We start from the raw sequence: 56,799 nt of genomic DNA, 5'->3' as shown, positions 1-56,799 counted from the left end.
ATAAAAATTTCACTTAATGCAGCGCGCCAAGAATTTGAAAATAACCTTTTTTAATTTTTATCTTCTTTCTCTTTAACGGCAGAAAGTACAGTTTGTTTTACCCAAGCTTTTCTTCGTTTATGCTGTAGACCCCATTGGTATAAACTTTGGGCTCCTAAAATAAGTGAAATGACAATGCCGCTAATCGCAATTAATAGAGCGAAAAATTCAAGAGGTGACGATATTTTGTTTGAATCGGTGTTTCTTAAAAGGTCAATCATAGTAAACCCTAACATTTGGCCCACTACAGAGTAGAGCGTTAAAATTAATAATAAGAGGCTATCTTTTTTAGAGGCGACATTTTCTTGATATTTAAACAAACTATCAAGATTTTGTTTCGCGTTCGAGTATAGAACCTCAATATTAAAAAGTTTTCTTAAACGAAAGAAAATATCTTCACTTTGTGATTGGGATACTAATTCTAAAGAAAAATAATTAGCAGTGAAGGAATTGATCGAATAAATTAATTTCTCTATTTCATTAGTATCTTGTTCAATGTTTAGCTCAGCATAGGCGTTAGCCATTTTTAATAAAACAATTTTATGGAATAGGTTTAATAATAAAGCGTAATAAAATTCTCCGTACATTTGACTAGCAAGTTTAGCGATTTTACGTTCTCCTTCATTTGTTACACATGTAAAAATATGTTCTTCCATTATGAAATAACGATTTGGAGCCCATCTCTGGTAAGCGTGTTTTTTTAAATAGTCATGAATGTAAGGAAGGTTATTTGCGCTCACATATGGCTTACCATCACTTGTTAATCCGGAAAGACTAGAAGTACGATAAACATCCACTTCATTAAGCTCCATACCTTCTTTTAGTGACAATAAAGTTTGGACGTACATTCTTTGGTCTTCGAAGAAAGGGAAGGTTTGAAAGTATGAACTTCTTAATCTCTTCTTTTCAAAGAAATCAGTTACACCATGAAATAAATAACCAAAAATGAATTTTTCAACTTGGGAATACTTTTTTCCGTTACATTCAATACAAATAGTCTCATTTGTATCATTTTTAGTTTCAAGTACACGGAAGCGAGCAGCGAATTCGATTGCTTCAGATAAAGTCATGTTTGGAGCAGTGTTTACTTCTGTTCGAATTGTTAAGAAGCCAAGTTCATAAGGACAAAGTGTGACATCAATAGAGTGTATCTTGAATGGAATTGAAATAAGGTTTGTTGTTAAATGTCCAGTTAAGTTAAGGTCCTTTGAATAACGTTGCAAGCCCTTTTGATGCTCTGAGTGAGGAAAGAGAATTTTATTTGTAAATGAAAGATAGTATGCTTCCATATTTTGATGTGAAACTTTAAACTCCCCATAATATGTATTTTCATCATCGAGATGATCGAGCCGAAAAGGACGAAAATCGTTTTTTTGTAAGAAAGGGAACATCTCTTGTTCATATCCAGCTTTAAACGAAAACGGGAATATAAATTGAAATATAGCTGTTGCTACACCTTTTTCCTCAATTGATTGTATTGCCTCCATCTACATTGTGTCCTTTCCATATATGCTATAGAAACAACATGCCCAAATTTATTTGAAAATAACCACTCTTTTATACTCAATTGAGAGTGAAAATTCAGCTTATTTAGCAGAGGACATGTATAATGTTATGTATACTAAAAGTTATAAAATTTTATTTTGAAAAGGGGGATGCTGTATGCGGATTTTAGTATTAGGCGCTGGTGGAGTCGGAGGATTTTTTGGTGGCAGATTAGTCGAAAAGGGAGAAGATGTTACATTTCTTGTTCGTAGTAAACGGAAAAAACAATTAGAGGAAAGAGGACTTGTAATCCGAAGTGTTAACGGGGATTTTTCCTTTCAACCGAAATTAATAACGAAAGAAGAGAGAACTTCTCCATTTGATGTCATTTTATTTTCAACAAAAGCGTATCACTTAAACGAGGCAATTCAAGATTTGAAGCCGTTTGTTGGCGAAAATACTGTAATCATTCCATTGTTAAATGGTATCGCTCATTTATCGCTATTACAAAAAGAATTCGGCGAAGAAAAAGTAATTGGCGGTTTATGCTTTATCGAGACGACGTTAAACGATCAAGGAGAAATTGTACAAACTAGCGCTGCCAACAGACTTGTGTTTGGAGAAATTAAGTCTCAAAATTCAGAGAGAGTAAAGCATATTTCTAAAGCATTTGCAGGTACGAAATCTAGTTTTGTTTTAAGTGAAAATATTACGCAAGATATGTGGCATAAATATTTATTTATTACTGTAATGTCCGGTGTGACAACGTTAATGCGTGCACCAATTGGACCAATCCGTGAAAGTGAAGGCGGCCGTGATTTTATCCGTAATGTATTTGAGGAATCTGTACAAATCATGAGAGTATTAGGAGCTCCAATAAAGGTTAATATTGTCCAGGAACATATGAAAACAATTGATAAAATTTCGTATGATATGAAGTCATCGATGCAACGTGATATGGAGAAGGGTTCGTTTATTGAAGGGAAGCACTTGCAAGGATATTTACTGGATGTAGCAGAGCAATTTTCTATAGCGGCACCATTATTAGGCACTATATATCAAAATTTAAAGGTGTATGAAGAGATGACCTTTAACAGATCTGTAATAGAATTAGATGTATGAAAAAATAAAAAAGATAGCAATATATAAGTGTATTGCTATCTTTTTTATTTTTTGTATGACAAATTATTTATTTCTTTTCGTTCTATCTGTCAAATTTATTTCCTGTTCACGTTTACCATATAACTGATTAATTTCATTTGCTACTGCATCTAAATATGAATCGGAAAAAATAGGCTTCTTTTCTTTAGACATATGGGTCTCCTTTGCGGATTTTTTAGTATTCATTATGTATATTTCTCAGTGGATTATGCGCAATCATTTTAATTTTTTTCTTATTAAAAATTTTTGTTTACTTTTTGAAAATAAAGGAGTATTATAATCCACAGTTTCAATTTTCTAAATCGCTGAAACCGCATGGTACGGGGGACCCGTTTTTACGGATTAGTACATAATCCGATGGGGTGAATCCTTGAAAAAGGTAGGGCTACTCATAGGCCCGAATCCGACAGCTAACCTCGTAAGCGTTATATTGAGAAGGAAGGTGGAGCTTGTGCGACAAAAAAAATAATGTCTACAAGTCTATTTCGCTATGGCTTGTAGACATTTTTTGTTTTCTGAGGAAATCGTTTACTGGCTGTAACAAGCAGTAAAGTTCGTACAAAATTATTGGAGAGTGGACAGCATTGGTTTCATCTATTAAAAGATTTTTAATTGGAAGACCGTTAAAATCAACGGAGCTTGGAGAACAGAAGCTTAATAAAACGAAAGCTTTAGCTATTTTATCTTCTGACGCATTGTCATCAGTTGCTTACGGTCCAGAGCAAATTTTAATTGCTTTAGCAGGTGTTGGAGCGATCGCTTATTGGTATTCCATTCCGATCGCTGTTGGGGTATTAGTATTATTGACAGCCCTTATTTTATCTTATCGTCAAATTATTTTTGCTTATCCGCATGGCGGGGGAGCGTATGTTGTATCAAAAGAAAATTTAGGGATGAATCCAGGCTTAATTGCTGGAGGATCTTTATTAGTTGACTATATTTTAACTGTTGCGGTAAGTGTGTCCGCTGGTACAGATGCAATTACGTCTGCATTTCCTAGCTTACATGCACACAACGTAATTATTGCGGTTATATTTGTTATATTAATTACGATCTTAAATTTAAGAGGAGTAACGGAATCAGCTTCCGTTTTAGCATATCCTGTTTATTTATTCGTTTTAGCATTATTTATATTAATTGGTGTAGGCATATATAATATTTTAACTGGTCATGTTTCACCCACTTTACATGCGCCGATTGGTACACCAGTTGCAGGGATTAGTTTATTTTTATTACTAAGAGCATTTGCATCAGGTAGTTCTGCTTTAACAGGTGTTGAAGCAATTTCAAATGCAATTCCGAACTTTAAAGATCCTGCGCCAAACAATGCTGCAAAAACATTGCTTGCAATGGGTGCATTACTTGCTGTGTTATTTTCAGGAATTGTGTTTTTAGCCTATTATTACGGAGTGACTCCGAGTAAAGAAGTAACAGTTGTTTCTCAAATTGCTGAACAAACATTTGGACGTAATTTCATGTACTATTTCATACAAGGTACAACAGCTTTAATATTAATTCTTGCTGCTAATACAGGTTATTCTGCATTTCCTTTATTAGCGGTTAACCTGGCAAAAGATAAATTCATACCGAGAATGTTTACGATTAGAGGAGACCGTCTAGGTTACTCAAACGGTATTATTATACTTGGAGTTGCTTCGATTATTTTAATTGTAGCTTTCCAAGGACAAACAGAACATTTAATTCCACTATATGCAGTAGGTGTATTTATTCCATTTACACTTTCTCAAACAGGAATGGTATTAAAATGGCTTCGCGAAAAGCCTGAAGGATGGGCTTTAAGATTAACGGTTAATTTAATTGGTGCAGTTATTAGTTTTATCGTAATGAGCATGTTCTTTTTAACTAAATTTGCACAAGTTTGGTCGATTCTTATTTTTTTACCAGTTATTATCTTCTTATTCCATCGAATTAAGAAGCATTATGATGCAGTGGGTGATCAATTAAGTTTAAAAACTTGCGAGCCTCTTATTCCAATTGAGGGGAATGTAATTGTCGTTCCTGTAGCAGGTATGACGCATGTAGTAGAAAATTCATTGAACTATGCGAAGTCTCTTTCGGCAGATCAAGTTATCGCTGTATATGTTGCTTTTGACAGAGAAGAAGAAAAGAAATTTGAAGAGAAATGGAAGAAGTGGCAACCTGAAGTAAGGCTTGTTACATTACATTCTCATTATAGAAGTATTATTCAGCCGCTAACGAAGTTCATTGATACAGTGCAATATAAGGCAAGTGAATCGAATTACCGCGTTACGGTCGTTATACCACAGTTCATTCCGAAAAAAGGTTGGCATAACATTCTTCATAATCAATCCAGTTTACTCATACGTGCGTATTTACTTTATAAAAGAAATGTTGTTATTACGACAGTTCCATATCATTTGAAAAAATAAGAAGATTTTTTAAGGATAGTTTCATGAAAATGAAGCTATCCTTTTTGTGTATATGCTATGCATAATTGCATACGGGGTTAAAAATTATATCAATATAATTTTACCGGTTGTTTGCAAGTAGTGTTTTCTGTTGTGATATGTAGATATTTCAATCGATAAAGTGAATCGGATTATATTTTGAAATAAGGACATGAAAGCTTGAAAATAAAGGGAATGAAAATACTTCTTTACGTTATATAAACAGCTGTGTTTAAATGACCTTACAGTACAAAACTTATATGAAAACAAAACGAAATTTCATATTTACGTATGTTGTTTAGTTTGAAATGAATAATATTTTTACGTAATATATTCACTGTGTGAATGTGAGAATTTCGATGAAATAGAAAATTTATACAATATTATTCATACTAAGCACATATGAAAAATTTTATAACAATAAGTAAGTACTGTAGCAATAACAGTTGGGAGAGATGGTTCATACATAGATCACGGTGAGAACGTTCTCTATTTTAACCATCTCAAATTATGGGCAAGAAAATAGAATAATAAAATGCGATAGTAATAGTTGCTAATACATAGGAGGAGTTAAAGTGAAAAAGACTTTAATTACAGGGTTATTGGTTACAGCAGTATCTACGAGTTGCTTCATTCCTGTAAGCGCTTACGCTAAGGAGGGGCAAACAGAAGTGAAAACAGTATATGCGCAAAATGTAATTGCTCCAAATACATTATCCAATTCAATTAGAATGTTAGGATCACAATCACCGCTTATTCAAGCATACGGATTAATTATTTTGCAACAGCCAGACATTAAGGTAAATGCGATGAGTAGCTTAACGAATCATCAAAAGTTTGCAAAGGCGAATGTACGAGAGTGGATTGATGAATATAATCCGAAGCTAATTGACTTAAATCAAGAGATGATGAGATACAGCACTAGATTTAATAGCTATTATAGTAAGCTCTATGAACTAGCAGGAAACGTAAATGAAGATCAGCAAGCAAAAGCAGATTTTATGAGTGCATATGGAAAATTACAATTGCAAGTACAAAGCATCCAAGAGAGTATGGAGCAAGATTTATTAGAGTTAAATCGATTTAAAACGGTATTAGATAAAGATAGTAACAACTTATCAATTAAAGCCGATGAAGCAATAAAAACACTGCAAGGATCAAGTGGAGATATTGTGAAATTAAGAGAAGATATTAAAAGAATTCAAGGGGAAATTCAAGCTGAACTAACTACTATTTTGAATAGACCTCAAGAAATCATTAAAGGTTCTATTAATATCGGTAAACAAGTATTTACAATCACAAATCAAACTGCACAAACGAAAACAATCGATTTTGTTTCTATCGGTACTTTAAGTAATGAAATTGTAAATGCTGCAGATAGTCAAACGAGAGAAGCAGCTCTTCGCATTCAACAAAAGCAAAAAGAGTTATTGCCACTTATTCAAAAGTTATCACAAACTGAAGCAGAGGCGACTCAAATTACATTCGTTGAAGATCAAGTAAATAGCTTTACAGAATTAATTGATCGTCAAATTACAACTTTAGAAACGTTATTAACGGATTGGAAAGTTTTAAATAATAATATGATTCAAATTCAAAAGAATGTTGAAGAAGGCACGTATACAGACAGTAGTTTACTTCAAAAACATTTTAATCAAATTAAAAAAGTAAGTGATGAAATGAATAAGCAAACAAATCAATTTGAAGATTACGTTACAAACGTTGAAGTACATTAAACAGAAAAATAATTAGCGATATAGGGAGAGAAGAAAAATGACAAAAAAACCTTATAAAGTAATGGCTCTATCAGCACTGATGGCAGTATTTGCAGCAGGAAATATTATGCCGGCTCATACGTATGCAGCTGAAAGTACAGTGAAACAAGCTCCAGTTCATGCGGTAGCAAAAGCTTATAATGACTATGAAGAATACTCATTAGGACCAGAAGGCTTGAAAGATGCAATGGAAAGAACAGGTTCAAATGCTTTAGTAATGGATCTGTACGCTTTAACAATTATTAAACAAGGTAATGTTAACTTTGGAAATGTATCGTCTGTTGATGCGGCTTTAAAAGGGAAAGTAATTCAGCACCAAGATACAGCTAGAGGAAATGCGAAGCAATGGTTAGATGTATTAAAACCACAGCTTATTTCAACGAATCAAAATATCATTAACTACAATACGAAATTCCAAAACTATTATGATACTTTAGTTGCTGCAGTTGATGCAAAGGATAAAGCGACTCTTACGAAAGGCTTAACTAGATTATCAAGTAGTATTAATGAAAATAAAGCGCAAGTGGATCAGTTAGTAGAAGACTTGAAGAAATTCCGAAATAAAATGACTTCGGATACGCAAAACTTCAAGGGTGATGCAAATCAAATTACATCTATATTAGCTAGTCAAGATGCAGGAATTCCGCTTCTGCAAAATCAAATTACAACGTACAATGAAGCGATTAGTAAATATAATGCAATTATTATCGGTTCATCTGTTGCGACAGCTCTAGGACCAATTGCAATTATCGGTGGTGCAGTAGTTATTGCTACGGGTGCAGGAACACCGCTAGGAGTAGCATTAATTGCAGGTGGTGCAGCAGCTGTAGGCGGTGGTACAGCTGGAATCGTATTAGCGAAGAAAGAGCTTGATAATGCACAAGCAGAAATTCAAAAGATAACAGGACAAGTTACAACTGCGCAATTAGAAGTAGCAGGATTAACGAACATTAAAACACAAACAGAGTATTTAACAAATACAATTGATACTGCAATTACAGCGTTACAAAATATTTCAAACCAATGGTACACAATGGGATCAAAATACAATTCTTTACTTCAAAATGTAGATTCTATTAGTCCAAACGACCTAGTTTTCATTAAAGAAGATTTAAACATTGCGAAAGATAGCTGGAAAAACATTAAAGACTATGCAGAAAAGATTTATGCTGAAGATATTAAAGTAGTAGATACGAAAAAAGCATAATTGAATACGAATCGTTAGAGCGTTAAGTGTTGATGAATGATTTGAAGCTCCTGTTCAGTTGTGAGCAGGAGCTTTTGATATCCTTATAAGGAGAATAGGTGAAAAATATGCAGAAAAGTTTTTATAAAAAATGTCTTTTAGCGGTAATGATTGCTGGGGTGGCAACGAGTAACGCATTCCCTTTACATCCTTTTGCAGCAGAACAAAATGTAAAGGTGCTACAAGAAAATGTGAAAAACTATTCTCTTGGACCAGCAGGATTCCAAGATGTAATGGCACAAACGACATCAAGCATATTTGCAATGGATTCATATGCAAAATTAATTCAAAATCAACAAGAGACGGATTTAAGTAAAATAAGTTCGATTAATAGTGAATTTAAAGGAAATATGATTCAGCATCAAAGAGATGCAAAAGTTAATGCAGCATATTGGTTAAATAATATGAAGCCTCAAATTATGAAAACAGATCAAAATATTATAAATTACAATAATACTTTTCAATCGTATTATAATGACATGTTAATAGCGATTGATCAAAAGGATAGCGGAAAATTAAAAGCGGATTTAGAAAAGTTGTATGCAGATATTGTAAAGAATCAAAATGAGGTAGATGGATTATTAGGAAATTTGAAAGCTTTTCGCGATAGAATGGCGAAAGATACAAATAGTTTCAAAGAGGATACAAATCAGTTAACAGCGATATTGGCAAGTACGAATGCTGGTATTCCAGCTCTAGAGCAACAAATAAATACATATAACGATTCGATTAAAAAGAGTAATGATATGGTCATTGCTGGTGGCGTACTTTGCGTAGCGCTAATAACATGTCTTGCTGGCGGGCCGATGATTGCGGTTGCGAAAAAAGATATCGCAAATGCAGAAAGAGAAATCGCTAATTTAAAAGATAGAATTTCAGGAGCGCAAGCAGAAGTCTTAATTTTGACTGATGTAAAAAATAAAACAACAAACATGACAGAAACAATTGATGCAGCAATTACAGCACTACAAAACATATCAAATCAATGGTATACAGTAGGTGCAAAATATAATAATTTACTACAAAACGTAAAAGGAATTAGTCCGGAAGAGTTTACGTTTATAAAAGAAGATTTACATACAGCGAAAGATAGCTGGAAAGATGTAAAGGATTATACAGAAAAATTACATGAAGGCGTGGCGAAGTAAACAGTGGACTAGTTCTGCTGTTTATTTTTTTATCCTGTTTTTTGTGAGAGTTGAACTTGCAATTATATATAAGTTTGTCATGTGTTTTATCCATGTGTGTATAAAAATCTTTTCGTTATCGCTCCCTTTGATAGAATCTATTTTTATATGGTTTTTTACCGAGTTTTTTAAAAATTAAATTTTATGGCTTGATAATTCATTTAAAATGATTTAATCTTATATCAAATGATATGTTTATCTATCAAAAATGCTTTTGTAAAGATAAAGGAGTGATTGAGAATGTTAAACGCCCCATTGATGGTAAGTCTTTAGGTACAGCAGCATTGAAAAGATTGGGAAGAACTGAGTGAGCTTTCACAATAAAGAACTCTATAACTTTATGTAGTGTTTGATACCCTTCGATTAGATTTTTTGAAAAACAAATCAATATTAATTGAATCAAAGTTTAGAAATTAAATATATGAGTAGTAGAAAAAATCCATTAGTTGTTATCATGTTCTAATAAAAAATGGGAAATGGAAATTCTGAGAAAACCTGTTCAGAAAGTAAGTTAGTGAGGGGAATTCAAAACCAATTTAATAAAAGCGAGGTAAATAATATGACTTTTGAAGAAAAATTACAAGCATATGCAGAACTTACGGTGAAAATCGGTGTCAATATTCAACCAGGGCAATACTTATTAGTCAATACATCAGTGGATGCGTTGGATTTCGCCCGTATAGTTGTGAAAGAGGCTTATAAGGCTGGGGCAGGGCTTGTTCATGTTAATTTTTCGGATGAAGAAATGGAACGTGCTTACTTTGATTATGCCTCAGATGAAGAATTTAATCGCTTCCCAGAGTGGATAGTCAAAATGAATGATGAGCTGATCGAACGTAAAGGAGCACTATTAATGATAGATGCTACAGATCCTGATAAATTTACAGGTATTTCATCTGATCGTCTAGCTACCTATCAAAAGGTAGCAGGAGCTGCTCTGAGAAACAATCGCAACGCCGTAATGAAGGATTCAATAGCTTGGTCGATGGTAGCAGTTCCTTCACCAAAGTGGGCATCGAAGGTGTTCCCAGGTTTAGCAACTGAGGATCAAGTACCAGCATTATGGGAGGCTATTTTTAAAGCTGTTCGTATTGGTGACGGCAGTGCTATTGAAAAATGGCGTGAACATGTAACAAATTTAGAATCTCGTGCGGTCCTATTGAACGATAAAAAATATATGAAGCTTCACTATACAGCGCCAGGTACTGATTTAACAATTGCATTAGCACCACAGCATAAATGGGTTACTGGAGGTGGTAAAACTCCTGATGATACTATCTTTATGGCTAATATGCCGACAGAAGAGGTTTATACGTTACCGATGAAACAAGGTGTAAATGGCTATGTAAGCAATACAAAACCATTAGTTTATCAAGGGAATATTATCGATGGCTTTAAACTGACATTTGAAGAAGGAAAAATTGTCAAAGCTGAAGCACAGGTAGGACATGATTTATTACAAGAGCTTATTAATGTGGATGAAGGCTCTTGCTATTTAGGTGAAGTAGCACTTGTACCACATGAATCACCAATTTCAGCATCGGGAATTTTATATTTTAATACATTGTTTGATGAAAATGCATCGAACCATTTAGCGATTGGTAAAGCTTATCCAACTTGCTTAGAGGGTGGAAGAGATTTAGAAAACGATCAGCTTGAAACGTTAGGGGCAAATATTTCAGTAACACATGAGGACTTTATGATTGGCAGCAGTGAGATGGACATCGACGGTATTCTACCAGATGGAACTGTAGAACCAATTTTCCGTAAAGGTAGCTGGGCATTTTAAGTTTTTAATTTGAATAAAGGAGTAGAGTGGATGAAACGGTTAAGCATAATTGGTGCAACTATATAGGTGTTTCATCTGCTTTTGGTTAGGCTGAAAACTACCTCTTTAATTAGAAGTAAAATGCATGCAAAGGAGATAGGCCAATGAATTTCTGGGAAGTTGTTTTGATAGTAGTGAATTTTAGTCTATTGAGTTGGATACTGTTAATAGGCAGAGAAACAAAAAAGTGGTCTAAATTAGCTACTTTGATTGCCGTTGTAATGGTTACAGTTCAGTTATTGGCAGAAGGTTTTAGGTGGCAGATGATTCCGGCATATGTATCCCCAGTTATCTTAATTTTATGCTATTTATTAACTGGGCAGAAAAAGGGCTTTAGAAGTTCGGGTATATTCATGGTTAAGACTTCGTTACTATGTATCTATTTGTTTGTAGCAGTTGCGCTACCCTTACTTATGCCAGTATTTTCATTTGAAGAACCAACTGGTCCACATAGGATCGGTACGAAGCTATATCATTGGGTTGATCATCAGAGAAATGAACCATATTCGAAAAATCCAAATAATTGGCGCGAACTGATGGTGCAAATTTGGTATCCTGCAGCTGAAAAAAGCAAGGGGGATCCAGAACCTTATATTCGTAACATAAATGAGCTCTCCAAGGGATTGGAAAAAACATTGTCTATTCCTGCATTTGCATTCAGCCACATGGAATTGGTAAAGTCTCATTCGTTTATGGATTTACAACTCTCAGACTCAGAGAATCACTATCCCATATTACTCTTCTCTCATGGTTTTAATGGTTTTCGTAATCAAAACACGTTTCAAGTTGAGGAGTTGGCTAGTCAAGGATATATTGTTCTAAGTATCGATCATACCTTTGATGCTGCAGCTACCGTCTTTCCAGGTGGTCGAACTGCTTACGTACAGCCCATCAATTTAACTGATGAAGGAGATAGTCACATAAAATTATGGGAGGAAGATGTCAGCTTTGTCCTTAATCAGATAGAGAAACTTAACGAAAACGATGAGACCGGTTTCTTTACAGGAAGACTGGATACCTCGCGAATTGGAATGTTTGGCCACTCTTACGGTGGAGCTACCGCAGCACAAATACTTGCAAAAGATTCTCGTGTCAAAGCAGCTATCAATATGGATGGTACATTGTATGGTGAAATCTTGCCTGAAAGTGGCATTGGAAAACCATTTCTGCTCATGAATGCAGAAGAGCCTGATGAAGCAGATCCCTTTGAAGTGAGGGAGCGATACGGACGCGGGTTAGCTGGCGGTGGTATGTCAATGGTCATTCCTCATACGGATCATACAAGCTTTACCGATTTACATTTGTTCTCACCTCTGTTGCAGAGCCCAGGTGAAAATCCAAAGGAAGTTCATCGTATTATTAACGAATTCAGCCTGGCATTTTTTGACCAGTATGTAAAACAGAAGGATGACGGCTCAACCCTTAAAAGGCTGATAACCCAATACCCGGAAGTGAATTTTAAAATAAACCGATAACTTTATGCAGAAAGTAACTCGTACCATTTCCTTTGGCTCTTGTATTTATTACATTAAAGAATTTAATTTCTTCATCGTTATCTAAATAATGAAATGCTAAAAATGAAACATTCAAAGTACTATCAGTTTCAGGAATATAATTCTTTTTGAAAAGCTACATTCAGCAGCTGGACACTTTATTTGAGATTGTTTATTATAATATCAAATGATATATTTATCTATCAAAAATGACGACTTTATACAGAAAAAGGGAGAGATTGACGATGAAGAAAGACTTGTCAGCGTTGAAGGAAGCGAGATTTAATGCAATTCTTGATTCAGCTACTATATTGCTTGTTGAAAATCCTACTGCTTCGATGAATGAAATTGCGGAATATGCGGGAATTGGAATTGCTACACTCCATCGCTACGTCGAAAGCAGGGAGAAATTGATGCTGTTCTTGGGCCATCGGGCTATACAACTGGTAAGTGATACTGTAAACCAGATTCCACTGGATGAGGAAAGAAGCGAAAACTATATCCCAGAACTTATTGAAGCGTTAATCCCTTTAGGTGACAAAATCTATTTTCTAGGTCATGATGCATCTGTATTTAACAACAAAGAATTAGGTGAAGCAGAAGAGAAGCTGAGGGAACCCTTAAGACGCGTTATTGAATTGCTACAACAAAGAGGTTACTTTCAGCAAACAGTTAGCAGTGAATGGATTTTGAATACGCTTTATGCTCTGCTTTTCCATACCTGGGAACAGGTACATGAAGGAAATGTGGCTAAAAAATCTGCTGCAGAGCTTGTTTTAAATACATTTTATTATGGTTTCAAAGCTAAGGATGAATTGAGAGGGAAGTGAACTGATTCAAATCCATGATAATTAATATTAATAATATAGAAAGTGAAAAGGAGCAATAGGATAATGAATAAAATCTCTATTGTAAAGGCTGTTCATCAATCCATGGTCGGCGCCCAGCTAAATGTAATGGCATTGGAATACATGGCGTTTCCACTTGCAGGATCTGAGGAGAAGAACACAGTCGATTGGACATTTTGTAAGCTATGGCGGCAGGAGAACAACCGTTTTAGTCATCAATACGCCTATGAAGCTCAAATGGACGGGAAAACTTTAGGGATGATTACTTGCTATCCCATACCCGTTTTAAATCGTCTTGCCTGGCCCACTTTTAAACAGCTGCTTTCGTTCCGAAAGCTGGGTTTTGTTGTTTATAACATTCTGAATATCAAAATGCTTTATTCCATGTTTACCTTGAAGGAGGGAGAAGATGACGAGTTTCACATCGGAACAATTGCCTTACTGCCCGAAAGTCGAGGACTAGGGATAGGTACCAGATTAATTGAGTTTGCTGAGGAACAAGCTTCGCTGCAAGGCTTTGCCAAATGCTCTCTGACGGTAAAGAAAGAGAACCAACTTGCTATTAAATTGTATCAGAGGATAGGCTACCAGATTACAGGTGAAATCAATAAACCAAAGTTATCGTTGTACAGAATGGTCAAAAACGTAGAACCTTACAACCATTTATAAAAAATTTGTACAGTATTAGAGGGTACCAGCACATGCCCATAAGCTTAAGGATTCAAAATTACCCCAAAGTAAAAAATGTACATTTTTTACAAGTTAACACAAAATTTTAGCTTGATAGTGATGGGATGAGGCTTCTATATAAAAAAACACAGTTTACACTCAAACTGTGTTTTTTCGACGTATAATGCTTTATCAACATCTCTTTTTATTCTTTAAAATCTGCAACAGAACCAGGCCCCTCCTCAAAGTATAAATTCCAAGGGAGGACCGTTTTTTAATTTACTTATATACGTACAGCTGTACCACTGACAGCAACCATTAACATTCCATCACGTACAACTTCGTAATCTACGTCAATACCAACGATAGCGTTCGCACCTTTTTGTTTTGCAAGTTCTTTCATTTCGTCCATTGCAATATCACGAGCGTCTTTTAGCTTACTTTCATAAGCACCAGCACGGCCACCGACAACATCACGAACTGAAGCGAATAAATCGCGGACAATGTTTGCGCCCATAATAGCTTCACCATTTACAATATCAATATACTCAATAATTTCTTTACCTTGAATTCCAGAAGTTGTTGTTACAATCATGACCGACACTCTCCTAATAAGTTGTAGTTTTGATAAGATTTCTTATGCCTTAGAAAAAGTGGTTCTGGTACCAAAAATACTCGATAGAAACATAGAGTATTTTTGCATCAAAACCTTCAATTACATATGTCTTGTTATGACATATGCAATTAAATAAAAGGAATAAAATTGTTTAACATATGTATCGCTATAACATATGCAAGGGATCTATTAGAAATAAGATAAGCCGCAGTAAGCATCACCGTGCCAGGTAAATATATAGCAAGATCCGAAAGTTGATTTGAATGAAGACCTGCAAAAATTATAATCGAAACGATGGATGCAATAGCAGTACCAACATATTCCGAAAAACGATTCACTAATATATGACGAAATATGATTTCTTCAATTATTGGCCCTATAATCCCAAATAGAAGTAATGTGAATATAATAGGCACCTCTGCGCCCCTTGTAAGGACCTGTTCTTGGTTCTCTGGCTGACCTATGTTTAGAAAATGCATAATAGAATTTTCCACAATTACCATAAGTAAAACCACCATAGGAATGCTTACTATTTTCAAAATTGTTTTCTCTTTAAAATAAGTAAAACTTTCAATAATTTCTTTCCTAAAGAAAATTATTCCTACAATAGCAGGTACAGTCAAACCGATGGCACTAAGAGCAAATTCTGATTCAACTAAATTACTGTTAGTTAAAAGTGATAGGCCAAATAATATGAACAAGCCAATTTGGAGTAGTGCAAACATTGTATAAACTATTAGCATAATAATTTCTTTTTTATTCATTTTTATAAAGTTCACTTTATTGCCCCCGTAATTAAATTACCTATAATCTTTGATTTTTCTTTCTGCATAACGTTCTCCTTCTAAATATATTTATATTAAAAACCGGACGGTTCGGTCTGAATCGAAATCTAATGATACTACAAGTTTCTAGTTTTTTAAACCCTTTTAACGAAATCAAAATGGTAAAAAGCAAATATATTTATATCTCAGTTGCTTTGTTACAATTTAATTCCAATAATCATTAATGATTAATCTTTTATAGAATGAAGTGAGAGTGGGGTGGTTCAAACACTTTAGCTAAACATATTAATAAAAATTATATATAATAATCATAGTCTATACGTTAAAATTAACTATATATTTTTACACCTTCTACAATTGTAGGTGAAATTAGTTGTATAACAGGACTGAATTAAATAATTGGACATGTTAATTTTGACAGAAAATTTATTTGAATGATATAGATAATACAATTTGATTACCTCTTTTCAAACTGTATTGTTTGAGGTTCACATAATATAGGGATGGATAATATATTTTTGTTCCAAACTTATTTATACTTACAAAAAAATTCAAGAAAATAGATGGTAAATATCACCTGGAATATTAAGCTCGTTTTTATTAGGAGGATTACAAAGTATGACTAAAGTTGATAAGATTAAAGAAAAAATTATTGAAACATCTTTATATTTATTTAATACTAATGGGATAACTCGCACATCCATACAGGATATAATGACAGCTACTGAACTACCTAAAGGATCTATTTATCGTAGATTCAAAAGTAAAGAAGAAATTGTCCTTGCTGCCTATGACAAAAGTGGTGAGATTATGTGGAGTCATTTTCATAAAGCAATGGAAAATAAAAAGACAGCAATTGATAAAATCCTTGCAATTTTCCTTGTATATCAAGATGCAGCTAATAATCCTCCTATTGCTGGAGGCTGTCCATTACTTAATAGCGCAATTGAAAGTACTGGAGTATTTCCAGAATTACAAAAAGCAGCAGCAAAAGGTTATGATGATACAGTAATGTTAATGGCTTCTCTCATAAAAGAAGGAATAGAGAAACAAGAACTTAAAGAAGATATAGATATTATATCGCTCGCTTCTTTTCTTGCATCTTCAATGGAGGGAGCTATTATGGCAAGTCGCGTATCTAACGATAATATACACCATCATTATTTTATTGAACAAATAAAACATCATCTTTTCACTTATTCTAAATAAGTGAGAACTTGCAGTGTTTCCATCCGATTTTTATAAACTTAAATTGAATAAATACCCCTTATGAACAGTATCTTTTGTTTATGAGGGGTATTTGAATAGCTTTTTAGACGATATTCATGTTTCTTATTGAACGGCTTTGTTATCGTTACTACAGAAAAAGCAATAAAGAATTACATATAAACCGATTTATATGTTTTAAGTGTTTCTATATTGGGTTTGTAAATCTACACAATAAGGTTTCATTGTATATAATAAGTGGAATAGAAGTTTAGTTAGATAAAATCCGGTAGTCGAATTTTTTTGCATAAAGCTGTATAATGCTTGTAACGAAAGGGAAATACAGGAAGGGATTTGTAATGAGTTACTATGGAAAAAGATAAACAACAATTAAGCGTTGAAGTTGCAAGATTATATTATCAATCAGATTATAGTCAGCAAGAAATTGCTAACAAATTAAATATTTCAAGACCGACGATTTCTAGATTGTTAAAGTACGCGAAAGAAAAAGGGTTTGTTCAAATTAGCATCGCCGATCCATTTGCGGATTTAGATAACGTTGGGAATTTACTGAAAGAAAAGTACAACTTGTTAGAGGCACATGTTGTATTTTCTCCAGTACCGGAATATGCAACGATTACAGAGTATATAAGTAAATATGCTGCTGAGTATATGGAAAAGACGGTTAAAAACGGTGATATTGTTGGTGTAAGCTGGGGCATGACTATGTATGAAATCGCTAGAAAAATCGTACCGCAACATGTAAAAGGGGTAGAGGTTGTCCAGCTAAAAGGTGGTATTAGTCATTCAAGTGTAAATACATATGCGAATGAGACGATAGCTTTATTTGCAGATGCTTTTCAAACGACGCCAAGAAATCTACCTCTTCCAGTTATATTTGATAATGCAGTGACAAAAGAATTAGTGGAGCAGGATCGACATATTCATCACATTATCGAAATGGGAAAACAAGCGAATATTGCAATTTTTACTGTAGGAACAGTGCGAGACGAAGCGTTATTATTCCGATTAGGTTATTTCGATAAGGATGAAACAAATTTACTCAAAAAACAATCGGTCGGTGACATTTGTTCACGTTTCTTTGATGGAGACGGAAATATTAGTAGCGAAGAAATCAATAAGCGTACCATTGGAATTGAGTTAGAGGAACTGAAATTAAAGAAACGCTCTATTTTAGTTGCAGGTGGTAATAGAAAAATAAAAGCAATTGATGGTGCGTTACGTGGCGGGTATGCGAATGTATTAATTATCGATCAGCATACAGCAAAAGAACTGTTACATTATCAAAAAGGTTAGAAATAAAAGGAGTTCTCAAAATGTTAATTTTGAGAACTCCTTTTATTTTGTTATGTATGAATGATAGGAGTCTTTTTTGAACACAATTTGCCTTTTTAAAAATAATTATGGATATGGAGATACATACTACCATTGTTAACATAGAAAATTTGATTATATAGGAACTGTTCTTTGTTAGAATGCGCTTTATTTACTACAAGAAAATTCCTTTTAAAAAAGAATGAACAAAATTTCAAAAGTGTATTTACATTTGTTCAACTAAGAGTTAGAATGAAGTTGTTAAAAGATATGAGGAGTGAAGATAATGAACATTGCAAAGTTAATTGACCATACAATTTTAAAAGCTAATACTACTAAAGAAGATGTTATGAAAGTAATCGAAGAAGCAAAGGAATATAAATTCGCTTCTGTTTGTATTAACCCAACATGGGTAAAATTAGCGGCTGATGAACTAGCTGGACATGATGTAGACGTTTGTACTGTAATCGGTTTCCCATTAGGAGCAAGCACTACTGAAACAAAAGCATTTGAAACAAAAGATGCTATTGCAAAAGGTGCAACTGAAGTTGATATGGTAATCAACGTAGGCGCTTTGAAAGATGGCGACAACGAATTTGTTGAAAAAGACATTTATGAAGTAGTACAAGCAGCAAAAGGAAAAGCTCTTGTAAAAGTAATCATTGAAACTTGCCTATTAACAGATGAAGAGAAAGTACGTGCTTGTGAATTATCAGTAAAAGCTGGTGCTGATTTCGTAAAAACTTCAACTGGATTCTCAACTGGCGGAGCAACTGCTGAAGATATCGCATTAATGCGTAAAACAGTAGGACCAAACGTTGGTGTAAAAGCATCTGGCGGTGTTCGTACACGTGAAGATGCAGACAAAATGGTAGCTGCTGGAGCTTCTCGCGTTGGAGCAAGTGCTAGTGTTGCAATCGTATTAAATGATGCAAAAGGTGCTACAGATAACTACTAATCGATAAAAGCTTAAAGCAATAGATATACGTTTAAAGTATATCTATTGCTTTAATAATTGAAAAAAATGTAAGCGGATACGAATGGGAGGAAACGGCTTATGAAATACTTAATCGGTGTTTTTGGCCTCGTATTGATTTTAGGTATCGCTTGGCTTGCTAGTAATGATAGAAAGAAAGTCAAATATCGTCCAATCATAACGATGGTTATATTACAATTCATTTTGGGGTTTCTATTATTAAATACAAGTGTAGGGAATATATTAATTAGCGGAATAGCAGATGGTTTTGGAGAGCTATTAAAATATGCCGCTGACGGTGTGAATTTCGTATTTGGTGGATTAGTAAATCAAAAAGAGTTTTCGTTCTTTTTAAGTGTATTAATGCCAATCGTATTTATATCAGCCTTAATAGGTATTTTGCAACATATTAAAGTATTACCTATTATTGTGAAATCTATCGGTCTAGCATTAAGTAAAGTAAATGGAATGGGGAAACTAGAATCATATAACGCTGTTGCATCTGCGATTTTAGGACAATCTGAAGTATTTATTTCAGTTAAGAAACAACTAGGGTTATTGCCAGAGAAAAGAATGTATACATTATGTGCATCAGCAATGTCTACAGTTTCTATGTCTATCGTTGGATCATATATGGTGTTATTAAAACCACAATATGTTGTAACCGCTTTAGTGCTTAACTTATTCGGTGGTTTCATCATTGCTTCTATCATTAACCCATATGAAGTTACTGAGGAAGAAGATATGTTAGAAGTACAAGAAGAAGAGAAGAAGACCTTCTTTGAAGTATTAGGGGAATACATTATTGATGGATTTAAAGTTGCGATTACAGTAGCAGCTATGTTAGTCGGTTTCGTTGCTCTTATCGCATTCATTAATGCAGTATTTAAAGGTGTAATCGGTATTTCATTCCAAGAAATTCTTGGTTATGCATTTGCACCATTTGCATTTATTATGGGTGTACCTTGGCATGAAGCAGTTAATGCCGGAAATATTATGGCAACAAAATTAGTATCAAATGAATTTGTCGCTATGACAGATTTAGCACAAGGAAACTTTAATTTCTCAGATAGAACGACAGCGATTATCTCTGTATTCTTAGTTTCATTTGCAAACTTCTCTTCAATTGGGATTATTGCAGGGGCAGTTAAGAGCTTAAATGAAAAGCAAGGGAATGTAGTCGCAAGATTTGGTTTGAAATTACTATTCGGTGCAACATTAGTAAGTTTCTTATCAGCAACAATCGTTGGCTTATTATTTTAATAGATTTATATAATATAAAAAGGAATGGTGATTGTAATGAGAATGGTAGATATTATTGCAAAAAAACGTGACGGCAAAGAATTAACGACTGAAGAAATCAAATTCTTTATTAATGGATATACAGACGGAAGTATTCCTGATTATCAAGTGAGTGCGCTTGCAATGGCAATCTTCTTTAAAGATATGACAGATCGCGAACGTGCAGATTTAACGATGGCGATGGTTGAGTCTGGAGAAACGATCGACTTATCAGCAATTGAAGGAATTAAAGTAGACAAACATTCAACTGGCGGTGTTGGTGATACAACAACATTAGTATTAGGACCGTTAGTAGCTGCTTTAGATGTACCAGTAGCAAAAATGTCTGGTCGTGGTTTAGGACATACAGGCGGAACAATTGATAAATTAGAAGCGGTAGAAGGATTCCACGTTGAAATTACGAAAGAACAATTCATTGATATTGTAAACCGTGACAAAGTAGCTGTTATTGGACAAACAGGAAACTTAACACCTGCAGATAAAAAGATTTATGCATTACGCGACGTAACAGGAACTGTTAACTCAATTCCTTTAATCGCAAGTTCAATTATGAGTAAAAAAATTGCAGCTGGTGCTGACGCAATCGTACTTGATGTAAAAACAGGTGCTGGTGCATTTATGAAAACAGAAGAAGATGCAAAAGAATTAGCACATGCAATGGTACGTATCGGAAATAATGTAGGACGTCAAACTATGGCTGTTATTTCAGATATGTCACAACCACTTGGTTTTGCAATTGGTAACGCTCTAGAAGTGAAAGAAGCGATTGATACGTTAAAAGGTGAAGGTCCAGAAGATTTAACAGAATTAGTACTCGTATTAGGAAGTCAGATGGTCGTACTTGCGAAAAAAGCAAATACATTAGAAGAAGCTCGTGAAATGCTAATTGAAGTGATGAAGAACGGAAAAGCAACTGAGAAGTTTAAAGAGTTCTTAAGCAATCAAGGCGGAGATAGCTCAATTGTAGACAATCCAGAAAAAATGCCACAAGCGAAGTATGTAATTGATGTACCTGCAAAAACTTCAGGTGTTATTTCTAACATTGTTGCAGATGAGATTGGTATTGCAGCTATGTTACTTGGTGCAGGTCGTGCAACGAAGGAAGATGAAATCGATTTAGCAGTAGGATTAATGTTACGTAAAAAAGTTGGCGATGCAGTAAAAGAAGGCGAGCCTTTCGTAACAATCTACGCAAACCGTGAAAATGTAGAAGATGTAAAAGCAAAAATTTATGAGAATATTTCTATAGCTGAAACAGCAGTGGCTCCTAAATTAGTTCATACAGTTATTACTGACTAATCATCATTTCATTTACTTTGAGGGGGAAATAATATGGATAAGAAAAAATATATTGAAGAAGCAAACAAGATGTTATCGAAAGCGTATATTCCGTATTCTAAATTTCCTGTTGGCGCAGCGTTAGTTACGAAAGAAGGGAAAATCTATACTGGTTGTAATATAGAAAATGCTTCTTATGGTTTATGTAACTGTGCAGAAAGAACAGCAATATTTAAAGCGGTATCAGAAGGGGAGCGCGATTTTAGTTACTTAGTTATTACAGGAGAAACTGATGGACCGATTTCACCATGTGGTGCGTGTAGACAAGTAATTGCTGAATTCTGTGATCCGAAAATGCCTGTATTACTAACGAATGTAAAAGGTGATGAAAAAGAAGTGACTGTTGAGCAATTACTTCCAGGTGCTTTCACAATTGACGATTTAAAATAAGTTAAAAAGCCATTTTGCAATTATTAATTGCAGAATGGTTTTTTTTGTTCATATTCCGTTCATAAACTTTGCGTAAAATGATTGCAGCGAATATGGAAAGTTTACAGCAGGAGGAATATAATGAAGAAATTCTATAATGCGGCATGTAGTTACTTATTGGTTTATGATTTTGCTAAAAAAGTCATTTAAATAGATAGGAGTGGAAAGTATGATAGCACTTTTATCAAGTGTCGTAGCAGTTTGTATGGCTGTTGGGGTAATGTTTCTACGTTTTAAAGCAGCGAAAAAGCCGGTAACGAAAAAGAAAATTATATTGCCGCCAATTTTTATGAGTACAGGCGCAATGATGTACTTTTTACCAGAGTTTCGATTAACATCGTTAGAAATAGTCGAGGCAATTAGTATAGGGCTTATTTTCTCTATTTTTCTTATTAAAACAACTAAGTTCGAAATAAAAGGCGAACATATATTTATGAAACCGTCAAAAGCATTCATATTTATTTTAGTAGGCTTATTAGCTGTACGCGTGGCATTAAAGTCATATTTAAGCCAATCAATTGATTTGGCAGAGTTAAGCGGAATGTTTTTCTTACTTGCATTTGCGATGATTGTGTCGTGGAGAATTGCGATGTATCGCTCGTTTACTAAATTAGAAAAGACAATAAACAGAGCTGGAATTTCTATATAGGAAATCCAGCTCTGTTTATGTTTTATTAAAATTCTTTAGCGCGGAACTCATTTGCTTAATTTTAAACGTATTTGAGCATCTTGTAATGCGGCTGGTGTAACGTTAAGACCATTTTGATCAACAATTTTTGTGTTTAATAAAATGGAATCTAAGCTTCCACGAAATGTTTGTGTATAGTTTTGACGCAACATTTGTTGTTCTTGTTTTTCATCAACTGTTAATCCAGTTGCTTTTTCTTTTTTGGACAATTCGTTAATACGGAATAAAATATTTTTCATTTGTTTCACCTCTAGTTAGATTTAATTACATTAGCTACTTACTAATGTATAGTTATTTTAACCTATCTTTTAATAAGTGTCAATGTCTATAAAATGCCTTGTTTTGTAAGTGTATGGGGTGAGAGAGAATGTAAATGACTACTAATACTTGAAATAGAAAAGATGTTAATATACAATACTGTGGTAGGGTATATTAAGTTGTTGTTTTACATTATGAAAGCAATAAGCAAAAAGGAGTATGTAATAATGAATGCAGTAATTTCAAAGAAAGAAACAATCATCTCATATACGATTGCTATTTTATTTATTTTAGCCATGGTAACAGCGGGTGTGTTATTAAATGATCCGGAAGTTATTCTGCCGGAAATAGCAGCGATGGCAATTGCTTTATGGGCGTATCGTGAGCCAGGATGGTTAAGGCAACCAGAAAAAATCTTCATTGCACCTTCAATAACAGCTGTGATTGGTTTTATGGTGAATCAAATGGATATTGCTTATTTAGGGAAAGTAAGTTTAACGCTTGTATTCATGATGCTTTTTTTACGTGTAATTCAATCCAATTTAGCACCATCTATTGCGACAGGTTTATTACCATTAGTAACAAATGCGACGGAATGGTCATTTGTTATCGCGGTATTCGCTTTAACATTTATTTTAATGGTTGGTGTTCTTATATTTAAATTGAATAACGGTATTAAGCGAAAAGTGCAAATACAGTATAAATATATGACTGTATTTCTCATACTAAATTTCGTATGGATTAGTTTATGTTGGATAACTGGTTATGAACAATTAGCAGTTATTCCACCAATATTAGTTGTTGTATATGAATCACTTCAAAAGCCGATGTACAATGAAAAAATGGCTTTTAAACAAATAGTAGTATTAACTACATCTGCAACTGTTGGAACAATATTGTACTTTGCGATTGATTCATGGATTGTAGTCACTTTATTAAATATGATATTAATGCTTATTTTATTAAAAATTGTTGGTGTACGTATTCCAGCAGTGTATGCATTTCCATTATTGCCGCTCGTATTTCCAGATGGAATGATAAAGATGTTACCAGTAGCTTCATTTGTTGCGGGAGTATTTTTATTTGGTGCAGTACTACTGTATAAAAAGTGGGAGATGAAGCAAAAGGGCATGGCAATGTAGATAGAGTAAAGATAGCTTTTAATTAGTAAAATAAATAGACACCTGTGAGTGTCTATTTATTTTATGAAAAATTTAGTTTAATTCATTTAAGTAATGAACAAGTTCCGATGCTTTAGAGAAAAATGGAGAATGATCAGCTTCTAAAGTAATAATTTTCTTGCAAGGTGTTTCTGTATTCATTCGGCGCTGAAAATCAATTGGAATCGCTCTATCTAGAGTCGTTTCAATATAAATGCGATCTATGGCTCCAAAGTTTTCTTCAGATATTTTCAGCTCTTGTTGGAAGGGTCCTAGTGGTTGAGGACGCATTTGATTAAAAGATGCTTCTTTAATAGAACCGTCTTCTGTAGCATTTAAAAATGTTTGTTCAATTAGATTAGGTATAAGTTCAGCAGTCAAGTCATTTTCATTTATAGTGAATTGCGGGCCATCTTCTCCGTCTAATTTACTACCAAGACTTTCTCCATTTCGTGGTAAGAAAGCACAAAGATATACTAATTTATCGATTTTATTTGGTATAAGTTCAGCAGTTTGAGTAATAACGATTCCACCCATACTATGTCCAACAAGAATAACCTTTTCATTTTGTTGATTTATATTAGCTGTTACTGCATCAACATAGGAATCTAACGTTATATTTTGTGAAGGAGTTGTATCTTTCCCACTTCCAGGTAAGTCTAGTGTAATAACAGTGTGACCTAAAGCCTCTAGTTGAGGTTTTACTAATTCCCATGCCCATTCACCTTGCCATGCTCCATGTACTAAAATGTAAGTACTCATTTAATCAACACTCCTCTAGGGTATATAAGTTTCATCTATTTGTAATATTGATGATGTATACTCAGTGTAAATGAAGTGGTTTCATAAATATAATGAAGGTTATTTATAGATGATATAAATATATTTTATATAAGGAGAACAGAATGAATGTTTTTGATTTTAAAGTCTTTACATATGTGGCTCGTTTAAATAGTATTAGTCTGGCAGCAAAGGAATTACATATGACACAGCCAGCAATAACCCATATTATTAACAAATTAGAGAAACGATATGCTATAACGTTATTTGATCGCTCTAGACAAGGAACGATTCTAACTGAAAATGGAAAAGAATTTTTAGTTGGTGTGAATCGACTTCTAATGGAGTATGAAAAACTTGAGGAAACAGCTTTCCAGTTGAAGAATAAAAGCTTGTATAAAATTGTACTAGCTACGTATCCTTCCGTTACTGTATATTGTTTGGCGGAGTGTATTCAACTAGGGAATATTGATCATAGTCAATATGTACTTGCAGTTCGAGAAGGAAGCTATCAAGAAGTGTTAGATTGGCTATCATCAGGTAGTGCAGATTTTTCTATTTCTATAAAAGAAAATTTAATACAAGGATTTCATTATGATGTCATTGGTGAAGATCCGTATGTTATGGTTTCTTCAAAAAAAGTTCCGCCTAACCTTACTATTAATGATATAAAAAATTATCCTTTTATTATGCCGCTTTCTGGTTGCAAAGAAGTGCTCGAACCGTATTTGATGAAAAATGAAATAACAGTTAATAAAGTGATGGAGTCAGAATCAATTAGTTCAGCATTAGCACTTACTATACAAGTTAATGGCATAACAATCGTTCCGTTATCAGGACTACATAAGCAAATTATTAATGATTTCATTGTGCAACCGATAGAAATTACAATTCCACGACAACTTATTATGCAATGGTCACCTAAAAAAGAGAATGACCCGCTGTTTCTCGCGTTTGTTAAGAATTTATTAGCTCAACTACAGCAAAAGAAAAAATGAATATAATATTACAAAAGATAAGCTCATTTCACTAGAGCTTATCTTTTGTATGTATTACCAATAAAGAGCAGTATCATAAAATCCGATTAAAATAAGGAGAAAACCAGCTATACGCTGAATGCTATTTCCTATTTTCCTGCTCTTCTTTAGTAATGCCCCGTTTAATCCCAGATAGGAGATGAAGGACATTAATACGACGATAGGAAGAGCAGTTCCTATCGAAAAGAACGTTGGAAACAAGTACCCGTAATTAAATGATAAAGATAAAGGGATTAACGTTCCAAAAAATAGAACGAACATAGTCGGACAAAAAGCTAAGGAAAAGAAGAATCCGAGTAAAAATGAACCAACTTCATTTTGATTTCGTATAAATTTAATCGAGAAGAAATATCTTCTTTTTATAATACCTGACAACAGTAGCCCCATTAAAATTAATAGGGGTCCCATCATTTTTCGTAACCATGGAAAATACAAAGTCAATATTTGCTGAATCTCTTTTCCTAAAAACCATACTAATAGTCCAAGCGTCGTAAAAGCCATTATTTTTCCTAAAATGAATAAAAGTATATGTTTCCATACATGTTCCTTTTGTAAAGATTGGTTGCTATAAAGTGTAATAGCACTAATGTTTCCTGTTAATTGGCAAGGAGCAAGGGTACCTACTATGCCTAATAAAAACGAAAATAAAAGAGGTACAGATTTCGTAGCATTCGCGGCATCCATTAAAGGAGACATGAGTTGATAGCTCCATTCACTAATTGTTGAAAACACGTTATATTCACCCTTCTACTTAAATTGGAATGTTCCTTCATTAGCAATCTGCTTCCACGTATTACCCTCATCTGTAGAGAGGAATACATTTGATTTCATTGTAGCAAATACGATTTCGGCTGAATTTTGAGGGTTTTGTGAAATATACATAATTGCATCTTTAGAATCTAAAGGTGGAATTTGTATGTTTGTTTCTTCATTTGTAGCAATGGATTTCTTCGTTACGATTTGCTTATTGATAGGCGCATAAATAACATCTTCATTACTTAATGTAATTGCGGTCGATTCAAGTGATTTAGCGAATATTTCAAACGTATTTCCGTAATCTGTAGATAAGTAAACACCATCTTTAGTACTTACCGCGACTACACTAGATTGATCTGGATGTACTGAAAAGGAGTGGATTGCACTTGAAAGCCCCTTCAATTTACTAGTTTTCCATTCTTGTCCATTGTTCGTACTGAAGTAAAAACCTTGTTGCAATTTAGAATTTGGACGTTCATTGTATAAATAAATTGTTTCCGTATTATATCCGACAGCAAGGTTATGAAAATCAGATTCTCCATAAAAAGCTAGCTTTTCGAGAGTATTACCACCATCAGAACTTTTCATTAATCCTAAAGGATTTTTTAAATTTGCTCCTGGTTCAGGATGACCGCTGGCAAAGAACCCGTTCTTCGTTGCCTGAAAGCCCATATAATCATGTAGTCCAGTTTTAGCTTCAAGCCATTTGCCATTTTGATAAACTTTTATCCCGCTATGAGTGGCGATAGAAACCCCAGACATATTTCCTGCATAGCCAATTCCGTGAATGTGCTCGATTTTTCCAGATGTAATTTCTTTATAGAAGTCTTGCGGACTCGTATTTGCTGTTTCTATATTTTTTGGTTGAGATTGCGCCGTTTCTTTTTTCACTGTTGCTGTTTCGACGTTGCTAGAACATCCTGAAATTATTAATAAAGAAGTAATTGCTAACCCTGTTGCTACATAATGTTTCAAAGTTATGGCTCCTTTCCTATATATGAGATTTTAAGTATATGGAATAAATATCAAGAAATTGTGGAGTGGTATGCATAATTTAGCGTGGAAGAGGCCCGAGTAATGAAAATTCTCCTTTCACTATGAGTATAATTAATTGACGAAAAATTATAACAATAATAGAATAAATTGTATTGATGATTAGTTTCACAAGCATACATAGAACACTAGGGGGATTATTATGAAATCAACATTTTTTGCTCAAAATAGAGAAAGACTAACGAAAACATTACCTGATGAATCCGTTACGATTTTATTTGCGGGACAAGCACCGCATATGTCAGCTGATGCACATTATAAATTTGTACCGAATCGTAATTTTTACTACTTAACGGGAATCGATGAACCAAATGTTATTTTTATGCTGAAAAAGTTTGGGAATAGTGTAGAAGAGACACTTTTCATTGAAAAATCAGATCCAGTAATGGAAAAATGGGTTGGGAAGACAGTTTCTAGCGAAGAAGCAGAGGGAATTTCAGGTATAAAGAAAGTTGTATATTTAGATAGCTTTGAAAAGACAATGTCAAATATACTTTTTACAGAAAATGCGAAGCATCTATATTTAGATATAGAACGTCGTGATTGGAATGGTACGGAGACAAAAACATTAGCATTTGCTAAACATGTAAGAGAAAAATACCCACACGTAACAATTGGTAATGTATATCCGAACATTTGTGAATTACGAGTATTTAAAACAGAGGAAGAAATTGAAATTATTAAAGAAGCGATTGCTGTAACGAAAGATGGTATTTACAATGTGTTAAAAAATGCAAAAGCAGGCATGATGGAGTATGAATTAGAAGCTCAATTTGATTTTACACTGAAATCATCTGGCATTAAGCACCATGCGTTCAATACAATTTTGGCGAGTGGGAAAAATGCTACAGTTCTTCATTATGAAGATAATGATGCACAAATTCAAAATGGTGACTTAGTATTACTAGATTTAGGTGCTCAAAAAGACTACTATAACGCTGATATTAGTTATACATTCCCGGCAAATGGAACATTCTCTAGTCGTCAAAAACAAATTTATAATATTGTATTAAAAGCATTAAAAGAAACAACAGCGCTTATTAAGCCAGGATTAAAGTTCGCTGCATTAAATGAGCATACAAAAAAGATAATGGCAGAAGAGTGTAAAGCAATTGGTTTAATTCAAGAAGATGAAGAGTTATCAAAATACTATTATCATGGTGTCAGCCATTTCCTTGGTTTAGATACACATGATGTAGGAACATATAAAGATAGAGTGTTAGAAGAAGGTATGGTTATAACAATTGAACCTGGTCTTTATATTGAAGGAGAATCAATTGGAATTCGTATTGAAGATGACATTCTTGTAACGAAAGACGGGTATGAAAACTTGTCAAAAGATATCATTAGGGAAGTTGAAGAAATTGAAGAATTTATGAGTGTAAATAATGAACATGTAAAAGGAAACCAAGCTGTAGTTAAATAATAAAAGAGTCATCACTAATTTATTTGAACTTTATCTCGAACCGTGGACAATTAAAAAATCCATGATTCGGGATAGGGTTCTTTTCTTCGAAATACTAATCTTTAATTATTAATCCTAATAAAGTAGCAAACTGAACAGCTTGATATGTTGATACTTTACATCCTCTTAAATCGTTCACTGAAACTGTAAGTGTATCAAAGGTAGAAGAACTAATATCTATCCCCTTCAGTGATGTCTGATCAAAATTAGCTTCATCAAGACTACATAATTGGAATTCAACTTTTTTAAGTTTACAGTCAAAAAAATCTGCATTATTTAATGAAGTTTCATTGAAGATGATTTTTTCTAGTTTGGAATTTCCAAATGCCGCTAAATTCAAAATTGAATTCTCAAATTTAACATTTCCTAAGCTAGATTCTGTGAAATTTACTCCGATTAATTTACTGTTTTTAAATTCGACTCTGTGAACAGAAGAATTGCTTAAATTAACATTTGATAAATCACAGTTTTCAAAACAAACATCTGTAATATCAATATTGCTAAAGTCTGTATTAGTAAACTTACAGTTTTTTATCACCGCATCATATAATCGCACTCTATCTACAGATTCATTTTCGAAAGTGGAGTCTATAATTTCACACACTTCCAATGTTGGATCTTCTTCATAAAAAATATCTTGAAAATTCTTTGAAGATAACTCTGGTGAAATTTTTGGTCTATCAATTTTCATCGTATATCAATCCTCTTCTATTTGATATATTTGTGTAATTTGAGTCTATTGTCTTCTTGTAAGGAACATTAGTTCTTATTATACAAAAATGTAAGTTCTTTTGTGAAGAGCATTTTAGCTACATTTTTCTTATTTAATAATAGCAGTGTTATTGTTTCTTAAGAAATAACGTCAAAACAAATACGAGAACGGCTAGTATAGTCGCTACAAGGAAAATATTTTGTATTTCTAAAATATTCGCCTCTTGTAATGTCTCCGCTTTTAGTAATCTTCCAATTAGCTTACGTAAGATCTAATTACATCTCCTTATTTTCTTGAAAATCAACTTCTATAATGATTTTGAAAAAGAAAAAGGAGGGATTTTCCATGAAGCGATTTGTATTAACAGCCGTTACAGTCTCTGTAATATTTTTAATTGCTGCCTGTTCTGTGACGACAAATATAACAACTGATCATAAAAATATGAATGATAAAAAAACACTACAGACTGAAACAGCTACAACACCATTGAAAGTTGAAAAAGGACCAGAAGTTACTTTAATAGCGAAAGAAGAAAAGCAAAAATTAAGTAACGGTGTTATTGTTCCAGTCTGGACATTTAATGGCTCATCTCCTGGTTCAGAAATTCGGGTGAAAAAAGGTGAAAAGGTGAAAGTGACATTAAAAAATGAATTATCTGCACCAGTATCTATTCATTGGCATGGATATCCTGTCCCAAATAACATGGATGGAATTCCAGGCGTGACACAAGATGCAGTTGAACCAGGAAAAAGTTTCACTTACGAATTTGAAGCGAACGTACCAGGAACGTACTGGTATCACTCGCATCAAGATTCTGTAAATCAATTAGATAGAGGTTTGTATGGAGCGCTCATTGTAGAAGATACAAAGGAAAAATATGATAAAGATTACACATTAATGTTGGATGAATGGGTTACAGATAAAGAAGAAATGAATAAGCAGTTAAAAGAAATGACAAAAGGGCAAATAGGTAATAAATCTAAAGGTAATGAAAATGGGGAAAAGAATGATGATAAGAACGGCATGGATCATTCTGATATGAACATGGGCAGTGATAAAAAAGACTCTAGTAATATGGAAGGAATGGACCATGGAAATATGAAGATGGAAGGTCATGATATGAGTATGTACGATTTATTCACAATCAATGGAAAAAGCGGTGATTTAGTAGCGCCATTAAAAGTGAATAAGGGAGATAACGTTCGTCTTAGACTCGTCAATGCTGGTTATCTATCACATGATATACATGTTCATGGCCATGATATAAAAGTAATTGCGACAGATGGTCAACCAATAAACGATCCAAAAGTTATAAAGGATAAAGTAATTTCAATCGCACCGGGTGAACGTTATGATATTGAATTTACTGCTAATAATCCTGGGAAATGGTATGTTGAAGACCATTCGAAAAATAAAGGTGCAAAAGGAATGAAAGCTGTTATTGAGTATGATGGCAGCAAAGAGATGAAAGATAAAACAGACGAAAAAGAAAAATTACCGAAAGTAGATATAATGAAATATGGTACTAAAAAATTAGGTAGTTTCACGTTAAATCAAGAGTATACTGCCACATATAATATGGACTTAAATACGCAAATGAATGGAAATGAAATGGTATATACAATTAACGGAAAGGTATTTCCGGATATTGACCCAATTCAAGTGAAAAAGGGTGATTTAGTAAAAGTGAGATTGGTAAATCGTTCTAAAATGGATGATCACCCAATGCATTTACACGGACACTTTTTCCAGGTGTTGAGTAAAGATGGAAAACCGATAGAAGGTTCTCCCATTGTAAAAGATACATTGAACTTAAAACCGGGTGAAGAATATGAAGTAGCCTTTGTAGCAGATAATCCGGGCGATTGGATGTTCCACTGTCATGATTTACACCATGCTTCAGCTGGGATGGTAACAGAAGTAAAATATACAGATTACAAATCGGATTATGTTCCAAACCGAAACATTCCTAATAAGCCAGAGTAATATTAAGCAGTTATCCTATGGATAGCTGCTTATTCATTTTTGTTGCAAGTACTAATGTATATGTTGGTTATGCCCAGGTGAAGGTGCAGGAGTATGATCTGGGAATGTCGTAAATACGGCAACGATAATTACTACACTAATTGAAAGTAATAACAAAAAACGCTGTTGGATAAAAGTAGAAAAGTTCTCCGATAACAATTGAATCACACAGGACATAGTAATCGTTATAGTAAGTAAAAGGCTAATGAACAATATACTATGAGCTTGTTGAGCGTTTAACATTTCTGTAATCATTGCTCCCATCATACTTGCCATTAATCCAGAGAACATTCCTTCTAAAGCAGTATATAGGTGAAAACGTAGACCGATTAAGAAACCGATAAAACCACTAATTAAAATAGCAAGCAAAGTAGAATATAGTAATTCCCCCTTAAAGAGAATGCCTAAGTAAAAACCAATACTTAAACCAATACTCATACTAAAAGACATAATAAATACCATATACTCCATTAGGGTACCCTTACGTTTAGAAATATAGGATGTAATAAGAATCGAAGTACAGCAAAGTGTTAAGGTAGTTAACGTATAAGCAAACATTATGATACCTCCTTGTCCTATCGTTCATTTCATCATATGTTTATATGGAGGGTACTTATGCTTATTAATATCTGCATATTATCTGCACAATTTCATAGATGTAAGCAAAGGAACGCTTGATTTTTTAGGGCGTCTTTTTTAATTATAAGCATGTGAAAGAAATTGTTATATTATGAGTTTCTATTGTGAAGCCATAAAGAATAAGCGTATAATATTATAGGTCTCACATTTGCGAGACAAACCGCGAATGATAAATAAGATTGTTGTTTTATCATCGCTTCTAAACATATAGACAATGAAAGTAACACTGGAATACAGATAGGGAGTTATAAAATGAAATTAATTATTGCCGAGAAACCAGATCAAGGGTTGGCTCTTGTTTCACAGTTTAAATATCGCCGGAAAGATGGATATTTAGAAGTAGAAGCGAATGAGTTATTTCCAAATGGAGCGTACTGTACATGGGCAATTGGTCATTTGACGCAGTTATGTAATCCAGAGCATTATCACGCAGAGTGGAAAAAATGGTCACTTAATACGTTACCGATGATTCCAGAGCGTTTTCAATTTGAAGTAACAAAGTCGAAGTATAAACAGTTTAACGTTGTGAAACAGCTGTTACATAATCCACAGGTAACAGAAATTATTCACGCAGGCGATGCTGGGCGTGAAGGGGAACTGATCGTACGAAATATTATTAATCTTTGTAACGTGCAAAAGCCGATGAAGCGTCTATGGATTTCGTCTTTAACGAAGCAAGCTATTTACCAAGGGTTTAAAAATCTACTTGATGAAGCAGATACAATTAATACGTATTATGAGGCGTATACAAGGTCATGTGCGGACTGGGTCGTTGGTATGAATGCATCACGTGTTTTTAGTATTTTGCTAAAGAAAAAAGGAATGAATGATGTATTTTCTGCTGGTCGTGTCCAGACACCAACGTTAGCATTGATTGTAAAGCGAGAGAAAGAAATTGAAAACTTTAAGTCAGAGCCTTTCTGGGAAGTGTTTGCAACCTTTAATATAGAAGGAAAGAAATATGACGGAAAATGGGAAAAGGATAATGAATCCCGCTTAAAAGACCCTGATATGGCGAATAAAATTGCGGCATTTTGCCAAGGGAAACCGGCTGTTGTGAAGGAAATGAAAACGGAGCGTAAAGAGTTTCAGCCGCCGCTTTTATTTAACTTATCATCACTGCAAGCAACGGCAAATAAAGCCTTTAAGTTTTCACCGAAAAAGACGCTTGATATAACGCAAGCACTATATCAAAAAGGGATTGTTTCTTATCCACGTTCAGATTCTAACTATGTTACACAAGGAGAAGCAGCGACGTTCCCTGATATTTTACAGAAGTTAAGTCAGTTTGATGAATATAAAGGCTTATTACCGGCTCCGGTTGAATCCATTATGAATAACAAGCGTTATGTAAATGAAAAGAAAGTAACAGATCACTACGCAATTATTCCGACAGAGCAAGTTACAAACCCAAGCAGACTCTCAGGTGATGAAAAGAAAATATACGATATGATCGTAAGAAGGCTTATTGCAGCTCATTATGAAGTTGCAATCTTTGACTATACAACGATTGTAACGCTTGTAGATGAACGTGCTGAATTCATTTCAAAAGGAAAACAGCAAATTCAAGAAGGTTGGCGTAAAGTTATTTTCCAAGACGATAAAGATGACGAAACCATTCTTCCAATTGTAGCTGAAGGCGAAGAAGGAAAAGTTGTAAAGGTGAAAGTGAAAGAAGGAAAAACACAGCCACCGAAGCGCTATACAGAAGGACAACTTATTACGTTAATGAAAACAGCTGGTAAGTATTTAGAGAATGAAGAGCTGGAGAAAGTATTAAAGAAAACAGAAGGTTTAGGAACATTATCTATAAAAAATGTCTGTGCATAAACTCAATATTGCAAGGAAACGTTTATAATGCAAGCTTTAATAGGAATTGAACAATGTGTGCAAAAATAATTAATGTGCAAAAATACAAGAGTATTTAGTTGAATGGTCCTTTCAGGTTTTTAAGAGTTAGGAATACCACACTAATTTTTTTTAGGAAAATTAGAATTGAATGCTGTAAGAATAGTTGGTATAAAAATTTATTTATAGTAGCATGTATTCTATATCGTTTTATGAATATTTTTTAGGTTTGATTCTGTAAATTTATATATAAGGTTATAGAGATTTAACGCTCTAATTATTTTGTATGGTAAGTTTTAAATGGATCTATAATTATTACAGCACTATATGTAATTTATTTTTAGATTAATAACTTATTTAATCTAAAAGAAGTAATACTAATATCTGGTATACTTAAAAATAGTGAAGAACTAGTAATAAACTGTATTTTAGTTTTAAAAAGGGAAATTTAAATAATTATAAATCTAAAAATGAGTAGGTACTAATTGATCATTTCTAAGTTCAAAAGACTATATTAAATTCTAGTACTAAAAAATAATATAAAGAAAAAGCTAAGGATTAAGTTGGAATAAAAGAGATAAATTTTATTGTTGTGATTTAGAAGCGGAGAGTGAAGGAATAATGCAATTAGCATTTATATGGGCAGATGATTTTGGTTGTATTTCAAAACAAGGATTTAATTTTGATGGGAATTTCGAACTTTTGTATAACTCAGATTCAAAGGTATTATATATAAAAGAAAATGAAAATTACATTGATGATTTTTTTGATGATACAAAAAAGGTTATTGATGTAACTGGTATTGTAGGTGAAAATGGAGCAGGAAAAACAACAGTTTTAAATTTAATTAAAAACATTTTCTCTCAAAAAGGTATTTTTACTAATCAGAAGTATATTATTGCATTCACAAAAAAACAAAATAAAACTAAGGAGATCTATGTTTTTTATCATGATTCATTATTGATAAAAATAGAGGATTTATGTGTTAATGACTCAGTAGAAATCATAAAAACCAATTATAATCTTGAAAAAAATAACCTTGGACGTATTAAATCATTAAAAGTGCCTACAGTACCATGCATATTTTTTAGTAACGTATTTGATACGGGTCTTGAACAAAGCATGTTATTACAATCTGAAAAAGCATTATTTAATGTATCAACAAATTATTTAATGAAAACAGATAAACACGATTGGAACTTTGATGAAGCTCTTGATATGGTTGACACAATCGAATTACACAGGGCATCCAATGTATTTAGACAGGCAAAATTTATATCAGAATCTAAGTTTAATGAATTAGGTTTTGAATATCCTGATGCTTTAGTCTTTGGCTATCCTTTAATCGAAATATTTGAAAATGGATCAAGAACTCCGGAACAATTTAGAAAAATTTTAAATCAGCTTATAAGGAAGAATGAAGAACATAAAAATGAGAAAAAAAGAAATTTGAGTAAGTTTTTATATAACATGATAAATAGTTATTTTAACCAATTTCCTGAGACCTTAGATTTTGAGGAGCAATTTATAAAGCCAATGAGTCAGGAACAAAAAGATAGTTATCTTCAAGAGGATAGTATAGATGGAATAATTAAAGTACTAAAAGATTGGAAACAAGTTTTGAAGGAATATCGTTATATATCCTTTGATACAGAATATATTGAAGGTGGGCTAAGTGAAGAATGGCTTTTAGAAGTTCAATCATTAATTAACCTTGTTAATTTACTAGTAAACGAAGAAAATATATACATATATCATAACCAACTTTGTTTGAAATTAGGGAAAGGGTATGATGCGTTAATAAAATTTATGAAAGATTATATTATTTCCTCTCGTATGCATCCCTATATTACATTAAATTGGAATTTACAATTAAGCTCAGGACAAAAGGCTATGTTGGACATGTTTTCTAGATTTTATAGTGTTGCTATTGATATAAATAATTTAGCAGACAAGAATATTTTAATCTTGATAGATGAAGGTGAATTATATTTCCACCCACAATGGCAGAAGAGCCTTTTAAAAGATTTACTAGATTTCTTTAAAATGATTTACCATAAAAATATTCAGGTTATCTTGACATCTAACTCTCCCTTTATAGTATCGGATTTGCCTAAACATAATATTGTTTTTATAGGGAAAAAGGCTGGGGGAAATGGCATTATTGACACCTTAATCAATAAAAAACAAACTTTTGCAGCTAATATACATACATTATTATCAGATTCATTTTTTTTAGAAGGTGAATTAATTGGGGATTTTGCAAAAGAAAAGATAAATTGGCTTATAAATATATTAAGTGGTGATATTGCTAATATAAGGGAAAATGAAGAGAGAGTTCGTAAATTAATAAATATCATAGGAGAACCTATTATTAGAAATAAATTAATGAGCATGCTAGAAGATCAATTAAAAATAAAGTTAATAAGTGTAGATGAAGAAATAGATAAATTAAAGAAAAAAATAAAGAATCTAGAAGATAGACTGCTTTCAGGTGATCTAGATGATTAAAATTGAATCAGAATCCTTAAATATACTTGTAAAAAGGCACTATGAATATATTAGTTGTAAATATCTCTATAAAATACATGATTTATTGAATGGAGGACCTTTCACTAAGGAACAACATACTTTTTTCGAATACTTGTATGATAATAGAAAAGACATTATAACCGCAAAACCTAAAACTTTGTATGATATTTCTATTGCTTGTAAAGGTATGCTATCAAGAATGGGGTCTAATGAAAGAGAGGAAGTTTACACCAAATTAAATGAAATTTTTAATTATGAATCATTTTCAGCAGAAGAGCTAAGAGAATTTGGATATTCTTTTACTAAAATGTTAAAAAAAATAAAGTCTCTTGTTAATAATGCTACATTGAAAAATATAGAAAGAGAAATAGGTCGGAGTACTTCTTTGGAGCAATTATCATTCTTGAAAACTAATATAATTAATTTGGTAAAGGAATTTAGGGATAAGAATAAACATTTGGATGCTTCATTGATAAATAAAGCAAGTGAAATTATGGAGGAAATTATTTTTCAGGATTTCCCAACCCTGACTGACTTAAAAATCAAAATAAAAAACATAGTTGAAAAATCCAACTGTTGGATTTTTGAAAAAAGTGAAGAAAAATTGTTCGATATTCGAGAAGGATGGGGACCATATCAATTAGTAATGGGATTAGCTTTAAATGTTTGTCCATATTGTAATAGACAATATATTTCATCATATTATTCAAAAAGTGGAAAAACACGGGGAGATTTAGATCATTTTTTCCCCAAAAAAAATATCCTTATTTAGCATTATCTTTTTATAATCTTATTCCAAGCTGTAAAGTTTGTAATTCGAGTTTAAAAAATGATAAAGATTTCACTTATGAAAAAAATATTCACCCATATGAAGAGGGATTTGAAGATAAATATTTGTTCACAATAAAAGCAAAAGAAAAAGAGATAGGAAAACTTAAAAATAGGACAGATATAACGCAAATGGAATCCCTTAGGAAAGAGTATGATTTGGATTTTTTATATGGTAATTCTAAAGAATTTGATATTGTTTTTAAAGAGGGGCCTACAGCTAGTGATGAATTTATTAGAAAAGCTAAGTGTAATGCTGAAATATTTAAGCTTAGAGAATTATACTCTCTTCATAAAGATTGTATTCAAGACTTAATAAAGAAATCAGTAATATATAATGAATCAAGAATAAATAGTTTAATGGAGGAATTTGGTGGTAAATTATTTAATTCTGAAGAAGAGATTTTGAATTTAGTTTTGGGTGTTTATGTTCAAGCTGAAAATATAGATAAGAGACCATTTTCTAAATTTATAAGAGATATTTCTCGTGAATTAGGTGTAAAGATTTTAGATTAGTAAAAATTAAGAGGGCAAGTTTATCTGAAAATCATATCGCGAGATAGCGAAGGTAATAACTTAGTGAATACTGTTTTTAGGACAGAGATTTACATTAGTAGATTTTCTCATTAAAGATTAAAAATACACATAATAAAAAAGAAAACATGAACACTCTTTATAAAGTACGAAGCTTAATAAAAATAAGTACTAAAAGGTATTTCTTATATTCTTCTAAAGCATTTATTTAGTAATTAAGATTCAGATAGTAGTTAGTAAGTCAAATAATATGTTTTATTATATTAAGGTTTATTTTGAAAAGTAATTTATGGATTTTTATTGCTATTGTTGGAACAATCCTTCTGTATATGCTAAAAATAAGACAATTGTTACAAACTTTATAAAGAGTAAGTTAGCTATTAAGTATAAAAAAGGAGTGAAGATATTGAAGGAGTTAAAAAACTTTGATTTTTTTATGCAAGAACTAAGTAATAAACTTTTGAGTGGTGAAATATTTGAAAATGAGTCACAAAGGAAAAGAATTTTTTATGATTCTTTAAAAAAAATGAATACGGATTGGGGAACTAAAAAAAAATGTATGTACCCTGGTTGTAAAGATATCACAATCCTTAATTCTCATACTATTCAAGAAAAAGGACCTTTAAAGATGATTGCAGAAGGGAATAATCAAGATACGGTGCTGACATCTGAGGTGAAAAGCGGGAAATCCCAAATTAAAGAGGTAAAGATAGCGAAATCTTCCACATTCCCTGGTTTTTGTTATGAACATGAAAAAGTTTTTAAGGAATTTGAAGAGAAGAAAAAAATTGAAAACGAAATTGATGAATCCTTACAAGTGTTTAGGACAATATGTAGGCATCTTTATATGTTGAATCATCGTCATAAACATTTAGTGAGCTCAATAGAAGAAAATAGTAAAAGAAAATTAAAAACTGCAAAAGATCTATTCAATAAGTATGCTCCCCTTCCTATTCAGATACATGACAATATAAAAAGAGTTAAGGATCCATATGATGAAATTGAAGAAAAAGTAAAACTTGAATTAGAGCAATTTATAAAAGATGCTCAGGAATTATATAATGCAAGTGTAGTTGATTTAATTAATAAAAAAAATGAGGAGCTATACATAAAGTCTATTTTGATAGGGGGAAATTTGTTTCCTGTATGCTTGTCTGGTGTAGGAAACTTAATGTGGAATAGGGATGGAGAATCACAAACACTAAACATATCTGTGATAATGAATATCCTACCTCAAGAAAATGGAACAATTGTAATGGCTGCTGTACATAAGGAGTATGCTGATGATTTGGATGAGTATCTAGATGTGTGTTGTTCAACAGAATTAAGTATTATTAATTTAATTGAGAGCTGGATGATTTATGGTACAGATCATTGGTTTATAAGCCCTTCCGTATGGAGTGAAATTCCAGAAGAGAGACAAAAAAAAATACTAGGTGAATTGGATAAAGTGAATAAGAGCATCAAATCCCAATGTTCTTATTCAATACTAGATGATTTAAGAAATGAAGCTATTATGAAAATAGAAGGAGTTCTTAATAGTGAGAGAAATAAAGTTACTCAGGATAATTAGTGAAACGACTTTGGGTTATTTATCTAGCTATAAGATTGGGTATAGAGAAGTATTTTGAGTTATATCTTAGGCAAAAAAGGGGATAGTTAATTAATTACAGGTAATAACTGTTCTCCTCCGTTTTTTCTAATTAAGTATAAAGTTTTAGAGTCGAATGTAATTAATGGAGAGAATTATTAGCAATGAAAAATATGTATAATTGAATAAATAACATTCATTTGAATTATAAAAGTTCAAAAATTCGGAGTGGAAACTAATTTATTTCTTTATTTAATCTCTCCAAATATCCAATGCTTTTTATAGAGTCATATCCTTGTCTGAGAGTATCATAGTTAGGAAGAATTTGATATTTTGTTATTTCTATTTTTATATTTAAACAGTCAATTTTAGCTAGCTTCTTTGTGTCATCTGATATCACTAAAGAGGCCTATGGAGTTTTTAAACAAAATTTATGTGTTAATATTCCGGTTCTTTCTGAAGAAAGGTTATAAAAGTTAAGTCAGCTTAAAGTGAATGAAATCAATTTGATAAAATTTTAACAGAGATAGGTTGAAACAATAATTAGCGAAGTTATATAAATGAAAAAATTACATATTTTTGAGAGTGCAAAAAGGAGTTGAATATATTGTTTCAAATGAAAGTATTAAAAGCTTTTGATGGAGATTCTTTATTAATTACTTTTGGCGAAGGTGAGAATATAAAAAATATATTAATTGATGGTGGGATTCCCAGGACATACTATCAAACTTTAAAAAAGGAGCTTTTAGATATAAAAGGACAATTCATTGATTTACTTATTGTTACTCATATTGATAATGATCATATAGGTGGAATATTATCCTTATTTAAGGATAACAGTATGGATAAAAGCTTTATAAAAAAAGTTTGGTTTAACTCACAAGAAGCTTTATCTAGAGAATTAAAAGTAGAAATTCCTAATTCTAAAGGAGTTGAATTAGGGGTAGATTCTGAGCAAACAAAAATGAGCCTTCGACAAGCTAGAACACTTGAAGAGAAATTGGATTCATACAGCTGTTGGGAACAAGTCTTAGTATGTCGAAATGAGGATTTTGTTAATTACAGTATAGGAGAATCGAGAATTACAGTTTTATCTCCTAGAATACAAAAAATTAATAAATGGATAGAAGAAGAAGAGACAAATAAAATGGCTGGATGTGAAAAAGATTATAAGTATCCGCTAAAAGTGTTAGCAGAAAATAAGTTTAAAGAGGATGATCAATCCCACAATAAAAGTAGTATCTCTATAATAATAGAGTATAAAGGGAAGAAAATACTATTATTAGCAGATTCTCATCCATCTGATATTGTACAATCGCTTAGAGAACTTGGATATGATGAACAAAAAAAACTAGTTGTTGATTATGTAAAAGTCTCTCATCATGGAAGCAAAAAAAATACTAGTGATGAGTTATTGAAATTAATAGGATGTAAAAATTATATATTCACTACAAATGGTTCTAAACACTGTTTGCCAAATAAGGAATCCATGGCAAGAATCGTTAAGAATTGTGATGGAGATGTAGATTTTTTCTTTAATTACCCTATTTTTGAAAATATTTTTTTGAAAGAGGAGCAGGAAGATTACAGAATAAGATGTTGGCATAAAAATATTTTGGAGGTATAGATTTCAAATGATGGATAGATTATACGATCAAATTGCTGTGAAGGTATTATGCAATGGTAACTTTGGAAGTGGTTGTCTTGTTCAATCGGGTTCAAAAGAAGTGACATATGTTATTACTGCAAAGCACTGTCTAATAGGTACTGAAAAAGAACCTCAGGAGGTGGTTGTTTCAGGAATTAAAATTCGAAGATTTAAAGATGAAGAAACATGGATAGAGTATACTGTGAAAGATTTTAAGATGCATGAAACAGCAGATATAGCGATTATAATTCTTGAAGAAAATTTAAGTCTTTCTCCATTGTATATATATGAGAATATTAAATATAGAGAGAAGGTAACAATTTGTGGATATCCAATCCAAGCTCAAGATAATATTAAAAATCCTAAAGAAAAAATTGATGGAGAAGTAAAATCGAGTTCACAGCAAATGATAGAGTTTAGAACAGAAGATTCATTAGCTACTTTTACAAGTGAAGAGAAAACATATATTTGTGGTTTCTCTGGTTCTGGAATGTTCGTAGAACTTGATGGAAAATTGGTACTGACAGGGATTTTTACTGAAGTAAAGCACAAGGATGTTGGGTATAAAAATTTAGTAGGAGAGAAACTTCATCATGTAGAAGAGATATTAAAAGAAAATAGTTTACCGCCTCTCCCTAAAGTAATCCGAAGTTACATAGCTAAAAAGTATTGTGGATATTTATATTTAAATGAGTGGGAAAGACAAAAGAGGCTCAATACGTCACCGTGGATAGAATTTGAACACTCAAAACAAATAATAACAGATGTGAAAAATCATTTTTTTAATAACGATGAAATAAATGTTTTGCATATTTTAGGGAGATCTGGAATAGGAAAGACACGAACGGTATTGAAAGCTTGTCAAGAGGAAGTAGAATTGCACAGTGTGATTTATTTTTCTAATTATAGTGAATTAAAGCATGAATTTATAGACTATATAAAAAATGAAACAAATGAATTAGTAAGATTAGTAATAGATGATATTTCACTGCATGAATGGCAAGATTTAAATAGAATATTTAGTGAGCATACTGATAGAATCAGAATCATAACTATAGGTGTTGTGCCAGAGAACAAAATACAAGTTATAGAAGGGATACTAGTAGTACCTCCCCCTAGTAATAGCGATGTAGTTAACTTAATGAAAGTTATGGATTCTTCTTTAGAAGAAGAAGAACAAAATTATTTAATGAGTCTATGTGAAAGTGACTTACGTCTAGTATTGTTATTAATTAATGTGAATAAGAGGGGGAAAATAGAAAACTTACCTTCTATTAATTCCATTTTTACAAGGTTTGAAAATATTAGTGAAATATTAGTTAGGGTGTTTAAGCAATTCCAAGGGGAGTTTGGTGATTTCGAAGATTTTAAGAAAAATTATATTTATTTATGCCTTTTTATTGATATCGGTTTTAAAAACCAGTTCAGAGAAGAATTAGAGTACATAGCTGAATACTTTAATATCAATATTAGTGAACTAGATAAAACAATTGAAATAGCAAAAAATTGTTGGTTAGGTTTAATAAAGTCCGAATTTTTCGAAGCGTCACCTAGAGCTTTAGCTAGATTAGTATTTGAAAATGATGGCTGGCCATTATTAAAAAATGATTTGGAAAATTTTATAGGTAATATGCCTTCTGCTATAATGCAAAAAAGATTTATTAATAGAATAGAAGAATCTGGATTTCACATTAGAAAGGAAGGTATAGAAGCTTTAGCTACTTGGTTTCGCATAGCATTTCCAAATAGTGACCTCTCGTTAATTTTAAATAAGGATAAATCAAAGATATTTAAAGTATATACAGAGTTTTCACCAGAAAATGGACTGAGATGGTTGGAATCAGCCATTAATAATATTTCACATGAAGAATTATTAGAATTTAGTAGTATAGGTTCTAAGTCTAGAAGGGATATAGTATGGTTATGTGAAGATTTAGCTTGTTTTAAGGATAACTTCTTTTATTGTGAAGCTATTCTATTTAAATTGGCACAATGTGAAACTGAAAATCATATTTCTAATAATAGTAAAGGGGTTTGGCAAGCGCTATTTACTCCAATACTTTCAAATACTGAGGTTCCTTTCAATGAGAGATATAAATTATTAATAAAAAGATTACAAGAGGGGACATCGGAAAATATAGAATTAATTATTGAAGCTGTTAGAGGTATTTTCCAAGATGGCATTTCTCGGATAATGCCTAAGCAAGTTATAGGTGGACGCATTGTACCAAAAGAATGGAGACCGGATTCTTATCAGGAATTAATAAGAATAAGGAAAGAGGCTATTTCTTTATTATTAGACACGATAGAACTTGGAGGAGTACTGAGAACGAAATTAATAGATTTTATTATAAATGAATTAGATATTTTTGTGGAATATGGATTCATTGAACGTTTAAAAGAGATATTTATGGAAAATGAATTATCAGAGTCGCAAATACTTGGTATTAGGAAATTTGTTAATAATTGTATACATCGAGATCTTTATCCTCAATACATAATAGAACTGATGGAGTGGCGAGTTCTATTTACAAATGCAAATGCATTTGAACAAAAAATATTAGATATAATTTGTGAAGATTACTGGGCACAATATCATAATAATCAACAAATTGACAATGATATTTTAACAGTAGCAGAGGAAATCGTGGAAAGAAAGGTTAAAGTAGAGCAGTTGGAAAGATTATTAAGAAGTAATGTAAATAATACTTCTGTTGTAAAATTGTTTAATAGCATTGGCAGAGCTGATGAAAAACAATTTTATAAATATTATATAGAGGAGTTAATCACTTTAGGCGAGCATACGGAATATGTTGTTGCATATTTACAAGGTATAGTTACCCGATTGGGTGAAATTCCTAAAGAATTTGTAGATTTACTAGATAATTATACTAGCATTAATCTTTTATCTGTATTAAATATTACATTATCTATTGATATTAGTAAGGAAGGATATACACGTATAATAGAGATATTAGGTATGCAGATTGAAAACATAAGTCAGTACCTTTTTAAATTACAGTTTACTGAATGGAACAAATTAATGACAGAAGAGCATAAAATAAATCTGTTTGATTTAATAGTTAATAGCGTATCAGATAAGGGTTCTAGTCAGTTGGTTTTAAGATTAACTAATATGTGGAGTCATAATGCAGTAGATAAAGATATTTCACATGAAAGATTTCAATTAATATTAAAAGTGCTAGAAAAATGTTTAATGGAAGAGGTTTTATTTGATGATTGGGATTGGAAAGAAGCAATCGCAATTGTTCCAGAATATTTTATAGAAGAAAAAATAAAATTACTTATACATGCTTTAGTTGTTTGGAAGAGTGGTCATGGGATGCTGGAAGGTTATGCACTGGAAATGATTAAAGGAATTCCATCAGGGTTTTCTTCAATTTTAATGGAAAAAATAAGTGAGAAAATAGTCGATAAGAAATACAGGGATGCGTTTTTTATTCATGTATATCGAGGGCTGTTTGAGGCTCTGGATATTGAAGTTGTGAAAAAATGGGCTGGAGAGAATGAGATAGATAATATTAGAGCTTTAGCAAGACATATAAAATCCCCTAAGCCAAAAGAAAATGATAGTACTTTTATTCCACCGTTAACAGAGTGGTTACTAGAGAAATATGAAAATGATGATCGCTTTTTTAGAGAATTTATATCAGGTAGGCATTCTTTTGAAGTATATTCAGTACAAGAAAAAATTGAGAAGCATGATGAACTTGAAAAAAAAATGCAACCATATTTAAAACATAGATTGAAGCGGGTACGTGAGTGGGCTGAATATGAGGTGAAAGCATCAAAAGGCATAGGAATTGATAATCAAATTATGGAAGCGAGGTTAGAGAGAGAATAAATAGAAGAGTTTCTAATGAATCTATAAAAATTGAAGTAATGTGAAAATCATTACTTCAATTTTTTACTTTTATTAGAAATTGAAAATAGCAAACAATACTGTTGAGGGCTAGAAAGAGAACTCAACACATAATACGCATTATATGTTGAGTTCTTATTGATATTGCCTTTAAACTCATCGTATAATATGGAAGAAAGTACTTGTTTTTTTTAATTCGCTCACTCTTAACTTAGCATATAATATAAGAGGTGGAAAGATGCTACATAAATACCGTAATTATTTAATTGATAAAGGGAAGTCTCAGAATACTGTAATATCCTATATCAACGATTTGCAAATTTTCTTTCAAGAAATGGGAGTAAATCCAGATAGTTATGTTATAAGTAATGATATTAAAAAATGGATAAGAGATATGTTAAATCCTAAAGAAGGTAAAGCATTATCCGTAAGTACTATAAATCGTCGATTAAATACTCTCAGGAGTTATTTTAGTTGGGCTGAAAGAGAAAAGTATATTAAAGTAAACCCTATGATCGATATTAAGGGTTTAAAAATGGCAGATGAAGAACATGAAAAGATTATGTGGCTAACAGAGAAAGAGTTTGAGGATTTATTGGGACGAATGAGGAAATATCCTGTAAAGACTAGAGGAGTAAATCCTGAAGAAAAATATCGAAGAGATAGAGCAATTATTTATATTCTCACTTATGCAGGGTTACGTGTGGAAGAATTATCAAATTTGAAGATCACAGATATAGACTTAGATTTGAAAAAAATTCGGGTAATTGGGAAGGGGACTAAGGTAAGAACTATACCAATGTCAAATTTTCTTTATAATGAAGTATTGGAATGGCTTCAATTCAGGAGTAAAATATCAAAGGGAAAAGAGATAGTTACCCAATCACCTTATGCTTTTTACAGTCAAAGATCTGAAAAGTTCTCAATTCGTGGAATTCAGGCCATGATTGAAAATTACAGTACATCGGGTAAAAAATTAACACCACATATGTTTAGGCATACATTTTGTAAATGGATGTTAAAGGCAACCAATAATGATATAGAGAAGGTTCGTCGATTAGCGGGTCATACTCATATTTCCACAACAACAAGATATTTGAAAAATTCTTATGAGGAATTGACAGATGCGGTAGAAGCAATGCCGATATTTTAAAATTAACTATTTAACTAATTTAGGAGGGATTCATATTGAAGGCGGTAATTATAGCAGAGAAACCTTCCGTTGCTAAGAACATTGCTGATGCATTAAAAATAAAAAAAAGAAATGATGGATTTTACGAAGGAAATAATTATATTGTCACGTGGGCATTTGGTCACTTGCTTCAATTATATGATGCAAAAGATTATGATGAAAAAATGGCTAAGTGGCAGATGGATAATTTTCCTTTTATTCCTGAAAAATTTCAATATAAGGTGAAAAGTAGCCCAACAAATAGAGATAAAGCTGATAGTGGAGCGAAGAAACAACTTGATACAATTCGTTCCTTACTCTTTAGGAATGACGTAGATTCAATTATTTCAGCATGTGATTATGATCGTGAGGGGCAAGTAATTGGTGATAGTGTTATATATAATATAAAGGCACCAAAACAAGTATACCGTTTATTATTAAATGAGTGGACACCAGATGAAGTAAATGCAGGTTTAGAGCAAATTCGTCCAAATTCAGATTTACGTCCGTTGCAAGATGCTGGGGTTAGTAGACAATGGGCAGATTGGGCCATTGGAATTAATTTAACTTCTGTTGCGACACTCAAGTATCAAAAAGGAGGAGGACAGGCGTTAAACATAGGGCGAGTTTTATTGCCTACTTTGAAGATTATTTACGATCGAGACAAAGAAATTGAAACCTTTGTACCAGAAAATTATTATAAATTAGTTGCTACATTCAAAACACAACGAGAAGAAGAGTTTGAAGCAACTTATATGGAAGAGCAAGAAGATAAATTTAAAACTAAGGCTACTTTAGATGAAATCTATACTATATTACAACGTTCTTCAGGTGTAGTACTAGATAAACAAGTTGAGCGAAAAAGAGAATATTCTCCTTTTCTGTTTAATTTATCTAATTTACAAGGATATGTTACAAGTAAATACAAAGGGTGGACATCTGATAAAGTATTAAAAGTGGCTCAGTCTTTATACGAGAAAAAATATATTACCTATCCTCGTACGGGAAGTACAGCTTTAGAGGAAAGTTTAGTTGGACGGGCAGCCAAAGTTTTAGAAGCAGTAAAAAAGGGATTACCATATGAGGATGAAATCTCTTTTGCCAAAACGAAACGAGTATTTAATAATGCAAAAGTTGAAAGTCATAGTGCTATCATGCCTACGTATGTCATTCCTAAATCATTAACAAGTGATGAACAAACTGTATACACAGCAATCAAAAATCGTTTTATTATGCAATTTATGCCTGTAGCAGAGCATGAAGAAACACGTATTCAGATTAAAATCAGTGATTCTTCTGTAAAAGGATTATTTATTGCAAAAGGTCGCGTCCAAATTATTGAAGGGTGGCGCAAAGTCGAGAAAATTGAATCCAAAGATAATATGCTACCATTTGTAGAAGTCAGAGAAAATCTTGAAATTACAAATGCGGAAGTTGCTTCTCATGTAACAAAGCCTCCAAAACATCATACAGAGAAAACGTTGTTACGAGTGATGGAGACTTGTGGGAAAAATTATGATGAAGAAGAAGCTGTGTTAAGTGGATTTAGTATAGGGACTCCGGCTACTAGAGCAGAAACAATTAAGAAATTGAAAGATATTGGCTATATTTTCTCAAAAGATAAAAGTTTATTATGTAGTGAGTTAGGTCGAAAGATTGTAGAAACGTTTCCGGTCAAAGAATTATTTGATTTGGAGTTTACGGGGAAACTGGAGAAAGCACTGTCGGATATGGAAAAAAAGAAAGTGAGCAGGAGTGTTTTTTTAAATTTTATCTTTGATTTTACAAGGAAATCGGTAGAAATGATAAAAAATGATCAAGATGTTATTTTACACCATGCTACACAAGAACCTAAAAAAATAGAGGTTTTAGGGAAATGTCCAGTTTGTTCGAGTTCTATTGTAGAGGGAAAAAAAGGATTTGGATGTTCAGATTGGAAAAATGGATGCAAGTTTGTTATATGGAAGAATGATAAATTTTTAGCAACAATGAAGAAAAAACCAAATAAAACTATGGTCAAGAAGTTGTTGAAAGATGGAGAGGTTCTAACGAAAGGTTTAACAAGTAAAAAGGGAAACAAGTTTGATGCAATATTAAGATATGAAAAAAATCCTGAGAATGAATTTTTTAGCTGGAAAATGAGCTTTTCAGAGAATACATCTAAATAATGACTTTAGTTGATAACTTTCAATTATTATTTAGGATTTAATAAAAAATATTTTAACAAGAACCTCACATTGGTAGGAACATCTTGAATCAAAAAACATAAAAAAGTTATCCTGTCTAAATATATTAGACAGGATAACTTTTTTATGTGCAATGGTATTAAAGTTTTTCTAGGTAAGGAGAGAGTTGGAACCCCTTTTATTAATCTTTAGATAATTTGAGACGTTTATTGTAAGAAAATATCTAGAGTATGTATTCGAAAATATGTTGCATTTATTACTTAAAGTTGTTATTCTCTACGAATTCAGAGAAATTACGAAGAAACCTTAGGATAAATTGCAATTCATTAACGTTTTTTTGATGAAGTAGGGAAGTAATGATACTAAGAGATTCATCTCTTTGAGGATTATCGATTAAATTGATATTACCAAAGTTTAAAACTAGATCAGGTGAAACCTCTAGACCATCAGCAATTTTTTGTAGGGTAAGCATGGAAATGTTCCTTTCTCCACGTTCAACTCCACCAATGTAAGCCTGTTGTAGATTGATTCGTTCAGCTAATTCTTCTTGTGTCAATCCTCTTTTTTTTCGTAAAAAGCGGATGTTTTCCCCAACTAATTTTAAGAAATCAGACAAGTGTATCACCTCTCTATCAGATTAGAGAAGTGTACAAATGAATGTAATAACACTATAGTGCTTAAATTTCGTGTAAAAGAACTTATAAGTATTTTTTATTGATTATTTAGATTAAAAGCGGAATGGAAATGAAAAAATAGTACTATAGCCCTTTATGTTTAGTTAGTAGAGAATTTAATTGTATGTAATGAAGAAGTTTTGAAAAAAATGGTTTATATAATTATTAAATGCCGTATCAAGCCGTACCATACCAAACACCACTGAACCGAACCCAGCCGGAATGTACTATGCCAAGCCCAACCTTATTAAATGACCTATCTCTTCAGCAATAGGGGGGTCATCTCCTATTGAACAGTTTTAACTGTTTCGACACAATTATGCTTTTTTGATAATGTTCGTGAAATATAAAATTTACAGTAGTTTTATTTAAATATTTAATCTGCAAATAATATAATATTAATTGAATGTTTATTTTTAAATATTAATTTGTTTATCTACTATGTAAGAATTTGTATTTAAATTTAATTAGAAAAAATGGTTTTAGTTTATATCCGTATCAAATCGTACCATACATCTAATTTGTTTTTATAAAGCATACTATGTTTAAATTTGTATACTATTACTATTTCTTTAGGAATTTTAAAAGAATTCTGTTCTACCTATTCAATAGTGATTCTTCATTCCAAACAAATTGACGCCAATCCGCTGTTATAACTCCATCTTTTAAAGCTTTTGCAATCATACCTCGATGAAAGCAATCTGCACGTAGAACATGACATTTTCTACAAAGTGTACGTAAATTTTGAAGTCTATTATCCCCACTTAGCCCACTGACTATATGGTCAATGTGGCATTCATTTAATAAGAGCGCTTTTTTACAACGTATACATTGTCTATTATCTCTGTTCCATACAATTGGTCTTATATTTTTTTTCCAAGTTTCAAAGGGTGTTCTCTTCTTAGGCATGTACTGTTTCCTGAATAATATTAAAATCTGTGACATAGAATCGACCAAATCCCACTTTTCTTGCGTCGCCTAATCCAGCATAAGCACCGGCATCTTGGCAAATAGCTCTCATTTGTTCACGATTAATTAAAGTTCCCTCCCATATTATATTAAATTCTGCCTCCCATCCGGGTGAAATAGCTAAGCGATAACGTATATTTTTTACCCCTCTTCTTGAAACAGGTCGAACATCAATATATACATCTTTTTTATCATCTCTTGTTATCTCGTTAATAGGGGGAAGATACCTGTTAATGAATATTTTATTGTCTAATACTTGGAGAGTTGAAGAAACTTCGGGTTCTAAAGTTCCTCTTCCTTTAGATATAAATTTTCCACCCGCACGTAAGCAAGAGAAAATATAAATAGGATCCAAGTATAACTGACCTTGCCGAGTAGCTTGAAAAGTTTTTTTCCATTCCTCAGGATTGTTTCCTGGGACTCCCCATTTTTCTTGTTTTGTTATAGGAATTGCATCCTCGGTAAAGCGATTAAATAAAAGGGGCCTAGTTCCTGAAATTTTTACATTAGCACAAATTATTGCCATTTAAGCAACCTCCTTGAATAGAACTTATAAGTATTAATTACCAAAAAATATTATTTTTAAACATTCGAATTATGTGTAAATAAATTAAATTTGATTAAATACATTCAATGTTAAGAAATTTCATCTGAAATAAATATTTAGATACTTGTTATCCCAGTTTTATGCAATCAGGTTTTAAATACGGAATATTTTCGAAATAGAATTCAAGATGTAGGTAATGTCTTTTATCTAATTACTTAGGAGATCTGGTATATCAGATATGAATAACTGATTGTTTAAATGTTCTTAATAATGAAAAGGGATGCTTGCTTTCCGTAAAGTATCATCAATTGAGTTTGTCTAATTTGTATACTAATAAAAATAATAAACAGATAGGCACTATAGATGCCTAAGAAGAGGATATTCATAAATTATGTTTTGCACAAATTCTTGAATTGGCTTAGGGATTATTAGTGATAGGGGGATTTGTATATCTAAGTTAGTAGATTCAAAAAAAGATATAGATATTAAGGAATACGGAATCAATATGACACAACAAGTAAAAAAATTGTTAATTCGTTTCAAAAATACTATATAAATCAAAAAGAAAACTCACTACGTTACACACATGAAAGGTTTTTAGCGGAAGATTTTATGTATAAGTTAAACTTCGGGGTGAGATTGTCTTGAAATTTAAAGAAGGTGATTTGTATGTAAGATATTGTAATTATTAAAAGCCTATGCAGCACTTAAAAATCCATAGAAGAAAGTTCTCTACTTAATTGGAAAATATAGAGTTTCGATAATTATTAGTAAAGAACTTTTTTACTTAGGGACAACTGGATAATGTGAATTTTCAGTTCGTTTTTGAATTTAGGTTAGAAAAAAGAATATTACACGGTAAGTTAATATTTATTCACCTTTTAAAGATATTTGGAAACATCTTTTTAAAATCTAGGCTTACTGCGTTTTCTTTATTATTACTATCGATTGTGAGTATATTATTTTGCAGTTGAGTTTCTTCTCTATTATTTTTATATACACTTCCAGCAATAATGTCTTCGTATTCTTTTAAAATGATGGTTAATTCTTTTATTTTTTGTTTTTGATGTTCGATGTTTTCTTTATATTGTTTATTTTTCTTTTGTGATTGTAATAGATCATCGTAAAGCGACTGAATTACTTCATTGACATGTTTTAAAGCGCCTGATAATGCTTTAGTGTCATTTCCATAGCGTTCAATAATAAATTCAATATTAGGTAGTGGAAGAGGTGAAGCATCATTATTTTCACTTAATAAAGGTACATTTAATCGTTCGATATCTTTACGCTTTCTTCTTGACCATACATGCCTTTTTATACCCGTTGTTTTTTCTAAAGCTAAATAGTTTATTTTTCCAGGGTTGTGTGATGCATAATCTAGCAAAATTTTAGTTAATTCTTCATCGGTATATTTTTGAGGCCTTCCTTTTTCTTTTTTATTCAACTTGATGTTATCTCCTTTTATTTGGTAATTTATTTATAAAATACAATTATTCAATTGTTTTAGGTAACTTGGCGTCTACAATAGCTTTTTGAGTTAATAAGCGATTTAATTCGCTGGCACTTGAAGATAAATTTTCTTGGTCAATTAAAGAGTAATTTGATTCTTCTAGATTGTAATTCATGTTCTTAGAAATAAAAGTTAACATGCTAACTTGTTCGTTAATCTTTCTATTTAACAGTTTTGAATAGTCATTGAGCCAGGTAAGTCCTTCGGTGATCTCATCTGTCTTAGGGGAAAATAGATAGTGACTACAATGGCGACAATCACCAGTACAATTGAAAGGGTATTCAATATCAGTGCAATATCCAAAATCAACTGGTAAAAAGTTATTTGTATCATATATATCTTTATATAATTTATATTTATTAATAGTGTCTCTAGTATGTTGAGTAAATAATGAGTCTGGTAAGGAAGTATTTACATGCATTAACCTTCTATGTTTCTCAGTTAAATTATATACCCATGATTCAGTGAAATATGTTAGGTGATTCCAGTAGCCTTTTTGGGTATCTAAACGTTTATGTCCACCAATAATAGCAATGGTAAGCATATTAAACCCTTGTAACATCATGTTGCAAAATGCTAGGTGGCGAGTATCTCCAGGAGAAACCTTTTCTTTTTTGTCATATTTATACTTCTTTCTCAAAATTTCACGGTAAAATTGATCAATAAGAGAACTAAATTGTCTCACTGCAAGAAATTCACTTTTTCTTGTCCGTTCACTTCCAAAGTGTTCTTTAAACATTTCATAATATTTATAGGTAAATAAATAATCACTTTTATCATCTTTAGGTGAGAAGGATTTAAAAGTTTGAATTAAATCATAGATATCTTTATTAATTTGAAGTATATCCGGGATATCGACATCTCTTACTAAAGTACCTTTTTCTTTAAGTCGGGAGAGTTTAATTTCATATTTTTTTTTATTTTTTTTTGGTTGATTTGCACAATTCTTTTTAAGTTTTAGGAATTCTGTAGGGCGCATGGGTATAACAGTAGTTATTTTCCACCATAGCACAATGGGAAAATATTTTTGTAATTCAAATTCGGTACCCTCACTCAAAAATTGCTCAATCTTTTCATCAAAATATAGTATATGGCGATAATTGGGTAAGTCTCTACTTTTTTGAATATTATTAATGAAAGGTGAGCAACTATCAATAAATTTATCTGAATTAGTAATTTCAATAAACGAAAAGAAGTCAATGGTATATTTAGCTAGCTCATATCTTTTTCGATAGTTTTGTTTACTTATATATTCTTCCAAGTCAATTAGGTGATTCAAATCAAAAGCTTTTGATATATGAATAGATTCTTTTATAGCGCAAATGACATTGTGTATATGGTTGACGGATAAAAGCTGATCGATTAGATGAATCGCATAGCACTTTAAAGCGATGTTTAAAGTACCATAAAGTTCTATATCAAATAACATTCCACGACGGTTATAGTCTTTATCTCTTATTGACCACTTTGTATCATGAAAGGATTCATTTTCAATTATATTAGCTGTTTTCCATTTATTGAAATTTTGTAGGTATATTTCTATTTCATCTTTAGATCCATAAAAACGTGTCGACTTTATGGATATTAAGTTTATATAGTTATCTTGATCTAGAAATTTAGTTTTATTTAGCATTAAATCAGTACCTCACTTAGTATGAATGTAATAATTAGGGGAATCAAAGAGAAAATATTTATTCGTTTCGGTAATAATATTTTCAAGGACCTGAAAGTTAATGAAGGTCTCTATATATGATTTTCCTAATTCTGAAATAGCTTGATTAATTATATCTAAGATTAAAACAAACCTAATGGTGTCACGGTATCGTATTGTATCAAAGTTAGTATTTTTTATAGAAGTATGAACATTTTTTAATTCTTCCACAATACCAATAAGTAAATAAATATTGAATACCGCATTAGGACATTTTAAACAAGAATCGAAGTTTGGATAAGAGCACTGTGGATATGTAATGCATTGTACATGTTTAGTTTTAGAGGGTTTTTCTCCTTTTAAAATTTTAATAATAATTTCTATAACTTGATCTTTTGGAAGTTGTATTAATTTATCAACAATTGATTCTCTTTCGTTTTGATATTTAAGGAGTAAAAATGATATATCCTCTAATTGAGAAGGAGAATATTCTTTTTTATAAGCTTGTATAATAGATGTACGATTTTCTAATAAATCATTTTCTGTAACTTTGTTCATAGCTAAATCAATGATGAAATTATAAAGCCATCCAAAAGTTCCGCGATTAAATAGGTTAAGGGAGACGGTGTCCAAAGTCCCATCACTATTTGTAGACTGAACATAAGCAGTAATTGAATTCATATTTCTATGATTTCTTAAGTTTTTTGTTAACTCATGAGATATTTCTGAGTGTTTTCCAGAGTTAGTTATAGTATAAAAAAAGTGTGTGAGTAGAGAACGGTTCATAAGTAAGCTATTGAATTTTGGTAATTTCTTATTTTTATTAAAAAAAATATTAAAACGGTCGTGCGAATTACTATACTGGTCTAGTGAGCCGAGTAAACGTTCTTGTTTTTTAGCATTTCTACGATGTAGTTCACAAATTAGCAGTGCTGTTGCAGCGGATATAATCATGTCTTCATTACAAAGAAATTGACCTAAAGAACCTGTTTTAGAAATGTAAATATTCTTACATACCACATAATAATAATTAATTATATTTTGTGATTGATTAATTAGAAGGCCGTTATTTTCAAGGTGTTCTAGAGCGTAAATGTTTAAGCCTTCTATTTCTTCTAAAGGTAAGTTTGGAAGTTCGGTAACTATTGTGGATTTCCTCCAACCATTAATCATGTGCATAATAACAAATAGCCAAGTTTGAGCGTATTGCTTATGTTGTTTTGCCATTAAAATGTGTAGTTCAATGTTATTTACATATGTATAAAAATCAAGAAATGTTTGTTTATTGTATATTTCTTTATCCCTTTTAAGTTTTTCATTATATTCAATCTTGTAGGTATTTTTAAATATACATGGTACTTTACTACAACAATAGTTCAAGAATTGTATAAAGTTTTGTTTATGAGTAAGTGGGAGGTTCTGGGTGTTTAAAACTTCTTCAATTTCTTCATCGTTCAACAAGGTGATGTTTGTTGGTAGATTGAGAATAATACTATTTAGAGTGTTAAATAAAGAGCGTACTTTATCTGTAAAAGCGTCTTCTTGACCTCTAGTTTGAGAAATTTTTAATAATACAAACTCGTTATATAAATTTACAGTGTTTTTGAGGTCTTCTCTGAAATGTAATGTTGCAATTTTTGTGTTATATAATTCAATAGATATAATAGAAGAGTTTTTTTCTTTATTTGCTTTAAGAGAATTTATAGTATCTATAGGTATTAAAGTATGGATATTACTTGAGATAGCATCAGAAAAGGAAGTAGAATGCAATTTCTCGTTTTGAATTAATTTGAGAATGTCTTTTGTAGGCATTTCGAGCTCTTTAGAAGCTTGTATTAGAGTTAAATGCTCTTTATTTACTTTTTGAAAGCTTATAAGAGTTTGCAGGTCCTTTTCTAGTATCAATGTTTCTCCTTGCAAGTTCTTTTTAGTAAACCTTAAATCCCCATTCTTAATCATCTGTAGTACTTCTTTTTCTGTGCAAAAGAGTTTTTGGGCACACTCGTTAATAGACAAGTAACCTTTTAAAGTTTCTTGTCTATTAATATAATCGGTTATTTCCGTTTCGGGTATTAAATAACGTTTTTGAAATTCATTAAAGTATGCATTAGGAAATTCTCCATTATGAATAAGAGGCAAAATGCTACTATCGTCTCTATCAAGTTGTTTACAAGCATCTAGAACAGTTATAAATCCTTTAGGTATTTTAATCATGGATTCGTAATCAATAATATCTGTTAAAGGTATATAAGCGCTTCTTTTTATAATAATTCTATTTTGGAAAAATGGACCATTTCGAATGTGCTTTTTTACAATCGCAGGATGTTTTGAAATTCTTTTTGCTGTTTCTTCAACACTTATATAATTTTCTGGAACTGTATTTTTAGCTTTAAGGTTTTCAATATCTCCTTTTGGAATCAACCATATGTGATTAGAATTCTGAAAAGCATTTGGGAATATCCCAGATTTAATATAGCCTTGAATAGTCGGTGGTTGAAGACATAATT

General features: G+C 32.0%; 44 protein-coding genes, 1 pseudogene and 1 riboswitch. Of the genes and pseudogenes, 29 read left to right on the top strand and 16 right to left on the bottom strand.

Translation table 11 applies throughout. The features are described from left to right. Positions 1-50: 50 nt before the first annotated feature. A complete protein-coding gene (locus MR107_RS15380) occupies positions 51-1,526 on the bottom strand; it encodes a hypothetical protein (protein ID WP_025710134.1) in 1,476 nt (491 codons plus the stop codon). Between the two features lie 175 nt (positions 1,527-1,701). On the opposite strand from MR107_RS15380, the gene panE reads away from it, so the two are divergent. Further along, positions 1,702-2,646, top strand: coding sequence for a 2-dehydropantoate 2-reductase (gene panE / locus MR107_RS15375; RefSeq protein ID WP_001221903.1), 945 nt, complete (start codon positions 1,702-1,704; stop codon positions 2,644-2,646). A 63-nt stretch (positions 2,647-2,709) separates the two neighbouring features. On the opposite strand, the gene MR107_RS31375 is transcribed toward panE, so the two are convergent. Further along, a complete protein-coding gene (locus tag MR107_RS31375; RefSeq protein WP_000031873.1) occupies positions 2,710-2,838 on the bottom strand; it encodes a hypothetical protein in 129 nt (42 codons plus the stop codon). Between the two features lie 140 nt (positions 2,839-2,978). Then, positions 2,979-3,125: riboswitch (cyclic di-AMP (ydaO/yuaA leader) on the top strand. 144 nt (positions 3,126-3,269) lie between these two features. Between MR107_RS31375 and MR107_RS15370 the strand changes: the two genes are divergently transcribed. The 8 genes from MR107_RS15370 to MR107_RS15335 all read left to right on the top strand — a co-directional run bounded on the left by MR107_RS15370 (position 3,270) and on the right by MR107_RS15335 (position 14,160). Then, a complete protein-coding gene (locus tag MR107_RS15370; protein ID WP_000254887.1) occupies positions 3,270-5,096 on the top strand; it encodes an APC family permease in 1,827 nt (608 codons plus the stop codon). 593 nt (positions 5,097-5,689) lie between these two features. Continuing rightward, on the top strand, positions 5,690-6,850 hold the full coding sequence (nheA, locus tag MR107_RS15365; protein WP_000751827.1) for a non-hemolytic enterotoxin NHE subunit A: 1,161 nt from the start codon (positions 5,690-5,692) through the stop codon (positions 6,848-6,850). Between the two features lie 37 nt (positions 6,851-6,887). Then, the gene (gene nheB, locus MR107_RS15360) at positions 6,888-8,096 is read left to right on the top strand and encodes a non-hemolytic enterotoxin NHE subunit B (RefSeq protein WP_000162968.1); all 1,209 of its coding nucleotides are present in this window, start codon (positions 6,888-6,890) and stop codon (positions 8,094-8,096) included. Positions 8,097-8,203: 107 nt separating this feature from the next. After that, positions 8,204-9,283, top strand: a complete 1,080-nt coding sequence (gene nheC / locus MR107_RS15355; protein ID WP_063246126.1) for a non-hemolytic enterotoxin NHE subunit C — start codon at positions 8,204-8,206, stop codon at positions 9,281-9,283. Between the two features lie 598 nt (positions 9,284-9,881). Then, positions 9,882-11,111 carry an aminopeptidase gene (locus MR107_RS15350; RefSeq protein ID WP_000141967.1) on the top strand — a complete coding sequence of 410 codons (1,230 nt, stop codon included), beginning with the start codon at positions 9,882-9,884 and terminating at the stop codon, positions 11,109-11,111. Between the two features lie 143 nt (positions 11,112-11,254). Next, positions 11,255-12,625: an alpha/beta hydrolase family protein gene (locus MR107_RS15345; protein ID WP_063246125.1), complete on the top strand. Its 1,371-nt coding sequence runs from the start codon at positions 11,255-11,257 to the stop codon at positions 12,623-12,625. Between the two features lie 263 nt (positions 12,626-12,888). Next, positions 12,889-13,473, top strand: a complete 585-nt coding sequence (locus tag MR107_RS15340; RefSeq protein WP_000710981.1) for a TetR/AcrR family transcriptional regulator — start codon at positions 12,889-12,891, stop codon at positions 13,471-13,473. A 63-nt stretch (positions 13,474-13,536) separates the two neighbouring features. Beyond that, the gene (locus tag MR107_RS15335; protein WP_001033856.1) at positions 13,537-14,160 is read left to right on the top strand and encodes a GNAT family N-acetyltransferase; all 624 of its coding nucleotides are present in this window, start codon (positions 13,537-13,539) and stop codon (positions 14,158-14,160) included. 283 nt (positions 14,161-14,443) lie between these two features. Here the strand turns inward: MR107_RS15335 and MR107_RS15330 are convergent, their stop codons facing one another. After that, complete coding sequence (locus MR107_RS15330) at positions 14,444-14,755, bottom strand: heavy metal-binding domain-containing protein (protein WP_000637505.1); 312 nt, start codon at positions 14,753-14,755, stop codon at positions 14,444-14,446. Between the two features lie 149 nt (positions 14,756-14,904). Beyond that, complete coding sequence (locus MR107_RS15325) at positions 14,905-15,555, bottom strand: CPBP family glutamic-type intramembrane protease (protein WP_001009308.1); 651 nt, start codon at positions 15,553-15,555, stop codon at positions 14,905-14,907. Between the two features lie 624 nt (positions 15,556-16,179). On the opposite strand from MR107_RS15325, the gene MR107_RS15320 reads away from it, so the two are divergent. The 7 genes from MR107_RS15320 to MR107_RS15290 all read left to right on the top strand — a co-directional run bounded on the left by MR107_RS15320 (position 16,180) and on the right by MR107_RS15290 (position 22,796). After that, positions 16,180-16,770, top strand: a complete 591-nt coding sequence (locus MR107_RS15320; protein WP_025687223.1) for a TetR/AcrR family transcriptional regulator — start codon at positions 16,180-16,182, stop codon at positions 16,768-16,770. Positions 16,771-17,136: 366 nt separating this feature from the next. Further along, on the top strand, positions 17,137-18,084 hold the full coding sequence (locus MR107_RS15315) for a sugar-binding transcriptional regulator (protein ID WP_000409781.1): 948 nt from the start codon (positions 17,137-17,139) through the stop codon (positions 18,082-18,084). A gap of 304 nt (positions 18,085-18,388) precedes the next feature. Then, positions 18,389-19,060, top strand: coding sequence for a deoxyribose-phosphate aldolase (gene deoC, locus MR107_RS15310; RefSeq protein WP_001017440.1), 672 nt, complete (start codon positions 18,389-18,391; stop codon positions 19,058-19,060). Positions 19,061-19,159: 99 nt separating this feature from the next. After that, positions 19,160-20,341 carry a NupC/NupG family nucleoside CNT transporter gene (locus MR107_RS15305; RefSeq protein ID WP_000876188.1) on the top strand — a complete coding sequence of 394 codons (1,182 nt, stop codon included), beginning with the start codon at positions 19,160-19,162 and terminating at the stop codon, positions 20,339-20,341. Positions 20,342-20,377: 36 nt separating this feature from the next. Further along, positions 20,378-21,679 carry a pyrimidine-nucleoside phosphorylase gene (locus tag MR107_RS15300; RefSeq protein ID WP_001983022.1) on the top strand — a complete coding sequence of 434 codons (1,302 nt, stop codon included), beginning with the start codon at positions 20,378-20,380 and terminating at the stop codon, positions 21,677-21,679. 33 nt (positions 21,680-21,712) lie between these two features. Then, a complete protein-coding gene (locus tag MR107_RS15295; protein WP_000358533.1) occupies positions 21,713-22,108 on the top strand; it encodes a cytidine deaminase in 396 nt (131 codons plus the stop codon). Positions 22,109-22,316: 208 nt separating this feature from the next. Beyond that, the gene (locus MR107_RS15290) at positions 22,317-22,796 is read left to right on the top strand and encodes a CcdC family protein (RefSeq protein ID WP_000561074.1); all 480 of its coding nucleotides are present in this window, start codon (positions 22,317-22,319) and stop codon (positions 22,794-22,796) included. A 47-nt stretch (positions 22,797-22,843) separates the two neighbouring features. Here MR107_RS15290 and MR107_RS15285 read toward each other — a convergent pair whose 3' ends face one another. Continuing rightward, the gene (locus MR107_RS15285) at positions 22,844-23,074 is read right to left on the bottom strand and encodes a DUF896 domain-containing protein (protein ID WP_000789783.1); all 231 of its coding nucleotides are present in this window, start codon (positions 23,072-23,074) and stop codon (positions 22,844-22,846) included. Between the two features lie 246 nt (positions 23,075-23,320). Here MR107_RS15285 and MR107_RS15280 point away from each other — a divergent pair, with 246 nt between their 5' ends. Beyond that, positions 23,321-24,235, top strand: coding sequence for a membrane protein (locus MR107_RS15280; protein WP_000994724.1), 915 nt, complete (start codon positions 23,321-23,323; stop codon positions 24,233-24,235). A 72-nt stretch (positions 24,236-24,307) separates the two neighbouring features. On the opposite strand, the gene MR107_RS15275 is transcribed toward MR107_RS15280, so the two are convergent. Beyond that, positions 24,308-25,015 carry an alpha/beta fold hydrolase gene (locus MR107_RS15275; RefSeq protein WP_000109165.1) on the bottom strand — a complete coding sequence of 236 codons (708 nt, stop codon included), beginning with the start codon at positions 25,013-25,015 and terminating at the stop codon, positions 24,308-24,310. 143 nt (positions 25,016-25,158) lie between these two features. Here MR107_RS15275 and MR107_RS15270 point away from each other — a divergent pair, with 143 nt between their 5' ends. Then, positions 25,159-26,031 (top strand): LysR family transcriptional regulator, encoded by an 873-nt coding sequence (locus MR107_RS15270; RefSeq protein WP_063245903.1) that lies wholly within the window; start codon positions 25,159-25,161, stop codon positions 26,029-26,031. Between the two features lie 54 nt (positions 26,032-26,085). Here the strand turns inward: MR107_RS15270 and MR107_RS15265 are convergent, their stop codons facing one another. Together MR107_RS15265 and MR107_RS15260 are read right to left on the bottom strand one after the other, a co-directional pair. Next, positions 26,086-26,802 carry an urease accessory protein UreH domain-containing protein gene (locus MR107_RS15265; RefSeq protein ID WP_000493100.1) on the bottom strand — a complete coding sequence of 239 codons (717 nt, stop codon included), beginning with the start codon at positions 26,800-26,802 and terminating at the stop codon, positions 26,086-26,088. 15 nt (positions 26,803-26,817) lie between these two features. Then, a complete protein-coding gene (locus MR107_RS15260) occupies positions 26,818-27,801 on the bottom strand; it encodes a F510_1955 family glycosylhydrolase (protein WP_063245902.1) in 984 nt (327 codons plus the stop codon). A 220-nt stretch (positions 27,802-28,021) separates the two neighbouring features. On the opposite strand from MR107_RS15260, the gene MR107_RS15255 reads away from it, so the two are divergent. After that, the gene (locus MR107_RS15255) at positions 28,022-29,305 is read left to right on the top strand and encodes an aminopeptidase P family protein (protein ID WP_063245901.1); all 1,284 of its coding nucleotides are present in this window, start codon (positions 28,022-28,024) and stop codon (positions 29,303-29,305) included. Between the two features lie 94 nt (positions 29,306-29,399). On the opposite strand, the gene MR107_RS15250 is transcribed toward MR107_RS15255, so the two are convergent. Next, complete coding sequence (locus tag MR107_RS15250; RefSeq protein ID WP_000687270.1) at positions 29,400-30,035, bottom strand: pentapeptide repeat-containing protein; 636 nt, start codon at positions 30,033-30,035, stop codon at positions 29,400-29,402. A gap of 366 nt (positions 30,036-30,401) precedes the next feature. Here MR107_RS15250 and MR107_RS15245 point away from each other — a divergent pair, with 366 nt between their 5' ends. Further along, positions 30,402-32,042, top strand: coding sequence for a multicopper oxidase family protein (locus MR107_RS15245; RefSeq protein WP_000820031.1), 1,641 nt, complete (start codon positions 30,402-30,404; stop codon positions 32,040-32,042). Positions 32,043-32,093: 51 nt separating this feature from the next. Here the strand turns inward: MR107_RS15245 and MR107_RS15240 are convergent, their stop codons facing one another. Further along, positions 32,094-32,639, bottom strand: a complete 546-nt coding sequence (locus MR107_RS15240; RefSeq protein WP_000458541.1) for a hypothetical protein — start codon at positions 32,637-32,639, stop codon at positions 32,094-32,096. A 333-nt stretch (positions 32,640-32,972) separates the two neighbouring features. On the opposite strand from MR107_RS15240, the pseudogene topB reads away from it, so the two are divergent. The 9 genes and pseudogenes from topB to MR107_RS15195 all read left to right on the top strand — a co-directional run. Then, positions 32,973-34,523, top strand: a pseudogene (topB, locus tag MR107_RS15235) (DNA topoisomerase III); the annotation flags it as partial. 666 nt (positions 34,524-35,189) lie between these two features. Continuing rightward, on the top strand, positions 35,190-37,079 hold the full coding sequence (locus MR107_RS15230) for an AAA family ATPase (protein ID WP_242292497.1): 1,890 nt from the start codon (positions 35,190-35,192) through the stop codon (positions 37,077-37,079). Further along, on the top strand, positions 37,072-37,872 hold the full coding sequence (locus MR107_RS15225; protein ID WP_242292496.1) for a hypothetical protein: 801 nt from the start codon (positions 37,072-37,074) through the stop codon (positions 37,870-37,872). Before MR107_RS15230 ends, MR107_RS15225 begins: the two co-directional genes overlap by 8 nt. 122 nt (positions 37,873-37,994) lie before the next feature. After that, positions 37,995-38,444: a hypothetical protein gene (locus MR107_RS15220; RefSeq protein ID WP_242292495.1), complete on the top strand. Its 450-nt coding sequence runs from the start codon at positions 37,995-37,997 to the stop codon at positions 38,442-38,444. A 424-nt stretch (positions 38,445-38,868) separates the two neighbouring features. Then, the gene (locus MR107_RS15215; protein ID WP_242292494.1) at positions 38,869-40,035 is read left to right on the top strand and encodes a hypothetical protein; all 1,167 of its coding nucleotides are present in this window, start codon (positions 38,869-38,871) and stop codon (positions 40,033-40,035) included. 634 nt (positions 40,036-40,669) lie between these two features. After that, a complete protein-coding gene (locus tag MR107_RS15210) occupies positions 40,670-41,680 on the top strand; it encodes a ComEC/Rec2 family competence protein (protein WP_242292498.1) in 1,011 nt (336 codons plus the stop codon). 7 nt (positions 41,681-41,687) lie between these two features. Continuing rightward, a complete protein-coding gene (locus tag MR107_RS15205; protein WP_242292493.1) occupies positions 41,688-45,566 on the top strand; it encodes a trypsin-like peptidase domain-containing protein in 3,879 nt (1,292 codons plus the stop codon). A 256-nt stretch (positions 45,567-45,822) separates the two neighbouring features. Next, entirely contained in the window at positions 45,823-46,737 is a 915-nt protein-coding gene (locus MR107_RS15200) for a tyrosine-type recombinase/integrase (RefSeq protein WP_242292492.1), read from the top strand. 35 nt (positions 46,738-46,772) lie between these two features. Further along, entirely contained in the window at positions 46,773-48,923 is a 2,151-nt protein-coding gene (locus MR107_RS15195; RefSeq protein WP_242292491.1) for a type IA DNA topoisomerase, read from the top strand. 274 nt (positions 48,924-49,197) lie between these two features. On the opposite strand, the gene MR107_RS15190 is transcribed toward MR107_RS15195, so the two are convergent. The 6 genes from MR107_RS15190 to MR107_RS15165 all read right to left on the bottom strand — a co-directional run. Beyond that, positions 49,198-49,557, bottom strand: coding sequence for a helix-turn-helix domain-containing protein (locus MR107_RS15190; RefSeq protein ID WP_215595922.1), 360 nt, complete (start codon positions 49,555-49,557; stop codon positions 49,198-49,200). Positions 49,558-50,212: 655 nt separating this feature from the next. Continuing rightward, positions 50,213-50,524: an HNH endonuclease gene (locus tag MR107_RS15185; RefSeq protein ID WP_242292490.1), complete on the bottom strand. Its 312-nt coding sequence runs from the start codon at positions 50,522-50,524 to the stop codon at positions 50,213-50,215. Further along, positions 50,517-51,110, bottom strand: coding sequence for a hypothetical protein (locus MR107_RS15180; RefSeq protein ID WP_215595924.1), 594 nt, complete (start codon positions 51,108-51,110; stop codon positions 50,517-50,519). Before MR107_RS15180 ends, MR107_RS15185 begins: the two co-directional genes overlap by 8 nt. A gap of 895 nt (positions 51,111-52,005) precedes the next feature. Continuing rightward, entirely contained in the window at positions 52,006-52,575 is a 570-nt protein-coding gene (locus tag MR107_RS15175) for a hypothetical protein (protein ID WP_242292489.1), read from the bottom strand. 46 nt (positions 52,576-52,621) lie between these two features. Then, positions 52,622-54,274 (bottom strand): integrase, encoded by a 1,653-nt coding sequence (locus MR107_RS15170; protein ID WP_242292488.1) that lies wholly within the window; start codon positions 54,272-54,274, stop codon positions 52,622-52,624. A gap of 12 nt (positions 54,275-54,286) precedes the next feature. After that, a partial coding sequence (locus MR107_RS15165; protein ID WP_242292487.1) for a DNA-binding protein occupies positions 54,287-56,799 on the bottom strand: 2,513 nt, incomplete at its 5' end.

Origin of the sequence: Bacillus cereus group sp. BfR-BA-01441 (genome assembly GCF_022663075.1) — a bacterium.
Classification (GTDB): Bacteria; Bacillota; Bacilli; order Bacillales; family Bacillaceae_G; genus Bacillus_A; species Bacillus_A cereus.
Note: the sequence above shows the minus strand (reverse complement) of the source record. Positions and strands in the feature narration are given on the sequence as shown.

Excerpts from the sequence above, each read along its gene's own strand:
- MR107_RS15380 (WP_025710134.1), bottom strand. The coding sequence starts at position 1,526 with ATGGAGGCAATACAATCAATTGAGGAAAAAGGTGTAGCAACAGCTATA.
- panE (WP_001221903.1), top strand. The coding sequence starts at position 1,702 with ATGCGGATTTTAGTATTAGGCGCTGGTGGAGTCGGAGGATTTTTTGGT.
- MR107_RS31375 (WP_000031873.1), bottom strand. The coding sequence starts at position 2,838 with ATGTCTAAAGAAAAGAAGCCTATTTTTTCCGATTCATATTTAGATGCA.
- nheB (WP_000162968.1), top strand. The coding sequence starts at position 6,888 with ATGACAAAAAAACCTTATAAAGTAATGGCTCTATCAGCACTGATGGCA.
- nheC (WP_063246126.1), top strand. The coding sequence starts at position 8,204 with ATGCAGAAAAGTTTTTATAAAAAATGTCTTTTAGCGGTAATGATTGCT.
- MR107_RS15350 (WP_000141967.1), top strand. The coding sequence starts at position 9,882 with ATGACTTTTGAAGAAAAATTACAAGCATATGCAGAACTTACGGTGAAA.
- MR107_RS15345 (WP_063246125.1), top strand. The coding sequence starts at position 11,255 with ATGAATTTCTGGGAAGTTGTTTTGATAGTAGTGAATTTTAGTCTATTG.
- MR107_RS15340 (WP_000710981.1), top strand. The coding sequence starts at position 12,889 with ATGAAGAAAGACTTGTCAGCGTTGAAGGAAGCGAGATTTAATGCAATT.
- MR107_RS15335 (WP_001033856.1), top strand. The coding sequence starts at position 13,537 with ATGAATAAAATCTCTATTGTAAAGGCTGTTCATCAATCCATGGTCGGC.
- MR107_RS15330 (WP_000637505.1), bottom strand. The coding sequence starts at position 14,755 with ATGATTGTAACAACAACTTCTGGAATTCAAGGTAAAGAAATTATTGAG.
- MR107_RS15320 (WP_025687223.1), top strand. The coding sequence starts at position 16,180 with ATGACTAAAGTTGATAAGATTAAAGAAAAAATTATTGAAACATCTTTA.
- MR107_RS15315 (WP_000409781.1), top strand. The coding sequence starts at position 17,137 with ATGGAAAAAGATAAACAACAATTAAGCGTTGAAGTTGCAAGATTATAT.
- deoC (WP_001017440.1), top strand. The coding sequence starts at position 18,389 with ATGAACATTGCAAAGTTAATTGACCATACAATTTTAAAAGCTAATACT.
- MR107_RS15305 (WP_000876188.1), top strand. The coding sequence starts at position 19,160 with ATGAAATACTTAATCGGTGTTTTTGGCCTCGTATTGATTTTAGGTATC.
- MR107_RS15300 (WP_001983022.1), top strand. The coding sequence starts at position 20,378 with ATGAGAATGGTAGATATTATTGCAAAAAAACGTGACGGCAAAGAATTA.
- MR107_RS15295 (WP_000358533.1), top strand. The coding sequence starts at position 21,713 with ATGGATAAGAAAAAATATATTGAAGAAGCAAACAAGATGTTATCGAAA.
- MR107_RS15290 (WP_000561074.1), top strand. The coding sequence starts at position 22,317 with ATGATAGCACTTTTATCAAGTGTCGTAGCAGTTTGTATGGCTGTTGGG.
- MR107_RS15285 (WP_000789783.1), bottom strand. The coding sequence starts at position 23,074 with ATGAAAAATATTTTATTCCGTATTAACGAATTGTCCAAAAAAGAAAAA.
- MR107_RS15280 (WP_000994724.1), top strand. The coding sequence starts at position 23,321 with ATGAATGCAGTAATTTCAAAGAAAGAAACAATCATCTCATATACGATT.
- MR107_RS15275 (WP_000109165.1), bottom strand. The coding sequence starts at position 25,015 with ATGAGTACTTACATTTTAGTACATGGAGCATGGCAAGGTGAATGGGCA.
- MR107_RS15270 (WP_063245903.1), top strand. The coding sequence starts at position 25,159 with ATGAATGTTTTTGATTTTAAAGTCTTTACATATGTGGCTCGTTTAAAT.
- MR107_RS15255 (WP_063245901.1), top strand. The coding sequence starts at position 28,022 with ATGAAATCAACATTTTTTGCTCAAAATAGAGAAAGACTAACGAAAACA.
- MR107_RS15250 (WP_000687270.1), bottom strand. The coding sequence starts at position 30,035 with ATGAAAATTGATAGACCAAAAATTTCACCAGAGTTATCTTCAAAGAAT.
- MR107_RS15245 (WP_000820031.1), top strand. The coding sequence starts at position 30,402 with ATGAAGCGATTTGTATTAACAGCCGTTACAGTCTCTGTAATATTTTTA.
- MR107_RS15240 (WP_000458541.1), bottom strand. The coding sequence starts at position 32,639 with ATGTTTGCTTATACGTTAACTACCTTAACACTTTGCTGTACTTCGATT.
- MR107_RS15230 (WP_242292497.1), top strand. The coding sequence starts at position 35,190 with ATGCAATTAGCATTTATATGGGCAGATGATTTTGGTTGTATTTCAAAA.
- MR107_RS15225 (WP_242292496.1), top strand. The coding sequence starts at position 37,072 with ATGATTAAAATTGAATCAGAATCCTTAAATATACTTGTAAAAAGGCAC.
- MR107_RS15210 (WP_242292498.1), top strand. The coding sequence starts at position 40,670 with ATGAAAGTATTAAAAGCTTTTGATGGAGATTCTTTATTAATTACTTTT.
- MR107_RS15205 (WP_242292493.1), top strand. The coding sequence starts at position 41,688 with ATGATGGATAGATTATACGATCAAATTGCTGTGAAGGTATTATGCAAT.
- MR107_RS15200 (WP_242292492.1), top strand. The coding sequence starts at position 45,823 with ATGCTACATAAATACCGTAATTATTTAATTGATAAAGGGAAGTCTCAG.
- MR107_RS15185 (WP_242292490.1), bottom strand. The coding sequence starts at position 50,524 with ATGCCTAAGAAGAGAACACCCTTTGAAACTTGGAAAAAAAATATAAGA.
- MR107_RS15180 (WP_215595924.1), bottom strand. The coding sequence starts at position 51,110 with ATGGCAATAATTTGTGCTAATGTAAAAATTTCAGGAACTAGGCCCCTT.
- MR107_RS15170 (WP_242292488.1), bottom strand. The coding sequence starts at position 54,274 with ATGCTAAATAAAACTAAATTTCTAGATCAAGATAACTATATAAACTTA.